Below are 57,671 nucleotides of genomic sequence, written 5' to 3' on the forward strand. Positions count from 1 at the left end.
CTTATTAGGCGTAAAAGCTCCGGATCAAATGTAAAGTAATTAATGATTAAAGTTTCTGATTATGTTTTAATACATAATTGGGAACTTTTTATTATCTAATTGTAAAATTAGGTAAATTAAATATGATATAATTATCATAATTTAATCAATCCATAAAAGAGATGCTTTTATTTATATGAATCAAATGAAATCACATAATCAGGATCGCAAACGTTGGTTTTTACAACTTTTGCATCGAATTAGAAAAAATTGGCATAGACTATCTAAACGCTATCATTTAGTTAGAATGATGGTTGCTGCTTTATTATTAGTTGTTTTACTAATGAGTTCATTTTTAACTTTTAAAGCTAAAACAATTGGTGTGGGGAATTTACATTCATCATTGAAGCAATCAACGGTAATTTATGATAATTCAAATCAAAATGCAGGTGAACTTTATTCTCAAAAGGGAACTTACGTTGGATTACAACGTATTTCTCAAAATATTCCCAACGCAATTTTGTCAACAGAAGATCGTAATTTTTATCATGAGTATGGTTTTTCATTTAAAGGAATTGGGAGAGCATTTTTACTTGCCATTAAAAATAAAATTCTTCATCGAGATTACATTAGTGGCGGTGGGAGCACAATTACTCAACAGCTGGTAAAAAATGCTTATCTATCTCAACAGCAGACATTGAGTCGAAAATTAAATGAAATTTTTATTTCAATTCAAGTTGAAAATACTTATTCTAAGAATGCAATTTTAAGCATGTACATGAATAACGCTTATTTTGGTAATGGTGTTTATGGTGTTCAAGATGCATCTGAACGTTACTTTGGAATGTCAGCTGATCAACTGCCAATTCAGGATGCTGCCGTTTTGGCAGGAATGTTAACCAACCCAAGTGGATTTAATCCAGTTGATCACCCCAATCGGAGTAAAGCAAGAAGAAATGTTGTTCTAGATCTAATGGCTGAAAATCATAAAATTAGTTATAGTCAAGCTAAACAGTATCAAAAAATGCCGATTAAAACGGTTGATAACTACTCTTATAAAAATAAATATAATTACCCTTATTATTTTGATGCGGTGATTGATGAAGCAATTAACAAGTACGGACTATCAGAGAATGATATTATGAATCATGGTTACAAAATCTATACGACATTAAATCAAAAGCAGCAGCAAAGTATGCAAAATGATTTTAATGATGATAACAATTTTCCACAAAACGCAAGTGATGGAACTAAGGTTCAAGCAGCTTCGGTTGCGGTAAATCCAAGTGATGGTGGCGTTAGTGCTGTCGTCGGTGGCCGTGGGCAACATGTGTTCAGGGGCTATAACCGTGCAACTGAAATCAAGCGTCAACCTGGTTCAACGATGAAACCGCTGGCGGTTTATACGCCGGCACTTGAAAATGGTTATAATTATGATTCAACGTTAGTTAATAAAAATCAAACTTATGGTAAAAATCATTATCATCCTGAAAATTATGGGAATCAATATACCGGGAAAGTGCCTATGTACCAAGCTCTAGCTCAAAGTATGAATGCACCAGCTGTTTGGCTCTTAAATCAAATTGGCGTTAATAAGGGATACCATTCTGTTAAGAATTTTGGTTTGCCAATTAACAGTAGTGATAAAAACTTAGCGTTGGCATTAGGAGGATTATCTAATGGTGTTTCTCCTCAACAAATGGCAGGGGCGTACACTTCTTTTGCTAACCATGGGGTGATGAATCAACCGCATTACATTCGTAAAATTGTTGATGCATCTGGACATGTAATTGTTGATAATACGACACCAAACAGCAAACAAGTCATGTCTAATTCGACTGCTAAACAGATGACTAGTATGATGCTTGGCGTATTTGATAACGGAACTGGTGCTGATGCCAAACCAAGTGGGTACCAAGTTGCAGGTAAAACTGGTAGTACCGAAGCTGATCAAACTGGTGATGCTGATGCTACCCGTGATAAATGGATTATTGGATATACTCCCAATGTCGTTTTAGTAACTTGGGAAGGATTTGATAATACTAATGCGGCCCATCATTTGGAAAACGTTAGTGGAACCGGAATTGGCCCATTGTTTAAAAATGAAATGCAATCAATTATTCCGACTACCAAGCAAAATAATTTTGACGTTAGTGATGCTCAAACAATGGCAGAAGATAAAAATAAAGGTAAGTCATCTAATAATATTTGGAATAATATTGAAAATGGTGCCGACAAGTTTAGTTCTGATGTTGGAAAGGGCGTTAATTCAATTAAGAATGGTGCCAATAATTTATATCAGAAAGCTAAACAATGGTTTAAATAATTAGATTAAAAAAGGATTAACAAATTATAATTTGTTAATCCTTTTTATTTGTTAACTGTTATAAGTTACTTTAACTAAAAAACATTAAATAAAAAAGGTAACTAAATACCTTTTCTATTAATAAATTATTTACTTACTACTTGATGAAGATTGCATGTAACCAGCTAAAACATTCTTCAAATCGTTATCTTGAATCTGAACGCCACCATTTTTAAGAACCTTAGAAATAACTTGTTGTCTAAATGATTGGTTATTCATTTCGCTATTAACGATTTGGTCTTTTAGTTCACTAATATGATTGTTATATGATCCTTTATTAGGGTGGTTGACCATTTGAATAACTTGGTAACCAAATTGAGTTTTAACAGGGGCCTTAGTATATTCACCATTCTTCAAATTAAATGCAGCCTTCTTGAAATTAGCATCTAATGAACTATCAGTATTATCGAATGGTGTTAAACGGCCACCCTTGTCCTTGTTAGATGTGTCTTGTGAATACTGTTTAGCAAGGCTTTCAAAGTTCTTACCATTTTTACTATTTAATTTATTAATAACATTATTGGCTTGGCTCTTACTCTTGAATAACATTTCATTAACAGTGACTTTAGGTTGGAAACTCTTGAATTGATTCTTTAACTTAGCAGTTGTAAAGGTAGTATTAGCTTTAACAGCCTGCTTAATTAATAATTGGGTTTTGATGTTATCTTTAAGGGTAGATGTTGTCATCCCTTGTTGTTGTAACATTGCATCCAATTGAGAACCATATTGTTGTTTGTATTGATTAAACTGTGCATTAACATCTGATTCTTTAACTTGGCTTCCATATTCTTTTTGTAAGACTTTCTTAATGATCATTTCTTGTAAAACGGCTTTACCGTTAGAAGTATTTTTCATGCTGCTATAGTATTCACTTTGGGTAATGCGACCTCCGTTAGTGATAGCAACGCTCTTGCTTCCACAGGCAACTAATGAGGTACTCATTAAGACACCTGCTAAACCAATTAGGATTTTTTTAGTGTTTTTATGCATGTTAAATAACAGATCCTTTCAATCATAATATTTTACACACCCTTAAATATAACATATTTCAGCCTATAATCATCAAAAAAATTTTAATTCTTCATATTTTCTAATGTATGATTGATTTTATTAATTTTAGGTTTAATTTTAAATTGGAAATCATTCAATTCCGTTTGAAAATCATTTAATGCTTTTTTAGCAGTGGGAATTGTCTTTTTAAATTGATTCAATTGCTTTGAAACATTTTTAGAATTTTTTTGAACCCGTTTAGCATCATTCATTTTTTCTTTGCTAATTTGGACTAATTCTTTAAAATGATTTGAATTAAAGAATAGATAACCAACTAACATGGAACTTGCACCAATTGTAATGCTAATCGATTTTTTCATTATTTATCCTCCAATTGGCTGGAAATTTTTTGTTGAAGTTTTTTAAAATCATCTTTACTATATTTTTTAGAATTATCAACAAATTTCATACTGAATCCATCGTGATCACTATATCTTGGAATTAAATGAAAATGGGAGTGAAATACAGATTGTGAGGCAATTTTTCCATTATTATTAATAATGTTCATTCCCTTGATTTTAGGATTGGATTTTTTAATTGCTCTCGCGATTTTAGGAATTCTCGAGAAGACATCACTAGCAAATTTAGCATCATATTCATAAATATTTGGAACATGTTTTTTCGGAATTACAAGTGTATGGCCAGGAGTTGCCTGTGAAATATCTAAAAATGCTTTAACGACGTTGTCTTCATAGATAGTGTAACTTGGTATTTCGTTTCTTATGATTTTACAGAAAATACAATCTTTCATAATGAAAATCTCCTTTAACTATTATTATGTTTATTATACACTACAAAAATATTGCCTTAAAATTATGATATAATTAAATTATATTAAATTAAGTTGAGGAAGTGAATTAATGGCTTTAAATGTATCACACGTTGTTGGTGGTTATTCTCAAATCCCAGTATTAAAGGATATTTCCTTTGACGTTAAGGATGGCGAATTAGTAGGATTAATTGGCCTAAACGGTGCTGGGAAATCAACGACAATTAATCATATTATTGGAATCTTAAAACCATTCTCTGGGACAATTATGATTAATGGAAAAACAATCGAAAATGATAATCGCGATTATAAAAAGCAAATTGCGTATATCCCAGAAATTCCAGTTCTTTATCCAGAATTAACTTTAAAAGAACATCTTGAAATGACGATGATGGCTTACCATTTAAATCATACTCAAGCTTGGAAAGAGGCAAAGCGCTTGCTTCGAATTTTCAGACTAGATAATAAATTAAATTGGTTCCCTGCAAATTTTTCTAAGGGTATGAAACAAAAAGTAATGATTGTTTGTGCTTTTATAACTAATGCTAAATTATTTATTATTGATGAGCCGTTTTTAGGGTTAGATCCATTAGCTGTATCTGATCTAATTGATTTGATTAAGCAACAAAAACAAAAGGGGAGTAGTATTTTAATGTCTACCCATGTATTAGATACAGCCGAACGTTTTTGTGACCGTTTTGTGCTTATTCATGGTGGCAAAATTAGAACTGAAGGAACATTAGAACAGTTAAGAAAAAAATTTCCACATGCTGGTTCATCATTAAATGATATTTATTTAAGCCTTGCTAGGGATGATCGACAATGAAAACACTTTTTAAGACAAGATTGAGTCACCATTTGATGGAATTAGCTAAATACTTACGTTATGTTTTAAATGACTTCTTTGTAATTGCAATGATGTTTTTTGTTGGTGGATTAGGTTATGAGTATTCTAATTTATTAAAAACACTCCATCCCGGTTTAGCCTGGACTAATTGGGTAATCTTGATTGTCCTTTTTTTATCTGTTCAAATAGGGCGTTACGCAACGTTTTTAAAACAACCTGATTATGTATTTTTATTACCTGAAGAATATAGTTTACATCAATATTTAAAACAATCATTTAATTATAGTTTATTAATGGCTGGGATAATTCAAATTTTAGTTTGGTTTATTTTATTGCCATTTATTGAGGTAACCAATCACGCTAATAATATTGATTTAATTAGTTATTTAATTATGATTTTAGTGATTAAATTTATTTGGTTATCCAGTAATTTAATGGGTGGATATCGAATTAATATTTATAAATTCAATCGAACGTTTCTATTAAAGTGGTTATTACCATTTATTACTATTTCCGTTGCTGTTTTTGTAAATCCGTTATTGGGATGCTTAATCTCAATTATTTTCGCAATTGCAGTTCAATTTAAATTGAACCAGTGGTCACATTCATCATTGGATTGGTTGTTTTTGATTAATAATGAGGAAAAAAGGATGCACGATCTTTATCAATTTTTTAATTTGTTTACAGATGTTCCTAAAGTTAATCCGAAACCAAAACGAAGAAAGTATTTGGATCGAATTTTAAATCAAATTCACCCAACTCAAAAAAACATATACCTATACTTGTATTCAAGAGGAATTTCACGTGATTCAAAATTCAGTAATTTATATTTAAGATTGACAATTATTGGAATGGTATTGTTATTATTCATCCATGGAGAGGCTTTACCATTGTTTTTAAACGTTCTTTTTATTTATATGATTGGATTTCAGCTAATTCCATTTTATTTTCACTTCGATGATAATGTATTTATGCATATCTATCCGTTAGATCAAACTAATCAAATCCAGAGTTTTGAAAGAATAATCACGGGATTGCTTTTATTTTCTTCTATTTTATTCTGGATTGTATCGTTTATTGCCAACTTATCAGTTATCACTTCTATCTTAATTTTGATTATTGACTTAGTTGAAATTTATATTTTTAAACGATTTTATATTCGAAAACGAATTCAAAAAAATTAAAAACAGCTTGACGGTAAAGTAGTCTAAACTGTTAAAATAAAATTAAAGGTGAATGAAGGAGAATAAATCGTATGCGGGTTAGAAATAAACCGTGGGCAGAACCGTATATTACTGCTCATCCAAATTGGATTGTTACCAATCCAGATCGATGGATTGGAAAATGGAAAGAACGTTTTCCGAATCCTAACCAGCCATTACAATTAGAAATTGGGACTGGAAAAGGTCAGTTTATCGTTGAAATGGCCAAAAAATATCCCCAAATTAATTTCTTGGGGATTGAGATTCAAACATCAGTGATTGCGATGGCATTAAGAAAAGCGGTTAATAACGAATTAACAAACATTCAGTTTCTACATACTGATGGAATTATGGTTGATCGATTATTTAACCAGAATGAAGTTGATGCCATTTACTTAAATTTTTCTGATCCATGGCCTAAAAAGAGGCATGAAAAACGGCGCTTAACTTCACCACGTTTTTTAAATAGTTATTCTAAAGTATTAAGTCCAGATGCACCAATTAAATTTAAAACTGATAATCGCGGCTTATTTGAATATTCACTTAAAACATTTAACAATCAAGGATTGGTATTTGACGATATTAGTCTTAATTTGCATAATAGTCCTGAAAATAAAAATAATGTTCAAACTGAATATGAAGAAAAATTTAGTCAAAATGGACCCATTTATCAGGCAGTCGTTCATTTTAATCGAAAAAACTGAGTAATTTTACCATTGTTATTAGCAATGAATTTAAATTGATTAATCTCATGACCAGATTGGATGTTAATTCCGCCAATGAATGCCTTTTGTTTCTTATAATAATGGATCCATGTTCCATAAATGGCTTTATTTCTAAATTTAGATTTAATTGTCTTGATAATTTGATTTTCAATTTGATCATGATGCTTTTTTATGATCATATTTACGTTGACACTAGTTATAATTGATATAATACTTAATCCAACAATCAAGGCTTCTAATTGATGCTTTTTCATTATTAATACCTCCAAATTAACATTAATTACTTTTAGTATAAATCAAACTATAATTAAGCACACTTACATTGTTTTTAGTATAATGAATTAATGGAGAGTTAATGAAATGGGGGGGCTTTATTTATGGAAAAGATTGAAAATGCAACTAAAAAGACACTTGATAAGCGAATTAAAAATGGAAAGTATGTTCTATTTTTTAATGCAACCTGGTGCTCTGATTGTAATTTTATTAAACCAGCAATGCCTGATATTGTAAAAGATTATCCAAATTATCATTTTATTTCTGTTGATCGTGATCATAATATGGATTTAGCTCGTGATATGAATATTTTTGGAATTCCAAGTTTTGTTGTATTCAATAATGGTAAAGAAATTGGTAGATTAGTTAATAAAGATCGTAAAACAAAAGATGAAATTGAAAAATTTCTTGATTCATTAAAATAAAAACGAGGGTGTTAAATAGAATGTTAATTTCAAGCTATAGTTTAAAAGGAACGGACGATATTTTAATTGTAATGATTCATCCTAATGTTAGTGAACAATCATTTGAAATTAAGAATGGCATTGTTCATATTTATGATGCTAAAAATAACACAACACTAGGTTATAACTTCTTATCAGCAAGTAAAATTATTCCTGATTTAGTTAAACATAATGGTCCTTTCGAATTAAGTCAAAAAGAAATTGATACTTTAAATCAGGTATTAAATCAAAATGGCTTTAGTGATCAGATTAAATTTGATCCGGATCCTAAATTTGTTGTTGGTTATGTTGAATCAACAAAGCCGCATCCAGATTCAGATCATTTACAAATTACTCAAACTAAAATTAATAATGGAAAGACAGTGCAAATTGTCAGTGGTTCACCCAACATGCGAGAACATATTAAAGTTGTTGTTGCTAAGGTTGGTGCAATCATGCCTAGTGGAATGATCATTGAACCTGGTAAGTTACGCGGCGTTGAAAGTGATGGAATGATTTGTGCTGGATATGAATTAAATTTAAAAAATGCCCCTCAAAAACCGGGAGCATTGATTTTACCTGATGAATATCAAGTTGGATCTAAATTTGATTTTAATAAAGCTAATCATCTATTCGACTAGCTTTAATATAAAAAGGGGAAAAGGAAAATCCCCTGTACATATATTATTAATAAATAATTAAGGATGACAGAATATGAACCATTACGATGGCCCAGCTTTTTATCGCCGTTTTTTAAATCGAGCGATGGGTAAAAAACCATTTAATAACCAATCTTCAAAACGGCACATTAGACATAAACAGATACATTTAAAAAAGGATGATATTCAAACTAGTAATCCAATTGCTGAAATGACGAAGGCTTTTAAGCCTAATCAGAATTATCATTATCATTCTCAGCTAAAAGTATATCATCACAGTGATCATGGTATAAATTATAACCGATTAAAGTCTGAATTACAGAAAAATAATGATTCATATATTGTAATTGCGTCTAATTATGATAATGATTCCACTTTTGGACAACAAACAAATCAATTTTCAATTAACCGCTCCGAATTATCTAACCTTGATGAACATCAAAATAATAATGATCAAGGAAGTAATTTTGATCATAAGACGACACCAATTTCTAACGTTTCTGTTCATGAAACGAATTCTGATGATATAAGCAATTCGAATAATCCAAATGATGATCAGAAGATAACATCTAAAAAAGCTTCCGAGAATGTTAAACCAAGTAATCGAAACTATGGTTTAGAATCAAGCCACATTTCGTCACAAAATAATAGTAATAATTCTGAATTACAATCTGACGTTATTTCAAATTCAAGTAATCAAGCATCCAAGAGTAGCTCTTCTGATGAAGATTTATCTGAATCTAGTAATTATCAATCTAGCTCTGATAATGTTAAATCTAAATCTGCATCTAAATATGGACTTGGGAACACGTTATCTTCCATCTTGAATGATGAAGATAGTGGTGATCATCATTCTAAATTATTTGATCAGGATCAACAAAAGAAACAAAATACCGAACAACAAATGAATGATAATCAAAATCATGGGAAAAATTTATCATCAGAAAAAAATACTACCCACTTAAATAACGAAAGGGCAGCTGAACAACCATCTTCTGATACAGTGATAGGTAATAATTCCAACTCAAACGTTGCTCATCCGAAAGTCACACAAATTAATCCGACAGATCGTGGCTACCACTATCCAAGTCCTAAATTGCTTAATCAACCAAAGCATTTTAAAGATGAACATTTAAATGAATGGATTAAGAGACAAGCCAAAATTTTAAATAAAACTTTAGATGCATTTAACGTTGATGCTGAAGTGGTTGATTGGACAAATGGACCAACCGTTACTCAATTTCAAGTTAAATTAAAATTAGGTGTTAAGGTAAGTAAAATCACGAACTTAACGGATGATTTGAAATTAGCATTAGCTGCTAAGGATATTAGAATCGAAGCACCAATTCCAGGTCGAACTACCGTTGGAATTGAAATTCCGAATCCAAAACCGCGTCCGGTATTATTATCTGAGGTTATTAATTCTGATAAATTTCAAAATAGTAATAAGGCGTTGACAGTTGCATTGGGAGTTGATCTAACCGGTCAACCGCAAGTTACTGATATTAGAAAAATGCCCCATGGGTTAATTGCTGGAGCAACTGGGTCTGGTAAAAGTGTATTTATCAATAGTTTGTTGATGTCATTGTTGTATAAAGATAATCCATCAGAACTGAGATTAATTTTAATTGATCCAAAAGCGGTCGAACTAGCTCCTTATAATGGAATTCCGCATTTGCTTTCACCAGTTATTTCTGATCCTAAACAAGCTTCCGCAGCATTAAAATGGGCTGTAAAGGAAATGGATCAGCGTTATGAACGGTTAGCTGCCGGTGGTGTTAGAAATATTGAGCAATTTAATAAAGAAGCCGAAAAGCGTAATGAACCAGGATTAAAGATGCCATATATTGTCATTGTAATTGATGAATTAGCTGATCTAATGATGGTTGCTTCGACTGAGGTTGAGGATTATATCGTTAGAATTACTCAGAAGGCTCGTGCGGCTGGGATTCACTTGATTGTTGCAACGCAGCGACCAAGTGTAGATATCATTACTGGAACGATTAAGAATAATATTCCAACTAGGGTTGCATTTATGGTTTCAAGTCAAGTTGATTCAAGAACCATTATTGATTCATCTGGAGCCGAGCGTTTGCTAGGAAAAGGTGATATGCTATATGTTGGTAGTGGATCTAGCCAGCCAATAAGATTACAGGGAACATTTGTTGGAAATAATGAAATTGAAAAAGTTACTGATTTCATAAGACAACAGGGCCATCCTAACTATGCTTTTCAACCTAAGTCGTTGCTAAAACACGTTGATCAGGTTGAAAATCAAGATAAATTAATGCCCCAAGTTTTGAAATACATTTCAAATGAAAAAACGATTTCAACTTCTAAACTCCAACGTGTATTCTCAATTGGTTACAATCGTGCTGCAAGTTTAATTGATGATTTGGAACAGAATAATTATGTTTCTTCTCAGCATGGTTCCAAACCAAGGGATGTTTATCTTACTAAAGAAGATTATCAAAAATTAAATCAATAATCAGGAGAGGTTAGTCATGAACAAAAATACAATTTATCATTTTGTTGGAATTAAAGGAACTGGGATGAGTGCAATGGCTCTTATTCTTCATGCTCGTGGTTGTAAAGTTCAAGGATCAGATATTGAACAACGGACTTTTACCCAGAAGGGATTAGAAAATGCCCACATTAAGCTTTTACCGTTTGATCCTAAAAATATTCATGAAGGTTTAACGGTAATTGCTGGAAATTCATTTACTAATGATCATCCAGAAATTGCCAAGGCTTTGAAAATGAAGTTGCCTGTTTATCGATATCATCAATTCTTAGGAAAAATGATTGAAGGGCATACTAGTATTGGAATTTCCGGAACCCATGGTAAAACCAGCACAACTGGATTGCTTTCGCATGTTTTGAGTAATATTGCACCAACAGACTATTTAATTGGTGATGGGACAGGAAATGGTGTCCCCAATGCTAGATTCTTTGTTTACGAAGCTGATGAATATAGAAGGCATTTCCTTGCTACTAAACCTGATTACTCAATTATGACCAATGTTGATTTTGATCATCCTGATTATTATGCAGACATTAATGATGTTTTTAGTGCATTTCAGTCTTTTGCGGATCAAACTCAAAAGGGTGTTTTCGTTTGGGGTGAAGATCCAAGGTTGAAACATTTAAAAACTCATGTCCCAGTTTACACTTACGGTACTGGATTAGATGATGATTTTAGAGCTGTTAATGTTAAAAGGAATACTGACGGATCAGAATTTGACGTTGTTCACGATGGTAAGAATTTAGGACGTTTTGTTATTCATCTTTTTGGTGAACACAGTATTTTGAATTCACTTGCTGTCATTGCTGTCTCTTACTTTGAAGATGTTGATTTAAAAGAAATCAAACGTGAATTAGCTAATTTCATGGGTGTTAAACGTCGCTTCTCAAGATCTAAAGTTTCAGATATGACGATTGTTGATGATTATGCTCATCATCCATCAGAAATTAATGCAACTTTAGATGCAACAAGGCAAGAATTCCCCGATAAAAAAGTTGTTGTTGTTTTTCAGCCTCATACTTATAGCAGAACTTTAGCATATTTAGATCAATTTGCCCAAAGCTTAAGTAAAGCTGATGAAGTTTACGTTACAAAAATTTATAGTTCACCACGTGAAAAATCTGGAAAAGTATCTAGCCAAGATTTGGTAAATAAAATTACTAAAAATAGTCATTTGATTAAGGGCGAAGATATGAAACCACTGCTTCAATACCATAATGAAGTCGTTGTATTTATGGGTGCTGGTGATATTCAGAAGTACGAAAAGAAATATAAAGATTTATTACAAAAAAGATAAATTAATTGATAATTAACGATGATTTATTTAAGATAATGGTAAACATAAAGAGGTGTTTTGAATGAACAATTTTAATATTAATCCAGATACTGAACGAAAAACAATTAGCGACGCAACTGGTTTAAACCGTTTTTTAGGTAAAACTTATGGTTGGATGGCATTTGCAATCTTGCTTTCCGGATTGGTTTCATATTTATGCGGAACTGTATATGCAAGTACAACTTTTAGTATTTTATATGGAAATCGATGGATGTCATGGATATTGATATTTGTATGGTTTGGTGTTGCAATGGCAACCCAAAGACAAGCATTAAAGAGTCCTACAGTTGGAATTGTGATGCTTTCAATTTTTGCGGCATTAACGGGCTTAACTTTTTCAAGTATTTTTGCAGTATATACAAAAGCAACCATTACGGCAGCTTTTGTTGCAAGTGCTAGTGACTTTATTGCAATGAGTTTTATGGGATTAACAACTAAGAAAGATTTAACTAACATTGGTCGTCAAGCATTTGCAGCATTATTTGGTATTATTGTTGCAGGTTTTATTAATATATTTTTACGAATGAGCATTGCTACTTTAATTATTTCAATTGTTTCAGTTGTTGTTTTCTCAATTTTAACCGCTTTTGATACTCAAAAGAATAAGGAATTATACTTAAGATATGGTAATGATTTTTCATCAACAGGATTAGCAATTAACGGTGCATTAATTTTATATTTAGATTTCATTAACCTATTTATTGATTTATTATCAATTTTTGGATTTTCTAGTGATAATCGTTAAAATTATCAATCTAAAATAACGGTACTTAGTTGTGCCGTTATTTTTTTCGTTATCGGTGTTAAAATAATAATAGTAAAAAATAGCAAGGGAGATTTATATGGCCGAAAAGAAGCAACGATTATTATTAATTGATGGGAATAGTATTATCTATAAAGCATTTTTTGCTTTGCCAGCTAATCGTTTTACTAATGATAAAGGCATCCATACCAATGCAACATATGGATTTAATCGAATGTTAGATACAATGTTAGACATTGTTAAACCAACCTTAGCGTTAGCTGCCTTTGATGCAGGAAAAATAACATTTCGAACTAAAATGTATTCTGATTATAAGGGCGGTAGGAAGCCGACCCCTGATGAATTAATTCAACAGTTTCCCTATGTTAAACGATTATTAAAGGCACGTGGTATTAAAAGTTATCAACTTAATAATTATGAAGCTGATGATATTATTGGGACGTTGTCTAAACGTGCTGAAAAATTGGGATATGAAACAACAATTGTTACTGGTGATCGTGATCTAACGCAACTTTGTTCTAATTTAACGACGGTTTCCTTATCTAAAACCGGTGTAAGTAGCGTTGAACATTTTACAACTGAACACGTCATTGATAAATTTGGCATCAAGCCGAGTCAAATTGTTGATGTAAAGGCACTGCGCGGTGATAATTCAGATAATTATCCCGGGGTCACTTTAATTGGCCATAAAAAAGCAATTAAATTAATTCAAAAATACGGTTCAATGGAAAATGTTTATCAGCATTTAGACGATTTTTCTGGCAAAAAGATGCAGCAACATTTAATTGAAGATAAAGATAAGGCATACTTAGCTAAAAAACTTGCTACTATTGACCGTCAATCACCAGTTACAATTAAGTTATCACAAGTTCCATATTTAGGTGATCAAATCGATCAATTAATTTCATTTTATAAAGACGTTGGCTTCCATAGTTATTTAATGCAGTTAAATAATAGTGGAAAAATAAGTTCACCCAAAATTAAATATACACAGTTGGATTCAAAACATTTAAAATTAATCGATCATTTAAATCTGGACAAACCAGTAACATTTTATTTAGCAATGCCTGAACCTAATTATCATCTTTCACCATTTGCTGGTTTTGTAATCGGTCAAGAAGATAAATGGTTTGTTTCTAAAGATATTGACTTGCTTAATTCAAATCCGATTAAACATATTTTAGAAAGTAATCAAATTTTTAAGAATGTTTTCGACGCTAAAAGAACTTATGTGGGATTAAATCGATTAGGGATAAAGTTGGCACACATTAATTTTGACATGCTACTTGTTTCCTACTTGTTGAATACTAATGATAATAGTAATGATTTAGGGAAAGTTGCCGCTAAACATGGTGATTTTAATATTAAATCTGATGAACAAGTTTATGGCAAGGGTGCAAAAAGATCGATTCCGGATGATGAAATACTACTGAAACATTTGGTTTCAAAGGCAATGGCAATTAATAATCTTCAAGATCAAATGTTTAGTCAATTAAAGACAAATAATCAAGAAAAACTCTATCGACAAATTGAATTACCAGTTGCATTTACACTCGCTAGAATGGAAATTGCTGGGATTACTGTCGACACCAACGTGCTTAACCAAATGAAAAATAAATATACAGAACGTTTAAGTCAAGTTGAAAGTGATATTTATAATCAAGCCGGTGAGAAATTCAACATTGGGTCACCAAAACAATTGGGAAAAATTTTGTTTGAAAAATTACAATTACCGGTGATTAAAAGAACTAAAACGGGTTATTCAACATCGGTTGACGTTTTAGAAAAATTAGCGGGCGAATCTAAAATTGTTCAAAATGTTCTTGAATATCGAAAAATTGCTAAAATATTATCAACCTATATCGATGGACTATTAAAGGTCGTTCATTCTACTGATCATAAAGTTCACACGAGATATTTGCAGACCCTGACCCAAACGGGACGATTATCTTCCGTTGATCCTAATTTACAGAATATTCCCGTTAGGACGCCTGAAGGGAAGAAAATTAGGAAAGCGTTCATCCCAAGTCATAAGGGTTGGGAAATCTTTTCATTTGATTATTCTCAAATTGAATTGAGGGTCTTAGCTGCAATTTCTGGTGACCGAAATATGCAAAAAGAATTTGCTGAGAATGACGATATTCATGCATCAACTGCTAGAAGAATTTTTAATTTAAAGTCAAATGCTGATGTAACACCTAATTTAAGAAGACAAGCTAAAGCAGTTAATTTTGGAATTGTTTATGGGATTAGTGCATTTGGTTTATCAAGAAATACTGGCATTAGTAGAGCTAGGGCAAAATCATTTATTGAAAAGTATTTTCAAGAATATCCAAATGTAAAAAAATATATGAATGGTGAAGTCGACAAAGCTCATAAATTGGGGTATGTTGAAACCATTTCACACCGCAGAAGATACTTGCCAGATATTCATTCTAAAAATTTCCACCAAAGGTCTTTTGCTGAACGAACAGCCATGAATACACCCATTCAAGGTAGCGCTGCTGATATTATTAAAATTGCGATGATTAAAATGGAACGGGCAATTCAAAATATGAGCGCCACCATGCTTTTACAAATTCATGATGAATTAATTTTTGAAGCACCTGATAGCGAAATTGAGGAGCTAACTAAATTAGTCCCGAAAACAATGGACAGTGCTGTTAAATTAGATGTACCATTAAAAGTTTCTGTTAATTATGGAAAATCATGGTATGATGCAAAATAAACAAATTAAAAGAGGTTATTAAAATGCCTGAATTGCCAGAAGTTGAAACTGTTAAAAAAGGTTTAAATGAATTAGTTAAGGGATGTCAGATTAGACGAGTTGAGGTCTTATATTCTAAAATGATTGATAATGTTACTGCGGATACTTTTAAACGTGCATTAACAAATAAAAAAATTTTAAGAATTGACCGACGCGGTAAATATTTATTATTTAGGTTTAATGGTCAAATTACAATGGTTTCACATTTAAGAATGGAAGGAAAATATGATGTTGAAACTGAAGGGGCAGAACCTGGTAAGCATACCCATGTTATTTTTCATTTAACTGATGGTCGGGAACTTCGTTATAATGACAGTCGTAAATTCGGTCGAATGTACTTAATTCATAATGGTGAAGAGCATACTCTGTCTGGATTAGGAACATTGGGACCTGAACCAACGTCTGATGATTTAACTTTTAGTTATATGAAGAAAATAATGAATAAAAGTCGTGGTAAAATTAAGCCGTTTTTATTAAACCAAAGTCATATTGCAGGGCTTGGTAATATTTATACCGATGAAGTTTTGTGGATGTCTAAAATTCATCCTGAACAGCAAACTAATTTGATTAGTGATGATAAAATTAAACTTCTTAGAAAAAATATTATTAAAGAAATTAAAGAAGCAATTAAGGGCCATGGGACCACGGTGTTTTCTTATAAGAATGCTTTTGGGGAATCCGGAAGTTTTCAGAATCATTTACACGTTTATCATCGCGATGGTCAACCATGTGAGCGATGTGGAACTTTAATTAAAAAAATTAGAGTAGCTCAACGTGGGACTCATTTTTGCCCTCAATGCCAAAAGGTTGTGAAAGTAGATAATGACTAGAGTAATTGGAATTACTGGTGGAATCGCTACTGGTAAATCTAATGTTAGTAGGGTGATTAAAGAATCATTGCACCTACCAATTATTGATGCGGATCAAATCACCCATGATATTCAATTTAATAATGTTAAATGTCAGCGGAAAATTATTTCTTATTTTGGCCTTAAAATTTTAGATGACACAAAAAATATTGATCGTCAAAAATTGGGAAAAATCGTTTTTAGTGACCGTTTCCAATTAAATCAATTGGTTAGAATCATGGATCCATTTATTAGACAACAAGTGATATCTGAAATTAAGCAATTGAGTTCCAGACATGAATTAATTATTTTAGATGCACCGACATTGTTCGAAAATGGGTACCAATATTTAACCGATCAAATCATTGTTGTAAAATGTAACTATATTTATCAGATGAAGCGTTTGATTAAAAGAAATCATTTATCAATTGCGGATGCGTCTGCTAGAATTAATAGTCAGTGGCCACTTGATATTAAGGAACAGTTATCTGATTTTATGATCGATACGTCTGGTACGTTCAAGCAAACGAAAAATCAAGTAATTCAATTATTTAGTAATTATTTTTAAATCGTTGGGGTGATATAAATGCGATGTCCACATTGCCATCATAATTCTTCTAGGGTTGTGGATAGTCGGCCGACTGATGACGGCAGAGTCATTAGAAGACGCCGTGAATGTGAAAATTGTGGTTATCGATATACCACTTTTGAAAGAATTGAAAAGAATCCATTATTAGTAGTTAAGAATAATGGGAACCGAGAAGAGTTTAACCGCAGTAAAATTTTAAAGGGTATCATTCGTTCCGCTGAAAAACGACCTGTTTCAATGGATCAAATGACACATATTGTTGATAAAGTAGAAAATAAAATTAGATCTTTAGGGGAAAATGAAATTTCCAGTCAATTAATTGGCAAATATGTTATGGAAGAATTATCTTCTGTTGATGAAATTTCCTATATTAGATTTGCTAGTGTTTATAGACAATTCAAAGATATGACCGTTTTCTATAATGAGCTTAAAGAGGTAATGGATAAGGATAAAAAGCAACATCATGATCATAATGAAAATGATAATCATAATGGAACAAACAGTAATGAGGAATGATTATGGAAGATTCATGGCGTCAAATTATGCCACAAACTAAATTTGGCTTGATATCTAATGATGAGCTTTATACTAATCAAAGAAGGTCGTTAGATTTATTATATCAGCCAATTTTGGGTAGTAATGCGTATACGTTGATTAATATTTTATGGGAAATTAATGATCATCATGATATGAAATTAAAATACCACACTCATTTTGAAATATTGAATCTGTTAGGAATCGGAATGAAAGCATTTTGTGATGCAAGAAAGAAATTAGAGGGTGCTGGATTATTAAAGACGTTATTAAAAAAGAAGCCTGATGTTTCTGATAATCTTTATATTTATGAATTAATTTCGCCTGTTTCTGTTAATGATTTTTTTAATGATGATTTATTAAGCTTGGCACTACTTGAAATTGTAGGAGAAAACTACTATCAAAATTTAATTCATAGATTATTTCATCAATTTCCTAAATATGATGGGTTTAAGGATATTAGCCATAATTTTTTGGAAGCTTATCAAGTGAGTCATAATAAAATTACTCATCACCCTAAAATTAGTCATCATCATGAAGGAACATTCGTTAATGATCAATCCATTCAAGCGCCCAATTTTGATTTTAAAATGCTATTGAATATTTTATCTTCATCATATGTTGATACAGCATCAATTAAAAGGGCTCATCAATTAATTGTGGATATTAATCGAATGTATGGAATCGATGAAATTGATATGGCAAAATTGATTGAAAGATCGACTAATATAACGACCAACCGATTTGATACTAAAAAGCTCAAAATATTAATTGCTAGAATTTATCAGTCTAAACAATCGAACGTTGATATTGACCCTGATTCTAAAATTTCTAATCAATCTAGCTCAGGTGATTTTTCTAAGGATGAGCAGGAATTGATTAATGCTACTAAGGAGTACGCTCCCATGGAATTTTTGCAATCATTAAAAGGTATGAAACATGGGATGATTAGCTCAAATGAACGCTGGACAATTAAGGAAATTATGAACCAGAGTTCGTTGAAGACAAGTGTGATTAATATGTTGATTTATCATATTTTAATTGATGAACAGCGAACAAATTTAAAACGAAGTTATTTTGATACGATTGCTGATAATTGGAGTCAAAAACAAATCAACACTCCTGAACAAGCAATTCAATATATTAAGCTCCGTGATAATAATGCTAATGAAAAGCATTATCAAAAGAACGCTTATCACAGAAATGGGAAACCAAAGATCAAGGAGACTTTGCCTGAATGGGCTAAGGAAGATTATCATCCTAAATATAAAAAAGCTAGTTTAGCAACTAGAAAACGGGTTAAAGAAAAATTAAAACGTTTGAATCATGATATGAAGGAAGGTAGATAACCAGTGAAAAGTTTGAAATTAACGATGCAAGATATTATGAATAAGCATCATATTAGCGATGACTATCATCATTTAATGCATAATGCCATTCATGATCCTGAAGTCAATTCATTTATTAAGAAAAATCATGTTTCTAATCAAACAATTATTAATTCTGCTTCCAAATTATATGAGTATTTTGATGAAAAAAAGAAATTAGTAAACGGCAAGCAGACTTTAATTCCTGGTTATGTGCCTAAATTGGTCATGAATGATAACTTGATTGATATAACTTATGTTCCTACCCGTGATACAGTTGAAAAACAGCATACGGATCAATTACAAAATCGGGTTCAATCAATTTCAATGCCTAAAATGATTAGGAATGCAAATTTGGACGATTTTGATAGTGATTCAACAACTGAAAGAACAATGGCACTGGGACTAGCTGTTGATTTTATTTCTAACTATACTAAACGTCCAAAGCATTTTCATCGTGGATTATATTTATATGGAAAATTTGGAATTGGGAAAACATATTTGTTAGCGGCGATTGCAAATCGTTTGGCTAGTAAAGGATATCGAACGATGTTAGTTCATTTTCCAAGTTTTGCAGCTGATATGAAAAATTCAATTGCAAATAATGATGTTGGAGCTAAATTGGATCGTGTTAAAACCGCACCAATTTTAATGTTAGATGATCTAGGGGCAGATTCGATTTCATCTTGGATTCGTGATGACATTTTAGCAGTTATTTTAGAATACCGGATGCAAAATGAATTGCCGACTTTTTTCAGTTCGAATGATTCAATGAAAAAATTGGAGACAGACCATTTAAGAATTGATAAAGCAGGTAACGATGAGCCCTTAAAGGCAAAGCGAATCATGCAGAGGATTCATTTTCTATCTAGAGAATTTTTACTTACTGGTAAAAATCGACGTTTAGGAAATAAAGATCATTTATCTAAAAAGTAATTTTATGATAATATTTTAATTTTTTAACTTGACAATTAAACTGAATTAAGTTTTAATGTAGACATAGTTTAAATGATATTGAAAGACATGGTTTATAATTTTTAATATTCAGGGAGAAAAAACATTTACTGGAAGTTTTTTATATTAAATTATGAATTACCACTTTCTTTATGTTCGGAGGAAAATTCCGGAACGGATGGTTACCGTTATCAACCAAATTGAGTATTCATTAGGCTTTTTGTCTATGGATTGAATTTGGGTGGAACCACGGTAATTGACGTCCCTGACACATTATGTGTTGGGGACGTTTTTTATTTACAATGGTTTTCACCAAATATAAAGGAGATATTTATTATGACTCAACTTTCATTTGAATTTCCAGATGGTAAAGTTAAACAGTTTGATGCTGGTGTAGATATTAAATCGATTGCAAAATCAATTGCAATTAGTTTAGCTAAAAAAGCCGTTGCCGGTAAGGTTGACGGCCAAATGGTTGGTGTTAATACTCCTCTTAATAAGGGTGGTAAAGTTGAAGTAATTACTTCAGATTCTAAGGATGGTTTAAGTGTTCTTAGAAATACTGCTGCTCAATTATTAAAGGCTGCCTTACATGATACTTATCATGATGATATTAAATTTGGTACTAATGGTGCCTATGACGATGGCTTTTATGTTGATACTGATAAAAAAGAAAATCAAGTTAGTGCCGATGAATTACAACCATTATCCGATAAAATGAATAAAATGATTAAACATAACGTTCCCTTGAAACGGGTTATTTTATCTAAAGCAGATGCATTGAACCAAGTTGATGGTGATCCTTATCAAGCAAAATTAGTTAATAAATTTGCTTCTAATGATCAAGTTGCATTTTATCAAATCAATGATTATATGAGTTTAGCAAACGGTGTTGTTTTACCTTCTGCTGGATCAGTTAAGTACTTTAAATTATTGTCAGTTGCTGGTGCTTACTGGGAAGGTAAATCATCTAACCCAATGCTACAAAGAATTTATGCAACTGCCTTTGTTAAAAAGGTTGATTTAGATGCTGATGTTAAAAAGCGTCAAGAAGCTAGAGAACGTGACCACCGAGTTATTGGTAATAAGCTAGACTTATTCTTCGTTGATCCAAAAGTCGGGCAAGGTCTTCCTTACTGGATGCCAAATGGTGCTACTATTCGTCGTGTGATTGAACGATACATTGTTGATAAGGAAGTTGCTGCTGGTTATGAACATGTATATACACCGGTATTAATGAATTTGAATGCTTATAAGACTTCTGGCCACTGGGCTCACTACCGAGATGATATGTTCCCACCAATGAAAATGAAAGATGGTGAAGAACTTGAATTACGTCCAATGAATTGCCCAAGTCATATTCAAATCTATAACAGACATATTCGTTCATACCGTGAATTACCATTAAGAATTGCTGAATTAGGGATGATGCACAGATATGAAAAGGCCGGTGCACTTTCAGGTCTCCAACGTGTTCGTGAAATGACTTTAAATGATGGTCATACTTTTGTTGCCCCTGATCAAATTCAAGATGAATTTAAGCGCATTTTAAACTTAATGGTAGATGTTTACCATGATTTTGATATTAGTAATTATCACTTTAGATTGAGTTACCGTGATCCAAAGAACACCACTAAGTACTTCCAAAATGATGCTTTGTGGAATAAATCACAGAAAATGCTTAAGGGTGCCATGGACGACTTAGGTTTAGATTATGTTGAAGCTGAAGGTGAAGCAGCATTCTATGGTCCAAAATTAGATGTCCAGACTTACACTGCTTTAGGTAACGAAGAAACATTATCTACCATTCAATTAGACTTTATGTTGCCAAAACGTTTTGATTTACATTATGTTGGTAAGGATGGTAAAGATCATCAACCAGTTATGATTCACCGTGGAATTGTTTCAACGATGGAACGTTTTGTTGCTTACTTAATTGAAATGTACAAGGGTGCTTTTCCAACTTGGTTAGCTCCAAAACAAGTAAAAATTATTCCAGTTAGTTTAGATAAACATGGTGATTATGCTAAGAAAATTAACGCCAAATTAAGAAAATTACACATTCGTTCTGAAGTAGAAAACAGAAGTGAAAAGATGGGTTACTTAATTCGTGATGCTCAAACCCATAAGATTCCATACACATTAGTTGTTGGTGATGATGAAATGAGTAATAATCAAGTTTCAGTCAGACAGTATGGACATAAGGATAGTAAGGATGAATCAATCGATGAATTTGTAAAGCAAATTCAAAAAGATATTCAAAGTTACTCAAGACATTACGGTGAATAAATGTCATTTGACTTTTTAATTTAAATCAAGTAAAATACTAATTGTAATAAAAGCAGAGGCTTCCCGCTTCTCGCCTAAGTGATTTTAATTGCTGGGCTTGATAAGAGATTAATTGTGACAATTTATCACAAATGATGGCGGGTGCATTCTGCATCCGCCATTTTTCTGCTTCAAAAGATTTTGGAGGTGAATCGCTATAGCAAGAAATGTATTGATTAACGAAAGAATACGGGCAAATAAGGTTCGATTGATTGATGATCAAGGAAATCAATTAGGAATTAAGAGCCGAAATGAAGCTTTGAAGACTGCACAAGATCGTGATTTAGATTTAATGTTAGTTTCACCAAATGCTAAACCACCAGTTGCTAGAATCTTGAATTATGGTAAATACCATTTTCAACAACAAAAGCGAGCTCGTAAATCTCGTCAGCGTCAAAAAGTTGTTAGTTCAAAGGAAGTTCGTTTGAGCCCAACTATTGATACAAATGATTTTAATACTAAATTGAATCGTGTTAAACGCTTTATTAAAAAAGGTGCTAAAGTACGAGTTTCAATTCGTTTTAAGGGCCGTGCAATTACTCATAAGGGAATTGGTCGTGATGTTTTAGAAAAAATGGCCAATGAAGTATCAGATGTTGCCAATGTTATTAATCACCCTAAAATGGATGGAAGAAGTATGTTTTTAGTTTTATCACCGATTGATAAAAACAATAAAAACAAATAATAGTTAAGGAGAATTATTATTATGCCTAAGACAAAAACAAATAGAGCCATTGCAAAACGTTTTAAGAAAACCGCTAAGGGTGGCTTAAAGAGTGGTCACGCACGTACTAGTCACCGTTTCCACGGAAAAACTAAGAAGCAACGTAGACATTTACGTGGTACTAGAATGGTTTATAAGACTAGTGCTAAGAAATATAATCATTTATTACACTAATTTATCGTTATTTAATTTTAGGAGGAATTCAATATGCCAAGAGTTAAAGGCGGATCAGTAACACGTAGACGTCGTAAGCGTGTTCTAAAGGCTGCTAAAGGTTACCGTTTATCTAAACATTCATTATTTAAGACTGCTAAAGATCAAGTTATGAAGTCACGAGAATATGCATTCCGTGATCGTCATGCTAATAAAATTCATTTCAGAAAGCTCTGGATTACACGAATTAACGCAGCAGCTCGTATGAATGGTTTAAGTTATAGTAAATTAATGCACGGCTTAAAAGTTGCTAACATTGAAATGAACCGTAAGATGTTAGCTGACTTAGCTGTTAATGATAGCAAGGCATTTACAGAATTAGCTGATAAAGCTAAAAAAGCCTTAGCATAAAAATTAATAAAACTTTCACCTATGTTTTTATGGTGAGAGTTTTTTATTATAATAAAGAGTAAAAAAATGGATTTTTCCATTTTTTATACATATAATATTTTTATTTAATAATTTGATGGAGGAAGTAATGTTAGCAAAGTTTAAACCAACGTGGATGATTAATAGTATCTATAATATTTCTCCTAACCGATTAAAACAATTGGGGGTAAAAGCTGTTTTGTCTGATTTAGACAATACCATTGTTCCATGGAACAATAAAAATGCCACCCCTCAATTAATTAATTGGCTTAATCAATTAAAACATGAACATATTATTTTTATTATTATTTCTAATAATAAAGGAAAACGAATTGCAAGAGTGGTTCAAGATTTAAAATTGCCATTTATTGGCCGAGCATTGAAACCACTTCCGTTTGGCATTTTACGGGCGTTAAAATCTTTTCATTTAGATAAAGATAACGTTATTATGGTTGGCGACCAGTTATTGACTGATATTCCCGCAGCCAATTTTTGTCACGTAAGAAGTGTGCTTGTAAAACCATTGGTGGCAACTGATCCTTGGAACACTAGAATCAATCGTTTCTTTGAAAAAAAACTTAAGAAAAGACTATTAAAGATTTATCCCGAATTACATTGGCAGGAGGATATAAATGGACACAAATAATGAATTACGTTGTATTGGTTGTGGAGCTGTGATTCAGACTGATAACCCTAAAGAAGCTGGTTATACGCCTAAATCAGCATATGAAAAGGGTGTTAAAACGAATCAATTATATTGTCAACGTTGCTTTAGACTAAGACATTACAGTCAAATTGAACCAGTTAACATTTCTGATGATCAATTTTTAAAACTATTGAATCAGATTCAAGATACGAATGCTTTAATTGTCTATGTCGTTGATATTTTTAATTTTAATGGAAGCATCATTCCTGGAATTCAGCGATTTGTAGGTAAGAATCCGTTTCTATTGGTTGGTAATAAAGCAGATTTGATCCCACGATCCATCAATCGTAGTAAAATTAAAGATTGGTTAAGACAAAGAAGTAATGAAATTGGAATTAAACCACTTGGGATTCAATTAATTTCTGCTAAAACAAATCAATATGTTGACCAATTATTTAAAACAATTGATCAATTGAGAGGTCATCGTGATGTCTATATTGTCGGGGTTACTAATGTTGGTAAATCAACTTTGATGAACCAACTAATTAGGCAAAATACTGGCATTAGAGAATTGATTACAACATCACGCTTTCCTGGGACGACATTGGATCAAATTAAAATTGATTTAAATGATGGACATCAATTAGTGGATACTCCTGGGATTGTTCATCATTCTGAAATGGCACATTATTTAAATGGAAAAGATTTAAAAATAGCAACCCCACAAAAGCCAATTAAACCGCGTGAATACCAATTGAATAGTGGTCAAACATTATTTTTAGGTGGCTTAGCAAGATTTGATTATGTAAATGGCCATTTTAAGAAGGGATTTACCATTTATGTTAATAATGATTTATTGATTCATCGAACTAAATTGGCTAATGCAGATGATGTTTATAAACGACAGTTTGGTAAATTGTTAACGCCACCAAGTGAAGAGTATCAGGATTCATTTCCCAAGTTGGTTCGTTATGAATTTAAAACATCATATAAATCTGACTTGGTTTTTGAAGGTTTAGGTTGGATTACTGTTCCAAGCAATGTTGTTATTGCCGGATGGGCACCTAAAGGAATGGATGTATTAATCCGTCGATCAATGATTTAAGGAGTTTAAAATGAATTTAAGAGGTAAACAAAAAAGATATTTAAGAGCACAAGCTAATCGAATGAAGCCAATTTTTTCAATTGGTAAGAATGGATTAAATCAGCAATGGTTAGATGAAGTTAACGGCGCTTTAGAAAAACGTGAATTAATTAAAGTTAATATTCAACAAAGTGCTGGAATTGATGTACCAACCGCCAGGGATTTTATTATTAACCACAGTTCAATTAATGTTGTTCAAACCATTGGAAAGACGTTATTACTATTTAAAAGGGCACAAAAACCGACCCATCGACATTTTTCAAACGAAGTTGAAGATATTTAGAGGTGAATTGAATTGGACAATCGTTTTGGCAAAGCAGATGTTCAGACAGTTACCCAATTAAATCATGGTATTAAAAGAAAGAAGATTGGTATTTTAGGTGGGACATTTAATCCAATTCATAATGGTCACTTATTAATTGCTGATCAAGTTCAAAATCAATTAGGATTAGATCAAGTTTTATTTATGCCAGATAATATTCCGCCACATATTGACCCTAAATTGGCGATTGACGCTAAAGATCGGATTAACATGATTAATTTAGCAATTAATAATAATCCTAAATTTTCAATTGAAAAAGCTGAAATTAAACGTGGTGGGAAAAGTTATTCGTATGATACGATGCTACAATTAACTAGGATGCACCCATATAATGAATATTACTTTATTATTGGTGGTGACATGGTAGAATATTTACCAAAGTGGTATAAAATTAATCAGTTAATTAACTTAGTCCATTTTGTTGGTGTCAGAAGATCTGGATATCCTACCTCTTCTAAATATCCGGTGATATGGGTGGATGTTCCTTATTTTAATGTTTCATCGACTCTGGTCCGACGTAAAATTAAACAAAGAGCCTCCATTCGCTATTTAGTCCCAGATCAAGTCATTAAATATATAAAGGAGTATCATCTTTATGAGTAATGTTGAACTAACTTATCATGAGAATATCGTACCATATGATCGAAACGAACTATTGAATCGTCTAAACCATGCACTTAGAAAACCCAGATATGAACACGTTGTAAGAGTTGAACAGATGGCAATTAAATTGGCTAAATTAAACGATGTTGATGTTGAAAAAGCTAGTATTGGCGGATTAGTCCATGATTATGCTAAGCAAAGGCCAGCTCAAGATTTTATTGATGCAATTAAGAAGTATCATCTTGATAAAACTTTATTGGATTATGGTAATGCAATTTGGCATGGTTATGTTGGTTGGATTTTTGTTAAAAAAGAACTTGGAATCCAAGATATTGATGTTTTGAACGCCGTTAAACATCATACAATTGGTGCTAAACATATGACTAAACTAGAACAAATTGTTTACATGGCTGATTATATTGAAATGGGCAGACAATTTCCTAATGTTGATAAAGCCAGAAAAGTAACATTTGATAATCTACAAAATGGAGTTGCTTACCAAACTAAGCATACTTTGGATTATTTAATTCAAAACAATAAACAGGTATTTCCAAAAATGATTGATACTTATAATGCCTGGGTACCTAAATCTAATATTAAATAAGAGGTGTATTTTTAATTTATGAATACAATTGACATTCTAAAAACGGTTGTAAAATCTGCCGACTTTAAACAAGCTCGTAATATTGTTGCACTAGATATGCGCGGAATTAGTTTAATGTCTGATTACTATGTAATTATGGATGCTAGTTCAAGTCGTCAAGTAAAAGCAATTGCTAATGCTATCATTGAATCAAGTGAAGAACATCACATTGACGTTGAAGAAGTCGAAGGAAGAAAAGAAGGCCAATGGATTTTGATTGATTTAGATGGCGTTATTGTTCACGTTTTTGAATCTGAAAAACGTAGCTTCTATAATCTAGAAAAACTCTGGTCAGATGCTCCGGATGTTGATGTTTCTAAGTGGGAAGATCCAGAATGATTTTTTCAAAATTTGCTCAATTTTATGATGAGTTATTTGATCCAGCCATGTATCAAAAATGGCTGGATTTTGTTCTAACTAATTCTAAACCGGAAGATCGTTTAATTGATTTAGCATGTGGGACGGGTAGATTAATTGTCTCATTGGCTAAATTAGGCTATCATACAACCGGGTTGGATTTTTCTGATGATATGTTATCAATTGCAGAACAGCATGCGATTGATAATAATGTTAGCCCGTTTTTAATTCAAGGAAATATGCTAGATTTATCGAATTTAGATCAATATAGCATCATTACTTGTTTTGATGATTCACTATGTTATTTAAAAAATCAAAAAGAACTGTTGAGGGCCTTTTTAGAAGTTTATCAACATTTATCTGATCATGGAGTATATCTATTTGACGTCATTTCACCTTATCAAACTGATGTTGTCTATCCTGGATATATGTATAATTATCATGATAAAAATCGCGCTTTTATGTGGCAAAGTTATGAAGGGGATAAACCCCATTCAGTTGAACATGACTTAACTTTCTTTTATTATAATTACGAAAAAGATGCTTATGATGAATACAGTGAGCTACACCATGAAAGAACGTATGATTTAAATATTTACATTCAATTATTAAAAAAAGCTGGGTTTAATCAAATTAGTGCGACTGCTGATTTTGGAAAAAGTAAAATTAACAAAACGACCACTCGCTATTTCTTTAAATGTAAGAAGGATTAATAAAAATGTTACATGCTGTTGGAATAATTGCAGAATATAATCCATTTCATAACGGTCATGAGTATCAGTTAAAAATGGCAAAAAAAAAGACTAATGCAGATGTTTGTATAGTTGTCATGAGTGGTGACTGGGTTCAACGTGGGGATCCAGCAATTTTAGATAAATGGTTGAGAGCCAACTTTGCACTCCAACATGGGGCGGATTTAGTAGTCGAACTACCCGCCCAATTTGCCGTTCAACCAGTTAATATTTTTGCGGCTGGCGGAGTTAAAATTTTAAATCAATTAAATTGTGACGCATTATCATTTGGATGCAAAACGCCTGGTTTGAATTTTAATCAATTAGCAAATGTTAATTTAGATGATATGAATGATTATTTTCATAATTATTTCCAACCATATCCAAAATTGTTTCAAGGTGCATTTTATAAGCAAACGGGACAAAAGATTCATGATCCTAATGATATTTTAGGGATTAATTATGCTCATTTTAATTCTAAATTTAATTCACCAATGAAAATTATTCCAATCAAGCGTCAAGGGACTCTGCATAACGAAGGAAACATTAAACAACGGTTTGCAAGTTCATCTACAATTAGAGAAATGCTAGTTAATCATATTGATTCTAAATCAAAGTTGTTAAAAATTGTTGATTCAAATATTATTGAAGGAATATTAAAACAGCGGTTAGTGACGTGGAATGATTTTTGGCCAATGCTTAAATTTGAATTAGTTACTAGCTCTTTATCAGATTTGAAAAATATTTATCAAATGAATGAGGGGATTGAATATCGCCTGAAACGGTTTGCAATTACTTCTAAATCTTTTAATGAATTTATTGATAAAGTTAAGACAAAACGCTATACTTATTCAAGGTTAAAACGTTTATTTGGATATATTCTATTTCATTTGAAACGGGATGATTACATTCAAAATGAATATTTAAGAATTTTAGGTTTTAATCAAATCGGTAGAAAGTATTTAAACCAGGAGAAGAAGAAAATCCAAATTCCAATTATTTCAAGAGCAAGTCAAAAAATGTTAAACTCTGTTTTACAATTAGACTTTAAAGCTGGGATGCTATATGAAATGATTACAGGTCAATCTCAAGATCTATATCGTCACCCCATTATTAAATAATTATTATAGGCTATCAAGGGAAACACCTTGACATCTTTTTAGTGAGTATGTATAATTACGATTGTTGCATTAGGAGGAATTATCATGAAATGGGCCTTGCAAGATTTAAAAGAATATAATACAAAGCCACTTTCTGTCGATGAAACATTGAATGTTGAATCTGATTTATTAAATCGATATAGTGATGGTATTTTATCATCAACACCTTTTCAAGTTCATGCCGATGTTTTATATGATCGTGGCAATGCAGTCGTTAATGCGAGGGCAACTGGAGAAATCACAGTTCCTTCTTCAAGGTCACTTACGCCAGTAAAAATGCCATTAGATTTTCATATTGATGAAATTTATGTTCCGGATCGTGAAGCAATAAAACTATATGATAAAGATGATGTTGTCATGGTTTTAGGAAAAAAACAAATTATTAATTTTGATAAATCTGTGGCTGATAATATTATTTTACAAATTCCAATGCATATTCTGTCTCCAAAGGAAGATAAATATCATATCATGCCCAAGGGACACGATTGGGAAGTTATGACTGAAGATGAATTTTATCATCCTAAGGCAGATCATAAACATGTTGATCCACGTCTTGCTAAGTTAAAGGATTACTTTAAAAACAAGTAAGGCATAATAATTTCACTAGTGGATATTTCAAATTAAAGGAGGCGTTGATTGTGGCAGTTCCTAAGAGAAAGACTTCTAAGGCTAGAAAAAATATGCGTCGTTCTCATATTAATTTATCTATGCCTGGTTTAACACCTTGTCCAAATTGTGGTGAATTACGTAAACCACATTATGTATGCCCAAATTGTGGTTATTACGATGGCAAGGAAATCGTAAATGTTAAAAAGAATTAATAATTTTTATACTTTGAAAGCTTTCAGGGCACCATGGGTTCTGAAAGCTTTTTTAATATAACAATTACATAATAATTAGATTATTAATCATTAATGAGTTAACTATGATAAAATAAGTTTGAATTGATATTATAGTTATAATTAAAGGGGTGTTTTACATCATGAGTAGTCGTATACTGATTATTGAAGATGAAAAAAACTTAGCAAGATTTGTTGAATTAGAATTAAAACACGAGGGCTATCAAACTCAAGTAGAATTAAATGGACGAACTGGCCTTCAAGCAGCTTTAAATAAAAAATTTGATGCTATTTTACTAGATTTAATGCTTCCTGAATTAAATGGAATGGAAGTTGCCAGAAGAATCAGAGAGAAGAAAAATACACCAATTATTATGATGACCGCCAGAGATTCAGTTATTGACCGGGTATCTGGATTTGATCATGGTGCTGATGATTATATTGTTAAACCATTTGCAATTGAAGAATTATTAGCAAGATTGCGTGCATTACTACGTCGAATTAAGATTGAAAAACATCAACAGAATAAGAATCAAAAGATTGTTAAATATAAAGATTTAACGATTGAAAAGGAAGGCCGGATTGTCCGTCGTGGCAACGAAGTCATTGATTTAACTAAGCGAGAATATGAATTATTACTTGCTTTAATGGAAAACGTTAACGTTGTTTTGGCCAGGGACGTTCTTTTAAATAAAGTTTGGGGATATGATTCTGATGCTGAAACTAACGTTGTTGATGTCTATATTCGATATTTACGTAATAAAATTGATCGACCAAATCAAGAAAATAGTTATATTCAAACAGTTCGTGGTACTGGTTATGTGATGAGATCATGAAATTAATGAAAGATTCTGATCATGATCAGAAAAAAGTAAAACGAAGGATATCTTTAAAATGGAAATGGTCAATTGGAACCGCAATTGTCGTTTTTATTATGTTTTCAATTTTTGCGTTCTTAATTTATCATCAATTTAGTGAAGTCCTCTTGTCTCAAGAAAAAAGCAGGATTCAAAATGTTTCCGAAACAGTTGCCGATAATTTAAGTCAAAATCGAAAACCTTTAAATCAGGATATGTTTAATAATCCATCACAGGAATTAGTTTCACCTAATCTATCAGATGTGCATAATTCAAATCGTAATAATCAAACTTATTCTGACCCCATTTTTTCTAATTTATTTGGTAATAACATTGCTGCCAATGTTTTTAATGATAATGGGCAACTATTGATGTCATCTAAACAATTGGTTAATTATAAATTTAATCGTCGTGATTTTTTGAATCATCAGGGGATAAAATTCCGTCGAATAAATCATAAAATGATTGTTGTGAACAATATGATGATTTTTTCTAATAAAAATCACCAGCATATTGGATATCTTCAAATTATTAATAATTTGAAAAATTATCGAACATCAATGGATCAATTATTCATTATTTTATTCATTTTGTCACTAATTTCTATTTTTGTTTCATCAATTCTTGCTTATATTTTAGCTGATTATCTTTTAAGACCAATTAATGAAATAAGAAGAACAATGAATGTAATTACATCTTCTCCTAAATCTAACCGAAGGGTTCCAGAATTGAACCAAAATGATGAGCTTTCGGACCTAGGTAATTTGTTTAATGATATGTTAGATCAAATGCAACGTTATATTAATCAACAGGAGCAATTTGTTGGGGATGTATCCCATGAATTACGAACCCCAGTTGCTATTATTCAAGGTCATTTGAGTATGCTATCAAGATGGGGGAAGGATGATCCTCAAATTCTTCAGGAATCCATTAATGCATCTTTGGATGAAATTAAGCGGATGCGTGGATTAGTTAAAGAAATGCTTGATTTATCCAGAGCTGAAGAGGGTAATATTTACTTTAAAGATAAAACGACAGAAGTTAAGGGCATTGTTTACCAAGTTTTTAATGATTTTAAGATGATTCATCCTGATTTTCATTTTGTATTAGATGATGATATTAAAAGGAAAACAATTATTAAGATGTATCGTGATCATTTAGAACAAGTATTGATAATTTTATTGGATAATGCAATTAAGTATTCTACTAAGCGTAAAGAAATTGATATGTCGATGTCTTTAACTGCTAATAATATTAGAATTTCTGTTCAGGATTTTGGCGAAGGAATTTCGCAAAAGAATATGAAATTGATTTTTAACCGTTTTTATCGGGTTGATAAAGCCAGAAGTCGAAAAAAGGGTGGCAATGGTTTAGGATTATCAATTGCTAAGCGATTGGTTGAAGTATATCATGGTCATATTTCAGTTGAGAGTTCACTTGGCTCTGGTTCTATTTTCACAATTTCATTTCCAATTGACCACGAGATAAAACCAGATAAAAAAAGCAAACCCAAACAAAAAGAAGCTAAATGATATTAAAATCATTTAACTCCTTTTTAATTTAGTCTACTTTTTAATGATGGTTCTGTTTACCCTTATTTCTTTCCCGATTTAATTTATGAATATCAACCTTTTCTGATGATTGATTTTCACTTGAATTCTTTTCCGATTCACTATTAAAATCAGGAATCTTGACTTTGTTTGTAGGATGATTTTTACTATTTTTAGCAACTTCTGCTCTAATTTTTGGACGGTATAAATTAATGATTAAAGTTTGAATACATGCAAAAATACCACCAATGAAGAAGTAAATTCCTAGTCCAGCTGGAGACTTGATTGTAAAAATAAAAATCATTAGGGGACTAAGAAATAGCATCATTTTCATTTGTTTTCTTTGATCCTTAGGAACACCAATTAACATTAGGTATCCTTGCAATAAATACGAAAGAAAAGCTAGGATTGCTAGCAGGATATTTGATTTTCCTAGGCTAATTCCCATAAAAATTGTATGTGAAACTTCCGGGGAAAATCTGATGGCATTATATAAAGCAACAAAAACTGGGATTTGAATAATAATTGGTAAACAACCAATGCCGCCAGTCATACTAATACCATTTTGACGATACAATTGCATCATGCTTTGACTTAATTGCATTTGTTCTTGTTGGTTCTTAGCTTGTTTTTGCTTCTTTTGAATCTCATTTAACTGTGGTTTAATCAAACTAATTTTTTCTTGCTGAGTTGTTGATTGTTTCATTTGCTTGACCATGATTGGCAAAAGGATCATTCTAACGATTACCGTTAAAACAATCAATGCCCAGCCATATCCACCAACAAATTTAGCTAACCAATCCATGATATTTTGTCCGGGAACGGCTAGATAATGATATGTAAATCCATATGGCTTCCCTGATGCATCTGTTCTGACACATCCACTAAGAATGAGGGCTAAACTACCCAATAGGGTAATAATCCCTAAATGTTTAATTTTTTTCATGTATTTTAAAATCCTTTCTACATTTAAAATAGCCTAAAATTAAGGATAATTGATTTAGCTGCTTTTTTCAAACTAATTTGTTTATGATTTAATTTGAAATGAATTTAATTTTGAAATTTGAATCGTTTTTACCTTTAAATTGTTAACTTTTCCAAATGGTGTTGGTGATTTTCTAATTTTGATTATAAATTGATTCAGTTTACTGGGCTGACCTTGTGCAATAATTTTAACGCTGCCTTCGGGCAAATTTTGAACTGATCCCTTGATATTAAAATGTTTGGCCACTTTTGCTGTGCAGTATCTAAATCCAACTCCTTGAACAAGACCGCTTACAATTAATTTTTTTGAATCAATTGAATTAGATTTCATTTTGTTTCCTCCTAAACTACATGTTAATATTACTATACATAAATATAGTATAATAAAGATGAAAAATAAAAGTTGGGGATCAATTATTATGGAAAAAATTACTTCTTCTAAGAATGAACAGATTAAACAAATTATAAAATTAAAACGTAAGCATGATCGAATAAAGTTTAATTCTTATCTATTAGAAAGTTGGCATTTAGTTTATGAAGCGTTAAAATCTAACGCAAGGATTAAAAAAATATTAACAACCCCTAAGCAATTTCAACTTCATTCAGATCAATTAGATCATTTTCAAGACATTGTTTTAATATCAGATGAAGTTTCTAAAAAATTAGGGTCAACTTTAACCCCTCAAGGGATATTTGCAATTGTTCAATTGCCCAAGACACAGCATATTAATCCAAATGCAACCAGTGGTGGATGGTTATTGCTTGACCAAATTCAAGATCCTGGTAATATTGGAACAATGGTAAGGACCGCCGATGCAATCGGCCTTTCCGGTGTTGTTTTTGGCAGTGGAACTGCCAGTCGTTTTAATCCTAAGGTTTTAAGAGCCATGCAGGGAAGTCAGTTTCATCTTCATCTAATTGAAGCTGATTTAGAACAATGGATTGATGGATTTAAGAATCAACAAGTGCCTGTTTATGGAACCGAACTTAATCCGAATGCGGTTGATTTTAGAGATGTTCATCCAAAATCAAACTATGCTCTGATAATGGGTAATGAAGGCAATGGCATTCAAAAACAATATTTAAGTCAAACTAATCTAAATTTATATATCCCAATTAAGGGACAGGCTGAGTCTTTTAACGTTGCGATTGCAGCTGGTATTTTAATGTTTCAATTACAAAAGTAAAGGGGTTTTATCAATGAAACAGAATGCATGGGAAAAAGATCAAAAATATATTTCGATCGTTGCTGATTTATTAAATACTAAAGAGGTTCAAAAATTGGCTCTATTTACCCATCATCACCACTCAACGCGCTTGAAACACTGTATTGCCGTTTCATACATGAGTTATTTAATTGCAAAAAAAATGCATTTAGATTACCGTGCAGCAGCTCGTGGCGGTTTATTGCATGATTTGTTTTATTATAACTGGCGTACAACTAAGTTTAATTTGGGTTCGCACGCTTTTATTCACCCACGAGTTGCTTTACGTAATGCCGAACGCATTACTGTATTAACCCCCAAAGAAAAGGATATTATTTTAAAGCACATGTGGGGATTTACCCTTGCTTGTCCTAAGTACCCTGAAAGTGTGATTGTTTCATTAGTAGATGACTATTCAGCTATTTATGAATTTTTAAGACCAGTTCGACAAAATTTTAAATCAATTTTTAGCAAGTTAAATTAATAAATAAAAGAGAGTGATCTAAATGGCTAATGGAAGTGTCATGACTAAGAAAACAAATAATTCAATTTGTCCACATTTTGAAAAAACATTTTCAATTTTAGGTAAAAAATGGAACGGATTGATTATTGAGACGTTATTAAGTGCTGGCGCACAGAGGTTTAAAGATATTTCTGGTGCAATTCAAAAATGTAGTGATCGTGTGCTAGTAGAAAGATTAAAAGAATTAGAAAATGAAGGAATTGTGATCAGAAGAACCTTTTCAGATTCTTCATTAATTCAATATGAATTAACCCAAAAGGGGAAGGAATTAAAACCAGTTATGCATACCGTCCATGATTGGGCTGATAAATGGTGCTAATTATCTTCTGAAATAATTTGACCAAGCTGAAAAACTATTATATTATTAATAATATATTATGAATTTAAAAAGCAATGATGAAAAAGTAGTAGATTGTTTAATACAGAGAGGTTATATTTAGTTGAGAGTAGCCATTTGCAATTGAATTCATTTTCTAGCTGATATTGGGAGTTATTAACAAAAAATATTCCGGCTAATCACCGTTATTTAAATTAAGTGCACATTTTATATTGATAGAATGTGAATTAGGGTGGTACCGCGATGCTTCGTCCCCTTTCTGGGATGGAGCTTTTTTTATGCTTTCATATAGGGAGGAATAGTTATGTCTTTAAAAGATGATTTAGCTAATATTCGTGATCAAGCATTATCTGAGATTAAAAATGTTAGTGATGTTAGTACTCTAAATCAAAAAATTAGGGTATCATTTTTAGGTAAAAGGGGTAAAATTACTAAAGTTCTGAGGGACATTAAGAATTTAGATCCAAAGGAACGACCTGAAGTTGGTAAATACTCTAATATTGTAAGAAATAAGATTCAGGATGCGGTTGCTAAAAAGAATCAAGAATTAAAACAAGCACTTCTAAATCAAAAATTAAAGGATGAAAAGATTGATGTTACACTTCCAGGATCACCAGTACCAAAGGGTAGTCCTCATGTTATTCAATCTATCATTGATCATATCTGTGATATTTTTCTTGGAATGGGATACCAAGTTTTATCAGGTCCTGAAGTTGAAGAAGAAAAATATAATTTTGAAAGAATGAATCTACCTAAATATCATCCTGCTAGGGACATGCAAGCGACTTTTTATATTACAAATGATATTTTAATGAGAACTCAAACGTCCCCGATGCAGGCTCGGGTTCTAGAAAAATATGATTTTAGCAAGGGCCCATTAAAAATGATTTCACCTGGAATTGTTTTTAGGCGTGATAATGATGATCCAACTCATTCTCATCAATTCCATCAAGTTGAAGGGCTAGTTATTGATAAAAATATTAAAATGTCTGATTTAAAGGGAACTTTAGAATATTTAATTCATCAATTATTCGGTGATAAATTTGATATTAGATTGAGACCTAGTTACTTTCCATTCACTGAACCCTCAGTTGAAGTCGATATGACGTGCTTTAATTGTATGGGAAAAGGATGCAATATTTGTAAGAATACCGGCTGGATTGAGGTCCTTGGTGCCGGAATGGTCCATCCAAATGTATTGAAAATGGCTGGTATTGATCCAAAAGAATACGGTGGATTTGCATTTGGCTTAGGACCCGATCGATTTGCCATGTTAAGATATGGCGTTAAAGATATCAGAGATTTCTATTTAGACGATGTTAGATTCCTATCTCAATTTGACTAGTCGAATTAAAAAGGAGCGTTAAAAATATGAAAGTATCATATAATTGGTTAAAGGAATACTTAAACTTAAATGTTCCTGCTGATCAATTGGGTGAAAAAATCGAAAGAACAGCCGTTGAAGTTGACTCAGTTACTAAGCATCAAGATGGCCTTAAAAAATTAGTTGTTGGTAAAGTTGTCTCTTGTGAAAAACATCCCAATTCTGATCATTTACACGTTTGCCAAGTCGATGTTAATCAAGATGATTTACTACAAATCGTTTGTGGAGCACCTAATGTTGCAGCCGGTGAAAAGGTAATTGTTGCATTACCCGGATCAAGAATTGGTAACAACGTTAAAATTAAGCGTGCTAAAATGCGTGGAGTCAAATCAAATGGTATGCTATGTGGATTAGATGAAGTTGGTTTTGATCGTAGTGTGGTTCCTGAAAAATGGCTAAATGGAATTTATGTTTTTCCAGATGATGCCAAGGTTGGAAAACCAATCTATCATTATCTAGGGATGGATGATGATTTGATTGATTTAGATGTAACTCCTAATCGAGGCGATATGCTAAGCATTTATGGGACTGTTCATGAATTAGCTGCCATTTATGATTTAAAACCGGATTTAAATCATCCAAAAGTTGAAGAAAATCCAAAATTAAATGCTTCGGATGATATTAGTGCAGATGTTGATAAGAAAATTGCGCCGATTTACAAACTTCGTGTTTTAAAGAATGTTAAAATTCAACCAAGTCCACTTTGGATGCAAATCAGGCTTTGGAATGCTGATATTAGGCCAGTTAACAATGTTGTTGATATTACTAATTATATTATGTTGAAGTATGGACAACCAATTCAGGTTTATGATTTGGATAAAATTAATAATCAAAAATTATTGGTCAGAAATGCCCGATTGAATGAAAAAGTTGAAACAACTGATGGTGATAAAGTAACGTTAACTGATGATGATATTGTAGTTGCAGATGATCAAAAACCAGTTGCGCTTGCTGGACTAACCGGTTTAAAAGGTGCTGAAGTTGATCAAAATACAAAGAATATTATTTTTGAAGCTGGTGTTTTCAGTTTCGTTAAGGTTAGAAAAATGGCCCAACGTCATTCAATTCATACTGGTTCATCCCAACGTTTTGAACGTGGTGTTAACCATGCAGGGGTTAATGAAGCTTTAGACGCAGCTTGTGAAATTGAGCATCGTTTTACAGATGCTGACATTGAGCAGGGAACTGTTACAGCTAGCGATATTGATGCTAAACCAGTTAATGTTGATATCACTTTAACCAGAATTAATCGAGTATTAGGGCTTAGCTTAACAATGCCTGAGGCTAGTAATATCTTTAAACGTTTAGGATTTGGTGTTGAAATTAATGATGATCAAATGTCTGTATCAATTCCGCCACGACGATGGGATATTCATATTGAAGCTGATTTATTTGAAGAAATTGCCAGAATTTATGGGTACGATAATATGCCTTCAACGTTACCATCAGGCCCAACTACGATTGGCAAATTAACTAACAAACAAAAGTTAATAAGACGCTCTAGAAGAATTTTACAGGATTCTGGATTAACACATGCCATTTCATATTCATTAACCACCGCTAAAAAAGCTAATATGTTTATGATGAGAAAAAGCTATGAAACAAAACTTAAAATGCCAATGACAATTGATCGCTCGACGTTAAGAATGAATTTGTTAAGTGGATTATTGGATGATGTCGCATATAATCAGGCCAGAGGTGTTGATGATGTTGCTTTATATGAATTAGGGCGTGTTTTTTATAAGGATGATGAAAAACAGGTTCGTCCTAATGAAGTTGAACACATTGCAGGAGTTATTTCTGGATCGTTAAGTATAGATACTTGGAATCATAAATCTAAACCAGTTGATTTTTACCAGTTAAAGGGAATTGTTGATAATTATTTAGATGATTTAAATCTCAACGGTGACATTGATTATGAAGCAACTAGTGACTACCCAGAAATGCATCCTGGAAGAACTGCCAATATTTATATTCATGGTCATAAAATTGGTTTTATTGGCCAAATTCATCCGGTCATTGCTGATAAATTCAATATTAAACCAACATATGCCTTTGAGTTAGACTTAAAGACGTTAATTGAAATGCCAAAACGGGAACAAACAGCTGATAGTGTTTCTAAATATCCTTCAATTAGCCGGGACATTGCAATATTAGTAGATAAAAATGTTACTAATAAAGAAATTGTTAGTGCCATTCAAAAACGTGGTGGTGCATTCTTGAATCAAGTTCATTTGTTTGATCTATATGATGGTGCTCATATTCCTAGCGGCAAGAAATCAATGGCTTATACTTTAACTTATCAAGATCAGCATGATACTTTACAGAATGAAGTGGTTGATAAGTCAATGAAGAAAATCCAAAGGGACTTAAAGCAACAATTTAATGTTACAATCCGTTAATTATAATCTTTGCCCAAATATTAAATATGTAGAACGGGGGGATTCTCATTGAATGGGATGAAAAAATCTGGGCGGAAAACTAGTTCCTTTGGACGTAAAATTATTATTTCAATCATTGTGATTTTAATTGTATTGATTTTTTGTGTTTTATTTATGGGACATAGTTATTTAAAGGCATCTTTAAAACCATTAAACTCTAATAACCATAGTAAAATTCAAATTGATGTTCCAATGGGTGCTTCGGATCGTAAAATTGGTTCAATTTTACAAAATCAAAATATTGTTAGAAGTGGGATGGTATTCAATTACTATGTTAAAGCCCACAATATTTCTGATTTTCGGGCTGGATACTATGAATTATCTCCATCAATGAGCTTACAACAAATTGCCAATATTTTAAGAAGGGGTGGATCCAGTCTGCCACTGAAGACTTCTTATGGTAAAATAGTTGTTAGTGAAGGAAGCAGTATTAACCAATTGGCTAATAATGTCCAAAATAATAGTCGTTTTTCATCGACTAATTTTATTGATTTAATGAAAAATCGTAATTTTGCTAACCAATTAAAGAAAAAATATCCAGAATTGCTTACTTCTTCAATGAAATCAAAACGCACACGTTATCCACTTGAAGGTTATTTATATCCGGCCGTTTATAGTGCTGATAATGGTATTTCAATGGAACAAATGGTTGAATCAATGGTTTCAAAGGAAAATGGTGCTTTAAAACCATATTATTCTAGAATGAAGAAGGAACATTTGTCTGTTCAACAAACGTTAACATTAGCTTCTTTAATTGAGAAACAGAATTTAAATTCAGAAAGGAATCGTGAATTAGTTGCTGGAATTTTGTTAAATCGAATTGATAATAAAATGCATTTAAATTCTGACACATCTGTTTTATATGCACTTAATAAATTTAAACGTAAATTAAATCAAAAAGATTTAAAGAATAATTCTCCGTATAATTTGTATAAATATATTGGATATGGACCAGGTCCATTTAATAATCCTGGCTTGAATTCAATTAAGGCTGTTTTATATCCTAAGAAACGGGATCAGGGTTATTTATACTTTATTGTTAATCCTAAAAATGGTAAATTGTTACTGGCTAAGAACAGTTTAGAACAACAAAATAATGCCAAAAAAGTTTCTAAGTAGATGGTGTTTTAATTTTAAGGGGTGTTTACAATTTTGAAAAAAGGTCGAAAACGTCCAGTTGTAATTGGCGTTAGTGGTGGATCTGGAAGTGGAAAAACCACCGTTAGTAGAGCTATTTTTCACCGATTATTAGGTAATTCGTTGACAATTTTACAACAAGATTCTTATTATAAAGATCAATCTAATAAGACGATGGCAGAAAGGGAAAAGACTAACTATGATCACCCGCTTGCTTTTGACACTGATCGTTTAATTAGCGATATTAAACGTTTATTGGATTATAAGCCGATTCATAAGCCAGTTTATGATTATAAAAAGTTAAACCGAAGTAAAAAAACCATTCTTCAGGAACCACGTGATGTTATTATTCTAGAAGGAATTTTAGTTTTAGATGATGAAAGATTGCGTGATTTAATGGATATTAAGATATTTGTTGATACTGATGATGATATCCGATTAATTAGAAGAATTCGGCGTGATACCCAGGAACGTGGCAGAACTTTAGATGAAGTTATTCAACAATATTTAAAGACTGTTCGTCCGATGTATAATCAATTTATTGAACCAACTAAAAGATATGCTGATATAATTGTCCCAGAGGGTGGCAAAAATCAAGTTGCAATCGATTTATTAACCACTAAAATTAAACAAATTTTAAAAGAACATGGTGATCATCAAATTTTAAATAATATTGATACCACCATTTAAATCATGATTTAGTTAAGGAGTGTTGTTAATGGCTGACGAAAAAAGCTATCCAATGACTGCAGAAGGTAAGGAAAAATTACAAAGAGAACTTGAAGATTTAAGATTAAATAAACGTCCACAAATCATTAAGCGAATTAAGATTGCATTAGGTTATGGAGATTTATCCGAAAACTCTGAATATACTTCTGCCAAAAATGAACAAAGTTTACTTGAAGGCCGAATTTCCACAATTGAACATATGCTTCAATATTCAGTAGTTGTAGATAATACCGATACTGATAAAAATATGGTTAATGTTGGTAAGAAGGTAACTTTTAAAGAACTACCAGATGAAGATCCGGAAACATATGAAATTGTTGGTCAATCAGAGGCTGATCCAATGAAAGGCAAAATTGCTAATGATTCACCAATTGCAAAGGGTCTTTTAGGTCATAAGGTTGACGATCAAGTAACGATTAAGATTCCTGCTGGGGATATGAAAGTTAAAATTATTAAGGTTGAATAAATCTATTTCTAACTAATAAAAGCTTAGGATATTATCCTAAGCTTTTTTATTATATTTTTTAATTTTGTTAATAACCATCATGAAAATAACTGTTAAAATTGAAATGCAAATTCCAAGCGTTAAATATGGTGGCCAGTAATAAAGTTTAATTGAATGTTTACCTGGGCTTAATTTACTACCGATGAACATATTTGACCATTTAGAGATTGAATGTGGTTTATTATCAACAATTAAATGCCAGCCTTTAGAATAAGGAATCGTTGTGATTAATGAATTCTTAGATTTGGTTGTTCGAATGGTTCCAATGAATTTACGATTACTATTATTATGAATTTTAAATTGATTTTGTTTTAAATTGCTAGTATCATTTTGAAATAGTTTAGAATTAAAATGGTATAAAATGAAATTTTGTAAAAACATATTATCTTTTATTAATTTGAGATGAATGTGAATTGGTTTATTCTTATTATTAGTTGCAACATTAATTATCGTTGTATTTTGATAATTAGCTGGTTTTATTATTTGAGATCCGTTAATACTTAATTTAATTGATTTATCATTGAATGCATTTCCTAAGGTTAAGTAATATGGATCATTTGTTTTTGGAGTGAACGTAAGATTAATAATTGCGGGTTTAATTAAATTATTTTTACTGATCAATGCATTCGTTAAACGGGTCTGCTTATTTGTATTATTAAATGTGACTTGGTCAAAGTTTTTCGGATCAAAGAATCGCTGATTTTGATGATTGGTAAGGTAATTCATAATATTAGATTGGTAAACAGTTGGTAAATCATTTGAGTGGTGTTTTAGATTAAATATTTTAGAATTGGCAGCAAATCCAATTGGCAACCAGTGTGAATTTTTAAAAGTGATTGTTTGGTGATTTTCATTATAATAGCTGTACTGCTTGAAATCAGGACGGGGTGTAAAATTGCTTAAAACCGGATTACCATTATCTTTTAGGAAATATTTGAATGATAAAAGTGAATCTGATAATAATGTTCCATTTGAGTACTCAATATACCCTTCACCCGTGGGTTGGCCAATATTGTCCATGAATTGTGTTGACCGATAATTAATGGTTGATGAAAAATTATCACCGCCATTATAATTAGCATTTAGTGGGTCATCTTTACTTCTAAAAAATGTTTTACCAATTCGATACCATTTATGATCGTGATTCTGGATTACTTTGGTATTGTCTTTTAAATTAGTTGTGTACTTCATATAACTATTGTTCGGAATGTATGAAATATTATTAAGCGAATTAAATGCATTAATTCCCATTTCAGCGATTATTATAATAATAAAAGCAACTTGAAATGTTTTAAATGATGAGGGAATAAACATGATTAAAATATAGCTTATTGTTAAAAAAATAATACTTGTAATTAAATTATTAATTGTCAAGAACGAAAATTGTTTTAAATTAAAACTCACGTATAAAACTGCTAAAATTAAAATTAATAGAATATTTAATTTGGTTTTCCAATTGTTAATCTGGAATTTTGGTGTGCTTTGGCTGGCAATGAAAATAATCCAAAAACAGAATATAAATGAAAATCGGTAGGGGTACCAAACTGGAAATTGCATGGCATGCCAAATTAAATCTAACGGCTCAAAACACATTGATAATAATAAAAAAACGGTGACAATGAAAATACTGATTTTTATTTTTAATTTAATTTCATGGTTAAAGAATAATGCTAAAAAATAAATGATGGGGATTGCCCCAATGAAAATATTGGGGGTTCCGCTTGGCATTTGATTAAAATTAAACGTGCCATTAAAAAATTTAGCAATCATTTTAATTGGAAGATATTCAAATTTAAGATTAACTGTATGAAGTGAATATTGGGCTTTTCCTTGTAATAGATCATAAAAAGTTGGAATCAATAACCATGCAGACAATCCTAAACTAATTAATGAACAGAATAAGAAATTTTTTATGTGATGAATCCAATCTTTCCATTTATGATTGTAAATTACATTTACAAAAACAAAATAAATTCCAACAAAAATAATTATCATATATGCAATATAATAATTAATGATGAGCATTGCTGTGAGTGAAATAATATATAATTTTATTTGCTGTTTAAAAAATAATTTGCGCATTCCCATAATAATAAGTGGTAAAAAAATCATTCCATCTAACCAAATGATATTTAATTGATTAGCAATGATCCACCCATTTAATGCATAGATTGTTGCCCATGCAGGAATAAAAATTTTTTTAATTGATTTATTATCAAGTAGTAGTATGCTAAAACACATACCGGATAAACCGTATTTAAGCAGGGTGATTAATAAGATGGCTGCATTAATGAATTTAGCTTTAAACAGCAATAATATGAGATTGAGCGGGCTCATAAGATAATAAGCCCAATTACCGATCATTCCACCACCCAATCCATTTGAAAATGAATATATGATGCTACTGGGATGATTTAAAATTGCATTTCGGTAGTATGAAAATAAATCAATATATTGTTGTCCCAGGTCAACTGTTGAAATACTGTTATTTCCAAATGGAAACATATTGCGATATGCAAAATAACATGCCATAATAACAAATGGTATTATAAAACTAAGCAATATGGGCCAATATTTTTTAATGCTTTTTTTAATTCTATTCATAATGATTTTCGCCTTCATACCGTAAATTAATATTATTTTCATGTTACCATAAATATAATAAATATAAATATAATGTAAATTATTAAGGAGCTTTAATTACTTTGAATAATTTTTTAAAGAAAATTTTTCACCATTCAAATCAGGGCTTTAGTTCTAGTATTCCATTTCGCTTGAATTTTATTTTTATAAGCGTTGGAATTCTGTTTATTGTCTTAATTGGACAACTTGTTTATCTGCAAATTTTATATGGTTCTCAATTTAAAGCGGAAGTAAATGAGTCTAGTAATAATATTAAATATGGAAATGTTCAACGTGGGATGGTTTATGATTCTACTGGAAAGTTATTAGTTGGTAATAAGAATCATCGTGCAATTACATATACCAAGGGAATTTCAACTTCAAATGAAATTTACCAAACGGCTACCAAACTCGCTAAGTATGTTAGTGTTCCTACGGATACGTTAACCAAGAATCAAAAAATTGAATACTATTTAGCAAGTACGAATAACGCTAGTAATGTTGCTAAAAAAATTAAAAATATTTATTCTTATGCACCAGATGCAAGAGCTGGCGCTGAAAAGGATTATGTATCAAGTCATTTTTCATCATTTCCATTTAATAAACAGGCTTTAAATGCTGCTGAAATTTTTACTGAGATGAATGATACCACTCAATTCGGGACAACTTACATTAAATCATCTAATGTTTCTAATCGCGAATATGCTGAAGTGGGTGAACGTCAATCTGAAATGCCTGGTGTAGAAACTGGAACTAGTTATAGTCAGTACTATCCAGGTGGTAAGTCAATTTCTAGCATTATTGGAACGGTCTCATCAGAAAAATCAGGTTTACCTAGTGATCAAGTTAATCAATTACTTGCAAAGGGATATTCTAGAAATGATAGTGTTGGTCAAAGCTATTTAGAACAACGTTATGAACCCGTTTTGCGGGGAAGTAAATCCCAAACCAAAATTGATTTGATTCATAATGATCAAATTGGAAAAGAAATTAAAAAATATGGTGGCCAACGTGGGGATAATCTTCAATTGACTGTCAATAGTAAATTTCAATACCAACTTCAACAGGATATTAATGAAGCTGAACATGGAAGTGTTGGTAATTCAACTGGCGCATATGCAGTTGTTATGAATCCTCATACTGGTGCTGTTTTAGGAATGGCTGGTGTTAATCGTAATCCATCAAGTGGTAAATTGACTGCTAATGATCTGGGTGCGATTAATAACGATATCGTTATGGGATCAGTTGTTAAAGGTGCCACCGTTTCAGGTGCTCTAATGGATCATGTTATTACACCTGATGACAGTACAATGGTTGATAAACCAATTCTAGTTGGTGGAACCAAGCAAACATCCTGGTTTAACAAAAACGGCAGTGCTAATATGGCTGTTGATGCTTCAACTGCACTGGAGGTTTCTTCTAACTCGTATATGATGCAATTAGCAATGAAGGAAGCTAATTTCCATTATTATGAAAATGCCCCAGCAACCATCAACCCAGACATCTTCACTAAACTAAGGGGATACTTTAATCAATTTGGTTTGGGAATTAAAACTGGAATTGATTTGCCAGGTGAAACAACTGGATTGCAAGGATCAACATCTGACGTTATTCATGGTTTGAATTTAGCTTATGGTAACTATGATGAATATACAACCTTGCAAGTTGCACAATATATGTCAACCATCGCTAACGGTGGTTATCGAATCCAACCACATATTGTTCAATCAATTCGTGGAACCAATAGTAAGGGTGGACTTGGTAGTGTTAAGTATTCAGTTACACCTAAGGTCTTAAATGAAATTAACATGACACCTTCCGAAAGAAATGTTGTTACCCAGGGATTATATGATGTTGTTCATGGAACTAATCAGTATAAAACCGGAATTAATTTGAATACAATTCATCCATCTGTTTCAGCTAAGACTGGAACTGCTGAAACAACTACTAATGGTAATTCAACCGTTACTTTGAGTTTAGCTTCGTATGCTCCATCTAGTGATCCACAAGTGGTTGTTGCATTAGCAATGCCAGGCTTACCGGAAAATGCTGAGGATAACAATACTAATTTAGCTAAGCAGATATATTCTGATTATTGGAAAGATGTTCAGTCTACAAGCACAATTAAATAAAATTGCTGTTAAGTAATTTTCCTTAACAATCTTCCAATAAAACTGGCAAAAAATAATAAAAAATGATATTATATAGAGGTTAATGTTGTTAATCATAAATAATTAACTTTGATGAATAAAGGAGTGTAATAAATTATGCGTGTTCACATTACATTAGAATGTACAGAATGTCACGAACGTAACTATTTATCAACTAAGAATCGTCGTAACAACCCCGATCGCTTAGAATTAAAGAAATATTGCCCACGACAAAGAAAAGTTACATTACATCGTGAAACAAAATAAGGATTTGGGTTATTTACCCAAACCTTTTTTGTTATCTAATTAGATAGTAATTATGAAATCCAAAAAAGATATTAGAAAATTAATGATTCAGAAATTAAAAAAGGACAATCTGGTTAATGGAAGTGTATACCATCGTTTGTATACGGATCCGTTTTGGATTCATGCAAAAGTGATAGCGCTAACATTGAGCACTAAGGTTGAAATTGATACCAATCCGATTATAAAGATGGGAATTGCTAATAATAAGACAATTGTTGTGCCTAAAGTATATCCTGATCGTCAAATGAAATTTATTAGATTATCCAATCAATCAAGATTTAAGAGTGATATATTTGGAATTCCTGAACCGGTTAATGGTAAAATAATTAATAAAGCTCAAATTGATTTAGTAATTGTTCCAGGATTAGCTTTTGCAATTAACACCGGCGATCGGATTGGATTTGGTGGTGGGTATTACGATCGATATCTTAATCAATATCATGGTAATAAAATTGCATTGGCTAAATCCTTTCAAGTTTTTGAAAATCCTTTATGGAAAATTAATCAATTTGATATAAAAGTGAATCGAATTATTTTTTAGAATAGGAAGTTTTTATTGAGATTTTTGAAAAGAATGCCATATGTAACCTATTTACTACTATTTATTATTATTGCTGTTTATATTGCAATGACTTTCAGTGGTGGAACTGATAATTCTAATGTACTATTGGAATATGGTGCAATTTTTAATCCCCTAGTAAGAGCTGGTGAATGGTGGCGGCTAATAACTGCTATTTTTTTGCATATGAATTTTACCCATATACTGTTTAACGGATTAGTGCTTTATTTTATGGGAATTCAAATTGAAAAATTATTTGGCCATTTACGTTTTGCCATTATTTTCTTTGGATCTGGAATAGTTGGCAACTTATTTGGCTTTGCATTCACCGATGGGATATCTGCAGGAGCTAGTACTGCTATTTTTGGTTTATTTGGAGCATTTATGATGCTTGGTGAATCATTTAATGGCAATCAAGAAATTCGTCGATTAAGTAAGTCGTTTATTATTTTTATTGTTATGAATTTACTATTGGATTTGATAACACCAAATGTTGATATTGCTGGACACATTGGTGGTTTGATTAGTGGATTCTTAATTGCTTACATTGTTAGTGTTCCACATTATTCTCTAAGTCGAAAGAAACGAATGATTGCTTTAATTGTAATGATTATTGTCATTCTGATATTGTTTTATGTTGGAATGAATGGAAATTACTAAAGAAGATAGTGCATTTCGATGAAGGATGTGGGACAATGAAGACGTTGTATGATGTACAGCAATTATTAGAAAAATTTGGAATCGTTGTCTATGTTGGTAAACGGATTTGGGATATTGAAGTGATGGCAATGGAACTTGATCATTTGCATGAAGCTCGCTTAGTATCTGACAAGCAGTTTATTAATGCCAAATTAATTTTAACGAAAGAACATCGTTATGAGGAACATAGACAAAATAATAATCATAGGGCATAGGAGGAATTACAAATGTCAAAAAATGTAATTGGAATTGATTTAGGAGGTACTACCACTAAAATTGCTTTTTTAAGTAAAGATGGTACTTTTTTAGATAAATGGAAAATTGATACAAATGACTCTGAACATGGAAGCCATATTGTTCCTAATATTATTAAATCAATTAGTGTACATATGAATGATGCTAATTATACTAAAAATGATTTTATTGGAATTGGAATGGGTACTCCAGGAACCGTTGATTATAAGGCTGGCACCGTTACGGGTGCTTATAATTTAAATTGGCGCTCACCACAACCTGTAAGAGAACAGATTGAAAATGCGCTTGGATTACCATTTACAATGGATAATGATGCCAATGTTGCATCATTAGGTGAATACTGGCAAGGAGCTGGCAGTAAGGATTCAGATATCATTTTCGTAACCCTTGGCACTGGAGTTGGTGGTGGTGTCATCGCTAACGGACATTTAGTTCGTGGTGTTAATGGTGCTGCTGGTGAAATTGGACATATTACTGTTAAACCAGGTGGTTATATGTGTACATGTGGCAAACGTGGTTGCTTAGAACAATATGCATCAGCTACTGGGGTTGTTCATGTCGCTCGCGATATGTCAGTTAAATTTACAGGAACTTCAAGATTAAAAGAACTTGAAGATGCTAATGAAGAAGTTACTTCAAAAATTGTTTTCTATCTAGCTGATAATGGTGATATTCTAGCTAACCAAGTTGTTGATAAGGTTTGTTCTTACCTTGGTTTAGCACTTGCAGATGTTGGTAATACTTTTAATCCTGATAATATCATTATTGGTGGTGGTGTTTCTAATGCTGGAAATACTTTGTTACAGCCAACGACTAGGTATTTCCAACAAAATGCATTTAAACCAGTTCAAGATTCAACTAGAATCAAATTAGCACAATTAGGTAACGATGCTGGTGCTATGGGTGCCGGATCATTAGCATTTAGAGCATTTGACAAGCAAAATAATAAATAAGGGGTCCTTTACTTGCAAGTTATCATTATCATTATAATTTTACTTGTTTTATGGGGGTTGTGGACTTTAATTACACGGATGAGAGTTAATCGGATTGCCAAATTTTTAAGTCAAAATGATTTTGAAGCTGGCAAACGAAAAGCTCAAATTATTGATTTAAGAGAAGAAAAAACGTTTAAAGCCGGTCATATTTTAGGAGCACGAAATATGCCTTATTCCACGCTCCGGACATTTTATAGTGGGATCAGAAATGATTTACCAGTATATTTATATGATCAGGGTAAGGCAATTAGTATGCGTGCTGCCTTGCTTCTCCATAAAAAAGGTTATCATAAATTGTTCATTCTAAAAGACGGATACCGTAATTGGGATGGCAAGACAAAGAAAAACTAAAAAATAGCTAGTCAATATTGGCTAGCTATTTTTATAACAAATTTATTAATAATTTACTATCCGTGGTGGACGGAACGGCTTTTTCGCATTGCACGTTTGTGATTTTGCTTAAATTTGTCCTTTTTGTCTTCGATTGGGTTAACAACTGCTTTTTTAAATGATAAGAAAGCACCAGTTACAGCACCTAATGTAGCAACAACACCAGCAGCAAATCCTTTTCCAAAATTCTTCATATTAAAGTCCTCCCTTAACTATTTATAAAGTATTCATTTTCTATTATGCTTTATTTGAAATTAATTGTCGAGAAATTGTCTTTTAGTATTTTATTAAACTAAGGAAGTTAAAAAATGTTAACCAAAATTATCGCTCATCGTGGCAACAATGTTTTATGCCCCGAAAATACACTCAAAGCTTTTCAAAGTGCAATCGATGTTGGAACCGACGGAATTGAAACTGACGTTCATTTATCAAAAGATCATCATTTAATCATTATGCATGACGAAAAGGTTGATCGAACAACTAATAGGAATGGGTTGATTAAAGACTTAACACTGAATCAATTAAAAAAATTAGATGATGGGCGAGGCGAAAAAATTCCAACATTGAATGAGTTAATTCAATTATTAATTCATAATCAATTTAAAGGAATTTTAAATTTGGAACTAAAAACTAATAAAATTGAATATCCTAATATTGAAAAAATGGTCGTTGAATGTTTTCAAAAATATCATTTTGAATTTCATTTAGTTTATTCCAGTTTCAATGCTAATTCAATTTATCGAATTAGAAAATATGATCAAAAAACGGAATGTGCAAAACTTTTTAGTACTAACTACCGTGAAGCTAAACAAATGAATAAAGAAAATGTAATTGAAACTTATCATCCAGACATCAGATTGTTAAAAGCACATCCGATTTTTGATCATCAAACCAACATTCGACCATGGACGGTTGATGCAGGTAAAGATATGGATTTCTGTTTTAAAAAACATTACATCGGATTGATTACTAATGATCCTAAAAAGGGACTAAAGCGAAGAAAAATGACTCAAGGAGAATAAGAACATGCAAAAAGTTCTAGCAATTGTTGGACCGACAGCAGTTGGTAAAACTGCATTATCATTGAATTTGGCACATCAATTTAATGGTGAAATCATTTCTGGTGATTCAATGCAGGTGTATCGTCATCTAAATGTTGGAACTGCTAAAATCATGAAAAATGAAATGCAGGGAATTCCGCATCATTTAATTAATATAAGAGATGTTTACGAACGTTATTCGGCAGCTAATTTTGTAAATGATGCTAAAAGAGAAATTAATGAGATTAAGAGTAGGAACCGATTACCAATTATTGTTGGAGGGACCGGTTTTTATTTACAAGCACTTTTAAATGATTTGGAATTAGGTGGCAATCACTATTCAAATAGTGATGATAGAGTTCGATTAAAACAGTATGCGGAAAAAAATGGCAAACAAAAATTATGGCAGCGCTTATATCAAATTGATCCCAAATCAGCAAAAATTATTCCAGTTAATAATAAGCGGCGTGTAATTAGAGCTTTAGAAGTTTGCAAGCAAACTGATCATTTATTTTCTGATCAAAAACAGCATAAGCCGCTTTTTAATTCTTTTTTGATTGGATTAAATACTGATCGCCAATTATTATACCAAAGGATTAACTATCGTGTTGATGTGATGGTAAAAAGTGGATTACTTGATGAAGCCAAATGGCTTTATCAACAGGGTGGTGTAAATCTACCAGCCGGAAAAGGAATTGGTTATCGTGAATTGGATAGTTATTTTAATCATTCAAATGAATTAAACCGTTCAATTGATTTAATTAAACGTGATTCTAGACACTATGCTAAACGACAACTGACTTGGTTTCGTAATAAAATGAACGTTAATTGGTACGATTTAATTAAAAATCCGAAGGAAATTAATCAGATTCAAAATGATGTAAAAAAATGGCTATCAGAATAATCATGTTATAAAATGTTACATATGAACTTGACATTTTATTTTTTAATGATAATATTAATTATGTTCAAAGGAGAAGTTCGATATGGAGAAAACAGATTTACATCGTTCATTATCTGTTCTTCCAATGGGAACCGTTATGAAGTTAACAGATTTATCTGCTAGGCAAATTAGGTATTATGAACAACAGCAGTTAATCTTTCCCAAGCGGAATAAAGGTAATCAAAGGTTATTTTCATTAAACGATGTTGATAAAATTATTGAAATTAAAAATTTCTTATCAAATGGCATGAATATTGCTGATATTAAGCATGTTTACAAAAAATACCAATTGCAAAAGAAAGAAAAGCAACACCGTTATTCTAAAAGATTGACTGATAATGAAACCCGTCGATTATTGATTGATGATATTTTAACGGCAGGTGGTTTTAAATCTAAAAATCCGAAGGACCAATCTTTTTGAATAATTTAATCAAAGGGGAAATTCAATATGGCAACTAAGCATAACTATACCAAAGATGATGTTCGTAAATTAGTTAAAAGCGAACATGTTAACTTCCTTCGCTTAATGTTTTCTGATTTATTTGGGACCCTTAAAAATGTTGAAGTTCCAGTTAGCAAATTAGATACATTGTTAGACAATCAAATCATGTTTGATGGTTCTTCAATTGAAGGCTTTGTACGAATCCAAGAAAGTGATATGTACCTTCATCCAGATCTATCAACATTTGAAGTTTTTCCATGGTCTCCAAAGGATGGAAGAACTGCACGTGTAATTTGTGATGTTTATAAACCAGATGGTGAACCGTTCGATGGTGATCCAAGAAATAATTTAAAACGTGTTTTAAAAGATATGAAAAAAGAAGGATACACATCATTTGATATAGGTCCTGAACCTGAATTCTTCTTGTTCAAGATGGATGAAAATGGTCAACCAACATTAAACTTAAATGATAAAGGAAGTTACTTTGACTTAGCTCCTAATGATATGGGCGAAGATTGTCGTCGTGATATCGTCTTAACCCTTGAAAAAATGGGATTTGATGTGGAAGCTGCTCATCATGAAGTTGCCCCTGGTCAACATGAAATTGATTTTAAATATTCAGATGCGGTTAATACTGCTGATAATATTCAAACATTCAAATTGGTTGTTAAGACAATTGCTAGAAAACATGGATTGTATGCAACGTTTATGCCAAAGCCACTAAGTGGAATTAATGGATCTGGGATGCATATTAACATGTCATTATTTCATGATAAGGGAAATGCATTCTATGATAAGAATGGTAAATTTGAATTATCTAAAGATGCATTTTACTTCTTAGGTGGAATTTTGAAACATGCAAGAGGCTTTACAGCAATTGGTGATCCGATCGTTAATTCATATAAACGTTTAGTTCCAGGTTATGAAGCCCCAACTTATATTGCTTGGTCTCCATCTAATCGTTCCCCATTAGTTAGAGTTCCAAGTGCTAGGGGATTAACCACTAGATTAGAACTAAGAAGTGCTGATCCAACTGCTAATCCTTACATGGCAATTGCTTGTGTTCTTGAAGCTGGATTAGATGGCTTAAGGAACAAAATTAAGGCTCCTAAGAATATTGATGCCAACATTTACCAAATGAATGCACAACAATTGAAAGAAAATCATATTTACAGTTTACCTGATAACTTACACAATGCGGTTGTTGCTTTAGAACAAGATCCAACCATGAAGTATGCTTTAGGTGAAAAATTATACAGTAGTTTTATTGCTGCTAAACATTTTGAATTTAATTCATATCGTACCCAGGTTTCTGAATGGGAACGTGAGCACTATATGAAGAAATACTAATTAAAAAAATAATATTTAAACCCATGGGATGAATTAACGATTTGTTAATTGATTTCATGGGTTTTATTATCTTATAATGTGATATAGTGTGATTTATAAATATAAATCTAAAACGAGGTAAAATTAAGATGGATAATAATCAAGCAAGGAACAGTGAACGGAATCACAATGATAATCAACTAGAAATTAATTTAGATCATAAAATTAAAGCGTTAAAAGTTATTCAAAGGGCAATTAAAACTAATCATGATCTAGATTTGTACCGGATGATTGATTCATCTAAATATAAACAAATAACACGTGACCAAAACATTCCCGATGTTAATCTTTCATTAATTAATGATTTAAATGATGAATTGAGTCATCATTTAAGTTTTCAATTGATTGATTATTTGGGAAAAGAATTCCCATTCTTTTATTATGATGAATATCAATTAGGGCATTTTAATATTTACTTTGGTAATTGGTGGGATCATAAACTTTTTGGGACGCTGGATGTTTTAAATGTTGCCTTTAATTTTGATCCAAAGGAATTAGATAAATTGAAACGCTCTTTTCAACTTGAATCTGAACATAAAATGTATAATTCAGATCAGATTGAAGCAATTAGTAAAAAGAATGTTGGTTTACAACAACTACAAGAATCACAACATAAGAGACAGGCACGTGAATATTCTTTACGTGAAGAAGTGAAAAATTTAGATTCTAAAAATGCATTACCTTGGGATGCTAATAAATTAAAGAGTCAAAAACAAAAATTATTAGCTGAATTAAGTCATCTTGCTAATTTGGATGATCAAGCGATTAAAGCTCATCATGCGATTGAAGCAAATGATCATCATGTTCTTGAATTATCGAAAGAAAATACAATTTTGGAATATGAAAAACAAAATTTGCGTAATACTTTTACTGATTTTCAACAATTTGTGGAAAAAAGTAATAATTTATATCGAGACTATATTTTATATTTACTAAAGAAAGCATAAGGAAATGATTAGGATGAATGAGAATGACCAAAATAAAAAAAGCAATCGCATTCAAGAGGGGCTAAATCAAAGAAACAACCAATTAAAAGATGGGTTGAATAATGGTTTAAAGTATACAAATTTAATCGACCAACTGGTAAAGACTTCTGATGATTATAAGTTATTTGATGCCATTAACAGTCTTGTTAAATTTCATCTAAATACAAATCAAATTAAATTCGTTGACCAATATCATAGTGCTGATTATTGTGCATTATTTATGTATCGATTCATTGAATTACATCAAGAAGAAAACTTTAAATTAGATTTAGAAAACAAATCTCAACTGGTTGTAAAAATTTTAGGAACTAATACTAATAATGAGTTCTTTTATGATTATGACCTTGAAAATGATAATGCTTACTTTAAAGATATAAAATACCATTTATCAATTTTCAGTATGAATTTAAAACATAAACAAATTCGCTTTGATGGTCATAATTTAATGAATTTATTTATTATTAAGGGATACCATCAAATGACTGTTAGCGACATTAAAAATGAATTGGATGGAATGATCCAATTTAGTCATAATTTAGAATCTAAATTAGATTTTTCAGTTGATCTTAGTATTTTAAATCCAAAAAATAATATCTTTTACAAATTTGCTAAAAATGATCTTCCGTCTTATATTATTGATAAATTATTCATTGGTGCTGCTAAAAATGATTATATGTTGACGTCATACCATCATACGGGTGCAGAATTATCTTTAGGCCAGGACTTGCAATTGAAATTATTTAATTCAAATGATAATATTCCTACATGGGGAATTGTAGTTAATGATAAAAATCAACAAATATCTTGGTTTGATGTTATTTTACACTATGATTTCTTACGCCAATGGTATTTAGATAATATAAAGGTATTAGAAGTATCACCGGATAGTAAAACTTTGAGCAGTAAGTAAGGTGAAATAATTGGAAATTGATAAAATGTTACGTCATTCTGTGACGTTATTTAGGCAAAATGAAGCAAAGGATAATTTAAAATTTTTACCCCAGGTTAGATTACAAAATACTTATGTTAATCTAGACATTAGATTATCTAAAATGGCTAATGAATCACAGAGATTTAATTATCATTCTAGAAGTAAAATCAATCGTAATCATCTTCTTTTTAGTTATGTTGACGTTTTAAAACGTTATTTATTAATTGCTAATTTAAAAAACTGGAATCAATTGGTTCTAATTAGTGATGATGAAATAGATGCTTTATCGCATAAGAAACAAGCAAGCTTAGATGACATCAATAAATTATACTTGGCAATTAAAAACATGCTATTCAATAGTTATTTTGATCGCCGACAGAATGATTTTATATACTCATGGAAATTGTTCTTAAAATTTGGATTATCTGATTTGAAATTCAGTGTTCAGGAAATTGAACAAGAATTTAATAATCAAGTAACTCAAAAAATAAATTAATTCGATTTTAAAAATAGGGTTGACTTATAAATTAAATTTGGATATAATAATTGTTGTTGTGTCGCAGTAGCCCAGTTGGATAGAGCAACGGTCTTCTAAACCGTGGGTCGAGAGTTCGAGTCTCTCCTGCGACATATTTAATAAATAATGATAATGGTCTTAAGAAGTTATTCCTTAAGGCTATTTTTTATTGACTATTACTATAATTTTATGTATAATTTAATTGTTGTATTTGTGGCTTCCACAGCTACAACCGCACGAATGAAGTATTAAGATCCAATTTTGGGCACTTTATTTCGGCGAGTCTAAGCATAAGATAGGGAGGTGCATGTTAATGTACGCTATTATTAAAAATGGTGGTAAACAATATAAGGTTTCTGAAGGCGATTCAGTTTATGTTGAAAAGCTAGATGCCAAGGAAGGCGACAAAGTTAATTTTGACCAAGTTGTTTTTATTGGTGGTAAGTCTTCAAAAATTGGTACTCCTTTAGTAGATGGTGCTTCTGTTGAAGGTACTGTTGAAAAACAAGGCCGTGGTAAGAAAATTACTATTTTCCGATACAAGCCTAAGAAGGGTGCTCGTTCTAAGAAGGGTCATAGACAACCTTATACTAAGGTTAAGATTGATTCTATCAATGCTTAATTATTAAATAGGAGTTATTTATGATTCGTATAATTTTTGATCATAATGACCATAATGACATTATATCGTTTAAATTAATGGGACATGCCAATTCTGGTAAGTATGGCCAAGATATAGTATGTGCAGCTGTTTCAGCTTTATCGATTTCAACTGTTAATAGTTTATTTAAAATTGCTAACATTAAACCGAAAGTAATCAGTGATGATGTTAATGGTGGTTTATTAAACGTAAAAATTAATAATTGTAGTGATCAATTAAAGCATGATCGTGCACAAACCTTGCTATTAAATTTAGAAAATGGACTTGTGGACATTTCTAAGAATTATGGTAAGTATATTCAGTTGAAAATTAACGCTTAATTTTATATATTATGATGCACAGGAGGTGTAAATAATGTTAAAAATGAATTTACAATTCTTCTCTGCCCATAAAGGAACTGGTTCTACCTCTAACGGTCGTGATTCTGCTGGTCGTCGTTTAGGAAGCAAAGTTGCAGATGGTCAAACTGTTAAACCTGGTATGATTATTTATCGTCAACGTGGTACTCATATTTACCCTGGTAAAAATGTTAAGCGTGGCGGTGATGACACTTTATTTGCTTTAACTGATGGTGTTGTACGTTTTGAACGTAAAGGCCGTCATAATAAGCAAGTTTCTGTTTACCCAGTATCTGAAGCTGTGGCAAAGTAAATATTTAAAAAGAGGCCCAGTTCGGGCCTTTTTTTATTAAAAAATTAATTTTGAATTATAATAAAGATTGTTTTTTAATATCTTATAATGATGTATGATTAAAGGGGAATGAACATATGGCTACAATATCAACAGCTGATTTTAAAAATGGATTGACAATTAAAGTTGATAATGCAATTTGGCGCATTACGAGTTTTCAACATGTAAAGCCTGGTAAGGGTGGCGCATTCGTACGTTCTAAGTTAAAGAATTTAAAAACTGGTGCCGTTCAAGAAAAGACATTTAGATCTGGCGCCAAGATGGAACAAGCCATCATTGACACAAGAAACATGCAATATCTTTACAGTGATCCATCTGGATATATTTTTATGGATATGGATAACTATGAACAAGTTTCAATTCCAGGTAAC

66 protein-coding genes, 1 tRNA gene and 3 other annotated features (2 of these 70 cut by a window edge) are annotated in these 57,671 nt (G+C 31.6%); of the genes, 59 read left to right on the top strand and 8 right to left on the bottom strand.

The features are described 5' to 3' along the window. Nucleotides 1–34: the 3' end of an arginine--tRNA ligase gene (gene argS, locus WR164_RS03665; RefSeq protein ID WP_286136194.1), read on the top strand. Its footprint begins 1,664 nt before the window's first position; 34 of the gene's 1,698 nt are visible here — the last part of the coding sequence; its start codon lies beyond the left edge, outside the window; it ends in the stop codon at nucleotides 32–34. Between the two features lie 150 nt (nucleotides 35–184). Beyond that, nucleotides 185–2,305, top strand: coding sequence for a transglycosylase domain-containing protein (locus WR164_RS03670; RefSeq protein ID WP_286136899.1), 2,121 nt, complete (start codon nucleotides 185–187; stop codon nucleotides 2,303–2,305). Between the two features lie 129 nt (nucleotides 2,306–2,434). Here the strand turns inward: WR164_RS03670 and WR164_RS03675 are convergent, their stop codons facing one another. The 3 genes from WR164_RS03675 to WR164_RS03685 form a co-directional block, all read right to left on the bottom strand. After that, entirely contained in the window at nucleotides 2,435–3,334 is a 900-nt protein-coding gene (locus WR164_RS03675; RefSeq protein ID WP_286136195.1) for a peptidylprolyl isomerase, read from the bottom strand. 83 nt (nucleotides 3,335–3,417) lie between these two features. Then, nucleotides 3,418–3,714 carry a hypothetical protein gene (locus WR164_RS03680; RefSeq protein ID WP_286136196.1) on the bottom strand — a complete coding sequence of 99 codons (297 nt, stop codon included), beginning with the start codon at nucleotides 3,712–3,714 and terminating at the stop codon, nucleotides 3,418–3,420. Further along, nucleotides 3,714–4,145: an HIT family protein gene (locus WR164_RS03685; RefSeq protein WP_286136197.1), complete on the bottom strand. Its 432-nt coding sequence runs from the start codon at nucleotides 4,143–4,145 to the stop codon at nucleotides 3,714–3,716. The genes WR164_RS03680 and WR164_RS03685 overlap by 1 nt, the downstream gene beginning before the upstream one ends. Nucleotides 4,146–4,254: 109 nt before the next feature. Here WR164_RS03685 and WR164_RS03690 point away from each other — a divergent pair, with 109 nt between their 5' ends. The 3 genes from WR164_RS03690 (at nucleotide 4,255) to trmB (ending at nucleotide 6,916) form a co-directional block, all read left to right on the top strand. After that, entirely contained in the window at nucleotides 4,255–4,989 is a 735-nt protein-coding gene (locus WR164_RS03690) for an ABC transporter ATP-binding protein (RefSeq protein ID WP_286136198.1), read from the top strand. Then, entirely contained in the window at nucleotides 4,986–6,194 is a 1,209-nt protein-coding gene (locus WR164_RS03695) for an ABC transporter permease (RefSeq protein WP_286136199.1), read from the top strand. The genes WR164_RS03690 and WR164_RS03695 overlap by 4 nt, the downstream gene beginning before the upstream one ends. A gap of 71 nt (nucleotides 6,195–6,265) precedes the next feature. Next, nucleotides 6,266–6,916, top strand: coding sequence for a tRNA (guanosine(46)-N7)-methyltransferase TrmB (gene trmB / locus WR164_RS03700; RefSeq protein ID WP_286136200.1), 651 nt, complete (start codon nucleotides 6,266–6,268; stop codon nucleotides 6,914–6,916). Here the strand turns inward: trmB and WR164_RS03705 are convergent. Next, nucleotides 6,895–7,191 carry a hypothetical protein gene (locus WR164_RS03705; RefSeq protein ID WP_286136201.1) on the bottom strand — a complete coding sequence of 99 codons (297 nt, stop codon included), beginning with the start codon at nucleotides 7,189–7,191 and terminating at the stop codon, nucleotides 6,895–6,897. The two genes, trmB and WR164_RS03705, sit on opposite strands and share 22 nt — an antisense overlap. Before the next feature lie 123 nt (nucleotides 7,192–7,314). Here WR164_RS03705 and WR164_RS03710 point away from each other — a divergent pair, with 123 nt between their 5' ends. The 27 genes from WR164_RS03710 to WR164_RS03840 all read left to right on the top strand — a co-directional run bounded on the left by WR164_RS03710 (nucleotide 7,315) and on the right by WR164_RS03840 (nucleotide 32,462). Continuing rightward, entirely contained in the window at nucleotides 7,315–7,635 is a 321-nt protein-coding gene (locus WR164_RS03710; RefSeq protein WP_286136202.1) for a thioredoxin family protein, read from the top strand. A 20-nt stretch (nucleotides 7,636–7,655) separates the two neighbouring features. Then, entirely contained in the window at nucleotides 7,656–8,294 is a 639-nt protein-coding gene (ytpR, locus tag WR164_RS03715) for a YtpR family tRNA-binding protein (RefSeq protein WP_286136203.1), read from the top strand. 73 nt (nucleotides 8,295–8,367) lie between these two features. Continuing rightward, nucleotides 8,368–10,800: a DNA translocase FtsK gene (locus WR164_RS03720; RefSeq protein WP_286136204.1), complete on the top strand. Its 2,433-nt coding sequence runs from the start codon at nucleotides 8,368–8,370 to the stop codon at nucleotides 10,798–10,800. A gap of 16 nt (nucleotides 10,801–10,816) precedes the next feature. Beyond that, a complete protein-coding gene (murC, locus tag WR164_RS03725) occupies nucleotides 10,817–12,133 on the top strand; it encodes a UDP-N-acetylmuramate--L-alanine ligase (RefSeq protein ID WP_286136205.1) in 1,317 nt (438 codons plus the stop codon). Nucleotides 12,134–12,194: 61 nt separating this feature from the next. Next, nucleotides 12,195–12,917: a Bax inhibitor-1/YccA family protein gene (locus tag WR164_RS03730; RefSeq protein WP_286136206.1), complete on the top strand. Its 723-nt coding sequence runs from the start codon at nucleotides 12,195–12,197 to the stop codon at nucleotides 12,915–12,917. Nucleotides 12,918–13,014: 97 nt separating this feature from the next. Beyond that, nucleotides 13,015–15,663 (top strand): DNA polymerase I, encoded by a 2,649-nt coding sequence (gene polA, locus WR164_RS03735; protein WP_286136207.1) that lies wholly within the window; start codon nucleotides 13,015–13,017, stop codon nucleotides 15,661–15,663. Between the two features lie 23 nt (nucleotides 15,664–15,686). Next, nucleotides 15,687–16,532, top strand: coding sequence for a DNA-formamidopyrimidine glycosylase (gene mutM / locus WR164_RS03740; RefSeq protein WP_286136208.1), 846 nt, complete (start codon nucleotides 15,687–15,689; stop codon nucleotides 16,530–16,532). After that, complete coding sequence (gene coaE, locus WR164_RS03745; RefSeq protein ID WP_286136209.1) at nucleotides 16,525–17,118, top strand: dephospho-CoA kinase; 594 nt, start codon at nucleotides 16,525–16,527, stop codon at nucleotides 17,116–17,118. Before mutM ends, coaE begins: the two co-directional genes overlap by 8 nt. A gap of 18 nt (nucleotides 17,119–17,136) precedes the next feature. Then, complete coding sequence (gene nrdR / locus WR164_RS03750) at nucleotides 17,137–17,655, top strand: transcriptional regulator NrdR (protein WP_286136210.1); 519 nt, start codon at nucleotides 17,137–17,139, stop codon at nucleotides 17,653–17,655. A 2-nt stretch (nucleotides 17,656–17,657) separates the two neighbouring features. After that, nucleotides 17,658–19,022, top strand: a complete 1,365-nt coding sequence (locus tag WR164_RS03755) for a replication initiation and membrane attachment family protein (RefSeq protein ID WP_286136211.1) — start codon at nucleotides 17,658–17,660, stop codon at nucleotides 19,020–19,022. A 3-nt stretch (nucleotides 19,023–19,025) separates the two neighbouring features. Beyond that, nucleotides 19,026–19,976 carry a primosomal protein DnaI gene (gene dnaI, locus WR164_RS03760; RefSeq protein ID WP_286136212.1) on the top strand — a complete coding sequence of 317 codons (951 nt, stop codon included), beginning with the start codon at nucleotides 19,026–19,028 and terminating at the stop codon, nucleotides 19,974–19,976. A gap of 354 nt (nucleotides 19,977–20,330) precedes the next feature. Further along, on the top strand, nucleotides 20,331–22,283 hold the full coding sequence (thrS, locus tag WR164_RS03765) for a threonine--tRNA ligase (RefSeq protein WP_286136213.1): 1,953 nt from the start codon (nucleotides 20,331–20,333) through the stop codon (nucleotides 22,281–22,283). Between the two features lie 44 nt (nucleotides 22,284–22,327). After that, nucleotides 22,328–22,455: a sequence feature (ribosomal protein L20 leader region), on the top strand. 39 nt (nucleotides 22,456–22,494) lie between these two features. Further along, the gene (infC, locus tag WR164_RS03770) at nucleotides 22,495–23,007 is read left to right on the top strand and encodes a translation initiation factor IF-3 (RefSeq protein WP_286136214.1); all 513 of its coding nucleotides are present in this window, start codon (nucleotides 22,495–22,497) and stop codon (nucleotides 23,005–23,007) included. Between the two features lie 21 nt (nucleotides 23,008–23,028). Then, a complete protein-coding gene (gene rpmI / locus WR164_RS03775; protein WP_286136215.1) occupies nucleotides 23,029–23,220 on the top strand; it encodes a 50S ribosomal protein L35 in 192 nt (63 codons plus the stop codon). Nucleotides 23,221–23,253: 33 nt separating this feature from the next. Then, nucleotides 23,254–23,610, top strand: coding sequence for a 50S ribosomal protein L20 (gene rplT / locus WR164_RS03780; protein ID WP_286136216.1), 357 nt, complete (start codon nucleotides 23,254–23,256; stop codon nucleotides 23,608–23,610). A gap of 127 nt (nucleotides 23,611–23,737) precedes the next feature. Then, nucleotides 23,738–24,274, top strand: a complete 537-nt coding sequence (locus tag WR164_RS03785) for a YqeG family HAD IIIA-type phosphatase (RefSeq protein WP_286136217.1) — start codon at nucleotides 23,738–23,740, stop codon at nucleotides 24,272–24,274. Next, on the top strand, nucleotides 24,261–25,379 hold the full coding sequence (gene yqeH, locus WR164_RS03790; RefSeq protein ID WP_286136218.1) for a ribosome biogenesis GTPase YqeH: 1,119 nt from the start codon (nucleotides 24,261–24,263) through the stop codon (nucleotides 25,377–25,379). Before WR164_RS03785 ends, yqeH begins: the two co-directional genes overlap by 14 nt. Nucleotides 25,380–25,389: 10 nt before the next feature. Beyond that, the gene (locus WR164_RS03795) at nucleotides 25,390–25,701 is read left to right on the top strand and encodes a YhbY family RNA-binding protein (RefSeq protein ID WP_286136219.1); all 312 of its coding nucleotides are present in this window, start codon (nucleotides 25,390–25,392) and stop codon (nucleotides 25,699–25,701) included. A gap of 12 nt (nucleotides 25,702–25,713) precedes the next feature. Then, a complete protein-coding gene (locus WR164_RS03800) occupies nucleotides 25,714–26,343 on the top strand; it encodes a nicotinate-nucleotide adenylyltransferase (RefSeq protein WP_286136220.1) in 630 nt (209 codons plus the stop codon). Further along, entirely contained in the window at nucleotides 26,336–26,947 is a 612-nt protein-coding gene (yqeK, locus tag WR164_RS03805) for a bis(5'-nucleosyl)-tetraphosphatase (symmetrical) YqeK (protein WP_286136221.1), read from the top strand. Before WR164_RS03800 ends, yqeK begins: the two co-directional genes overlap by 8 nt. 18 nt (nucleotides 26,948–26,965) lie before the next feature. Then, complete coding sequence (gene rsfS, locus WR164_RS03810; protein WP_286136222.1) at nucleotides 26,966–27,325, top strand: ribosome silencing factor; 360 nt, start codon at nucleotides 26,966–26,968, stop codon at nucleotides 27,323–27,325. Next, a complete protein-coding gene (locus WR164_RS03815; RefSeq protein WP_286136223.1) occupies nucleotides 27,322–28,056 on the top strand; it encodes a class I SAM-dependent DNA methyltransferase in 735 nt (244 codons plus the stop codon). The genes rsfS and WR164_RS03815 overlap by 4 nt, the downstream gene beginning before the upstream one ends. A 5-nt stretch (nucleotides 28,057–28,061) precedes the next feature. After that, the gene (locus WR164_RS03820) at nucleotides 28,062–29,195 is read left to right on the top strand and encodes a nucleotidyltransferase (protein ID WP_286136224.1); all 1,134 of its coding nucleotides are present in this window, start codon (nucleotides 28,062–28,064) and stop codon (nucleotides 29,193–29,195) included. A gap of 84 nt (nucleotides 29,196–29,279) precedes the next feature. Continuing rightward, on the top strand, nucleotides 29,280–29,822 hold the full coding sequence (locus WR164_RS03825; RefSeq protein ID WP_286136225.1) for a DUF177 domain-containing protein: 543 nt from the start codon (nucleotides 29,280–29,282) through the stop codon (nucleotides 29,820–29,822). 50 nt (nucleotides 29,823–29,872) lie between these two features. Then, nucleotides 29,873–30,055, top strand: a complete 183-nt coding sequence (gene rpmF / locus WR164_RS03830) for a 50S ribosomal protein L32 (RefSeq protein ID WP_286136226.1) — start codon at nucleotides 29,873–29,875, stop codon at nucleotides 30,053–30,055. A gap of 161 nt (nucleotides 30,056–30,216) precedes the next feature. Beyond that, nucleotides 30,217–30,909, top strand: a complete 693-nt coding sequence (locus WR164_RS03835; RefSeq protein ID WP_286136227.1) for a response regulator transcription factor — start codon at nucleotides 30,217–30,219, stop codon at nucleotides 30,907–30,909. Beyond that, nucleotides 30,906–32,462, top strand: coding sequence for a HAMP domain-containing sensor histidine kinase (locus WR164_RS03840; RefSeq protein WP_286136228.1), 1,557 nt, complete (start codon nucleotides 30,906–30,908; stop codon nucleotides 32,460–32,462). Before WR164_RS03835 ends, WR164_RS03840 begins: the two co-directional genes overlap by 4 nt. 40 nt (nucleotides 32,463–32,502) lie before the next feature. Here WR164_RS03840 and yidC read toward each other — a convergent pair whose 3' ends face one another. Further along, nucleotides 32,503–33,426 (bottom strand): membrane protein insertase YidC, encoded by a 924-nt coding sequence (gene yidC, locus WR164_RS03845; RefSeq protein WP_286136229.1) that lies wholly within the window; start codon nucleotides 33,424–33,426, stop codon nucleotides 32,503–32,505. Nucleotides 33,427–33,507: 81 nt separating this feature from the next. Further along, complete coding sequence (locus tag WR164_RS03850) at nucleotides 33,508–33,795, bottom strand: acylphosphatase (protein WP_286136230.1); 288 nt, start codon at nucleotides 33,793–33,795, stop codon at nucleotides 33,508–33,510. Nucleotides 33,796–33,883: 88 nt separating this feature from the next. Here WR164_RS03850 and WR164_RS03855 point away from each other — a divergent pair, with 88 nt between their 5' ends. The 8 genes from WR164_RS03855 (at nucleotide 33,884) to greA (ending at nucleotide 41,686) form a co-directional block, all read left to right on the top strand. After that, entirely contained in the window at nucleotides 33,884–34,651 is a 768-nt protein-coding gene (locus tag WR164_RS03855) for a TrmH family RNA methyltransferase (protein ID WP_286136231.1), read from the top strand. A 13-nt stretch (nucleotides 34,652–34,664) separates the two neighbouring features. Continuing rightward, nucleotides 34,665–35,153, top strand: a complete 489-nt coding sequence (locus WR164_RS03860; protein WP_286136232.1) for an HD domain-containing protein — start codon at nucleotides 34,665–34,667, stop codon at nucleotides 35,151–35,153. Between the two features lie 22 nt (nucleotides 35,154–35,175). Next, the gene (locus WR164_RS03865) at nucleotides 35,176–35,511 is read left to right on the top strand and encodes a winged helix-turn-helix transcriptional regulator (protein WP_286136233.1); all 336 of its coding nucleotides are present in this window, start codon (nucleotides 35,176–35,178) and stop codon (nucleotides 35,509–35,511) included. A 65-nt stretch (nucleotides 35,512–35,576) separates the two neighbouring features. Then, nucleotides 35,577–35,788: a binding site (T-box leader), on the top strand. 45 nt (nucleotides 35,789–35,833) lie between these two features. Beyond that, entirely contained in the window at nucleotides 35,834–36,874 is a 1,041-nt protein-coding gene (gene pheS, locus WR164_RS03870; protein ID WP_286136234.1) for a phenylalanine--tRNA ligase subunit alpha, read from the top strand. Between the two features lie 26 nt (nucleotides 36,875–36,900). After that, the gene (gene pheT, locus WR164_RS03875; RefSeq protein ID WP_286136235.1) at nucleotides 36,901–39,315 is read left to right on the top strand and encodes a phenylalanine--tRNA ligase subunit beta; all 2,415 of its coding nucleotides are present in this window, start codon (nucleotides 36,901–36,903) and stop codon (nucleotides 39,313–39,315) included. 57 nt (nucleotides 39,316–39,372) lie between these two features. Then, entirely contained in the window at nucleotides 39,373–40,473 is a 1,101-nt protein-coding gene (gene mltG, locus WR164_RS03880) for an endolytic transglycosylase MltG (protein WP_286136900.1), read from the top strand. A gap of 33 nt (nucleotides 40,474–40,506) precedes the next feature. Next, nucleotides 40,507–41,181, top strand: a complete 675-nt coding sequence (gene udk / locus WR164_RS03885; RefSeq protein WP_286136236.1) for a uridine kinase — start codon at nucleotides 40,507–40,509, stop codon at nucleotides 41,179–41,181. Between the two features lie 28 nt (nucleotides 41,182–41,209). Next, complete coding sequence (greA, locus tag WR164_RS03890; RefSeq protein WP_286136237.1) at nucleotides 41,210–41,686, top strand: transcription elongation factor GreA; 477 nt, start codon at nucleotides 41,210–41,212, stop codon at nucleotides 41,684–41,686. 36 nt (nucleotides 41,687–41,722) lie between these two features. On the opposite strand, the gene WR164_RS03895 is transcribed toward greA, so the two are convergent. Further along, the gene (locus WR164_RS03895; protein ID WP_286136238.1) at nucleotides 41,723–44,329 is read right to left on the bottom strand and encodes a YfhO family protein; all 2,607 of its coding nucleotides are present in this window, start codon (nucleotides 44,327–44,329) and stop codon (nucleotides 41,723–41,725) included. 101 nt (nucleotides 44,330–44,430) lie between these two features. On the opposite strand from WR164_RS03895, the gene WR164_RS03900 reads away from it, so the two are divergent. The 7 genes from WR164_RS03900 to WR164_RS03930 all read left to right on the top strand — a co-directional run bounded on the left by WR164_RS03900 (nucleotide 44,431) and on the right by WR164_RS03930 (nucleotide 49,662). Next, nucleotides 44,431–46,479: a peptidoglycan D,D-transpeptidase FtsI family protein gene (locus WR164_RS03900; protein ID WP_286136239.1), complete on the top strand. Its 2,049-nt coding sequence runs from the start codon at nucleotides 44,431–44,433 to the stop codon at nucleotides 46,477–46,479. A gap of 135 nt (nucleotides 46,480–46,614) precedes the next feature. After that, nucleotides 46,615–46,764, top strand: a complete 150-nt coding sequence (gene rpmG / locus WR164_RS03905; RefSeq protein WP_286136240.1) for a 50S ribosomal protein L33 — start codon at nucleotides 46,615–46,617, stop codon at nucleotides 46,762–46,764. A 52-nt stretch (nucleotides 46,765–46,816) separates the two neighbouring features. Further along, entirely contained in the window at nucleotides 46,817–47,344 is a 528-nt protein-coding gene (locus WR164_RS03910; protein ID WP_286136241.1) for a 5-formyltetrahydrofolate cyclo-ligase, read from the top strand. A gap of 15 nt (nucleotides 47,345–47,359) precedes the next feature. Continuing rightward, nucleotides 47,360–48,022 carry a rhomboid family intramembrane serine protease gene (locus tag WR164_RS03915; RefSeq protein WP_286136242.1) on the top strand — a complete coding sequence of 221 codons (663 nt, stop codon included), beginning with the start codon at nucleotides 47,360–47,362 and terminating at the stop codon, nucleotides 48,020–48,022. Nucleotides 48,023–48,057: 35 nt separating this feature from the next. Beyond that, the gene (locus tag WR164_RS03920) at nucleotides 48,058–48,276 is read left to right on the top strand and encodes a YqgQ family protein (protein WP_286136243.1); all 219 of its coding nucleotides are present in this window, start codon (nucleotides 48,058–48,060) and stop codon (nucleotides 48,274–48,276) included. A 12-nt stretch (nucleotides 48,277–48,288) separates the two neighbouring features. Continuing rightward, nucleotides 48,289–49,269 (top strand): ROK family glucokinase, encoded by a 981-nt coding sequence (locus tag WR164_RS03925; protein WP_286136244.1) that lies wholly within the window; start codon nucleotides 48,289–48,291, stop codon nucleotides 49,267–49,269. Nucleotides 49,270–49,281: 12 nt separating this feature from the next. Continuing rightward, nucleotides 49,282–49,662, top strand: coding sequence for a rhodanese-like domain-containing protein (locus WR164_RS03930; RefSeq protein ID WP_286136245.1), 381 nt, complete (start codon nucleotides 49,282–49,284; stop codon nucleotides 49,660–49,662). A gap of 56 nt (nucleotides 49,663–49,718) precedes the next feature. Here WR164_RS03930 and WR164_RS03935 read toward each other — a convergent pair whose 3' ends face one another. After that, nucleotides 49,719–49,895: a DUF3042 family protein gene (locus WR164_RS03935; protein ID WP_286136246.1), complete on the bottom strand. Its 177-nt coding sequence runs from the start codon at nucleotides 49,893–49,895 to the stop codon at nucleotides 49,719–49,721. A gap of 114 nt (nucleotides 49,896–50,009) precedes the next feature. Between WR164_RS03935 and WR164_RS03940 the strand changes: the two genes are divergently transcribed. The 12 genes from WR164_RS03940 to efp all read left to right on the top strand — a co-directional run. Beyond that, a complete protein-coding gene (locus WR164_RS03940; protein ID WP_286136247.1) occupies nucleotides 50,010–50,723 on the top strand; it encodes a glycerophosphodiester phosphodiesterase family protein in 714 nt (237 codons plus the stop codon). A gap of 4 nt (nucleotides 50,724–50,727) precedes the next feature. After that, a complete protein-coding gene (gene miaA, locus WR164_RS03945; RefSeq protein ID WP_286136248.1) occupies nucleotides 50,728–51,645 on the top strand; it encodes a tRNA (adenosine(37)-N6)-dimethylallyltransferase MiaA in 918 nt (305 codons plus the stop codon). An 82-nt stretch (nucleotides 51,646–51,727) separates the two neighbouring features. Further along, complete coding sequence (locus WR164_RS03950; RefSeq protein ID WP_286136249.1) at nucleotides 51,728–52,105, top strand: MerR family transcriptional regulator; 378 nt, start codon at nucleotides 51,728–51,730, stop codon at nucleotides 52,103–52,105. 27 nt (nucleotides 52,106–52,132) lie between these two features. Further along, nucleotides 52,133–53,476: a type I glutamate--ammonia ligase gene (glnA, locus tag WR164_RS03955; protein WP_286136250.1), complete on the top strand. Its 1,344-nt coding sequence runs from the start codon at nucleotides 52,133–52,135 to the stop codon at nucleotides 53,474–53,476. Between the two features lie 128 nt (nucleotides 53,477–53,604). Beyond that, nucleotides 53,605–54,462 (top strand): exonuclease SbcC, encoded by an 858-nt coding sequence (locus tag WR164_RS03960; protein ID WP_286136251.1) that lies wholly within the window; start codon nucleotides 53,605–53,607, stop codon nucleotides 54,460–54,462. A 13-nt stretch (nucleotides 54,463–54,475) separates the two neighbouring features. Further along, nucleotides 54,476–55,411: a hypothetical protein gene (locus WR164_RS03965; RefSeq protein WP_286136252.1), complete on the top strand. Its 936-nt coding sequence runs from the start codon at nucleotides 54,476–54,478 to the stop codon at nucleotides 55,409–55,411. Between the two features lie 10 nt (nucleotides 55,412–55,421). Further along, nucleotides 55,422–55,928, top strand: a complete 507-nt coding sequence (locus WR164_RS03970; protein ID WP_286136254.1) for a 2-deoxyuridine 5-triphosphate nucleotidohydrolase — start codon at nucleotides 55,422–55,424, stop codon at nucleotides 55,926–55,928. Nucleotides 55,929–55,988: 60 nt separating this feature from the next. Then, nucleotides 55,989–56,062, top strand: a tRNA-Arg gene (locus tag WR164_RS03975). A gap of 107 nt (nucleotides 56,063–56,169) precedes the next feature. Next, nucleotides 56,170–56,245, top strand: a sequence feature (ribosomal protein L21 leader region). A 17-nt stretch (nucleotides 56,246–56,262) separates the two neighbouring features. Beyond that, the gene (rplU, locus tag WR164_RS03980) at nucleotides 56,263–56,571 is read left to right on the top strand and encodes a 50S ribosomal protein L21 (protein WP_286136255.1); all 309 of its coding nucleotides are present in this window, start codon (nucleotides 56,263–56,265) and stop codon (nucleotides 56,569–56,571) included. Between the two features lie 20 nt (nucleotides 56,572–56,591). After that, complete coding sequence (locus WR164_RS03985) at nucleotides 56,592–56,930, top strand: ribosomal-processing cysteine protease Prp (protein WP_286136256.1); 339 nt, start codon at nucleotides 56,592–56,594, stop codon at nucleotides 56,928–56,930. A gap of 34 nt (nucleotides 56,931–56,964) precedes the next feature. Then, complete coding sequence (rpmA, locus tag WR164_RS03990) at nucleotides 56,965–57,261, top strand: 50S ribosomal protein L27 (RefSeq protein ID WP_286136257.1); 297 nt, start codon at nucleotides 56,965–56,967, stop codon at nucleotides 57,259–57,261. 116 nt (nucleotides 57,262–57,377) lie between these two features. Next, nucleotides 57,378–57,671: the 5' portion of an elongation factor P gene (gene efp, locus WR164_RS03995; RefSeq protein ID WP_286136258.1), read on the top strand. Its footprint extends 276 nt past the window's final position; only the first 294 of its 570 coding nucleotides appear in the window; the start codon lies at nucleotides 57,378–57,380; its stop codon lies off the right edge, out of view.

Origin of the sequence: Philodulcilactobacillus myokonensis (assembly GCF_027923585.1) — a bacterium.
Taxonomy (GTDB): domain Bacteria; phylum Bacillota; class Bacilli; order Lactobacillales; family Lactobacillaceae; genus Philodulcilactobacillus; species Philodulcilactobacillus myokonensis.

Coding starts and splice junctions, on each gene's coding strand:
- WR164_RS03670 (WP_286136899.1), top strand. CDS start 185: ATGAAATCACATAATCAGGATCGCAAACGTTGGTTTTTACAACTTTTG.
- WR164_RS03675 (WP_286136195.1), bottom strand. CDS start 3,334: ATGCATAAAAACACTAAAAAAATCCTAATTGGTTTAGCAGGTGTCTTA.
- WR164_RS03680 (WP_286136196.1), bottom strand. CDS start 3,714: ATGAAAAAATCGATTAGCATTACAATTGGTGCAAGTTCCATGTTAGTT.
- WR164_RS03685 (WP_286136197.1), bottom strand. CDS start 4,145: ATGAAAGATTGTATTTTCTGTAAAATCATAAGAAACGAAATACCAAGT.
- WR164_RS03690 (WP_286136198.1), top strand. CDS start 4,255: ATGGCTTTAAATGTATCACACGTTGTTGGTGGTTATTCTCAAATCCCA.
- WR164_RS03695 (WP_286136199.1), top strand. CDS start 4,986: ATGAAAACACTTTTTAAGACAAGATTGAGTCACCATTTGATGGAATTA.
- trmB (WP_286136200.1), top strand. CDS start 6,266: ATGCGGGTTAGAAATAAACCGTGGGCAGAACCGTATATTACTGCTCAT.
- WR164_RS03705 (WP_286136201.1), bottom strand. CDS start 7,191: ATGAAAAAGCATCAATTAGAAGCCTTGATTGTTGGATTAAGTATTATA.
- WR164_RS03710 (WP_286136202.1), top strand. CDS start 7,315: ATGGAAAAGATTGAAAATGCAACTAAAAAGACACTTGATAAGCGAATT.
- ytpR (WP_286136203.1), top strand. CDS start 7,656: ATGTTAATTTCAAGCTATAGTTTAAAAGGAACGGACGATATTTTAATT.
- WR164_RS03720 (WP_286136204.1), top strand. CDS start 8,368: ATGAACCATTACGATGGCCCAGCTTTTTATCGCCGTTTTTTAAATCGA.
- murC (WP_286136205.1), top strand. CDS start 10,817: ATGAACAAAAATACAATTTATCATTTTGTTGGAATTAAAGGAACTGGG.
- WR164_RS03730 (WP_286136206.1), top strand. CDS start 12,195: ATGAACAATTTTAATATTAATCCAGATACTGAACGAAAAACAATTAGC.
- polA (WP_286136207.1), top strand. CDS start 13,015: ATGGCCGAAAAGAAGCAACGATTATTATTAATTGATGGGAATAGTATT.
- mutM (WP_286136208.1), top strand. CDS start 15,687: ATGCCTGAATTGCCAGAAGTTGAAACTGTTAAAAAAGGTTTAAATGAA.
- coaE (WP_286136209.1), top strand. CDS start 16,525: ATGACTAGAGTAATTGGAATTACTGGTGGAATCGCTACTGGTAAATCT.
- nrdR (WP_286136210.1), top strand. CDS start 17,137: ATGCGATGTCCACATTGCCATCATAATTCTTCTAGGGTTGTGGATAGT.
- WR164_RS03755 (WP_286136211.1), top strand. CDS start 17,658: ATGGAAGATTCATGGCGTCAAATTATGCCACAAACTAAATTTGGCTTG.
- thrS (WP_286136213.1), top strand. CDS start 20,331: ATGACTCAACTTTCATTTGAATTTCCAGATGGTAAAGTTAAACAGTTT.
- rpmI (WP_286136215.1), top strand. CDS start 23,029: ATGCCTAAGACAAAAACAAATAGAGCCATTGCAAAACGTTTTAAGAAA.
- rplT (WP_286136216.1), top strand. CDS start 23,254: ATGCCAAGAGTTAAAGGCGGATCAGTAACACGTAGACGTCGTAAGCGT.
- WR164_RS03785 (WP_286136217.1), top strand. CDS start 23,738: ATGTTAGCAAAGTTTAAACCAACGTGGATGATTAATAGTATCTATAAT.
- yqeH (WP_286136218.1), top strand. CDS start 24,261: ATGGACACAAATAATGAATTACGTTGTATTGGTTGTGGAGCTGTGATT.
- WR164_RS03795 (WP_286136219.1), top strand. CDS start 25,390: ATGAATTTAAGAGGTAAACAAAAAAGATATTTAAGAGCACAAGCTAAT.
- yqeK (WP_286136221.1), top strand. CDS start 26,336: ATGAGTAATGTTGAACTAACTTATCATGAGAATATCGTACCATATGAT.
- rsfS (WP_286136222.1), top strand. CDS start 26,966: ATGAATACAATTGACATTCTAAAAACGGTTGTAAAATCTGCCGACTTT.
- WR164_RS03815 (WP_286136223.1), top strand. CDS start 27,322: ATGATTTTTTCAAAATTTGCTCAATTTTATGATGAGTTATTTGATCCA.
- WR164_RS03820 (WP_286136224.1), top strand. CDS start 28,062: ATGTTACATGCTGTTGGAATAATTGCAGAATATAATCCATTTCATAAC.
- WR164_RS03825 (WP_286136225.1), top strand. CDS start 29,280: ATGAAATGGGCCTTGCAAGATTTAAAAGAATATAATACAAAGCCACTT.
- WR164_RS03835 (WP_286136227.1), top strand. CDS start 30,217: ATGAGTAGTCGTATACTGATTATTGAAGATGAAAAAAACTTAGCAAGA.
- WR164_RS03840 (WP_286136228.1), top strand. CDS start 30,906: ATGAAATTAATGAAAGATTCTGATCATGATCAGAAAAAAGTAAAACGA.
- yidC (WP_286136229.1), bottom strand. CDS start 33,426: ATGAAAAAAATTAAACATTTAGGGATTATTACCCTATTGGGTAGTTTA.
- WR164_RS03850 (WP_286136230.1), bottom strand. CDS start 33,795: ATGAAATCTAATTCAATTGATTCAAAAAAATTAATTGTAAGCGGTCTT.
- WR164_RS03855 (WP_286136231.1), top strand. CDS start 33,884: ATGGAAAAAATTACTTCTTCTAAGAATGAACAGATTAAACAAATTATA.
- WR164_RS03860 (WP_286136232.1), top strand. CDS start 34,665: ATGAAACAGAATGCATGGGAAAAAGATCAAAAATATATTTCGATCGTT.
- WR164_RS03865 (WP_286136233.1), top strand. CDS start 35,176: ATGGCTAATGGAAGTGTCATGACTAAGAAAACAAATAATTCAATTTGT.
- pheS (WP_286136234.1), top strand. CDS start 35,834: ATGTCTTTAAAAGATGATTTAGCTAATATTCGTGATCAAGCATTATCT.
- pheT (WP_286136235.1), top strand. CDS start 36,901: ATGAAAGTATCATATAATTGGTTAAAGGAATACTTAAACTTAAATGTT.
- mltG (WP_286136900.1), top strand. CDS start 39,373: ATGAAAAAATCTGGGCGGAAAACTAGTTCCTTTGGACGTAAAATTATT.
- greA (WP_286136237.1), top strand. CDS start 41,210: ATGGCTGACGAAAAAAGCTATCCAATGACTGCAGAAGGTAAGGAAAAA.
- WR164_RS03895 (WP_286136238.1), bottom strand. CDS start 44,329: ATGAATAGAATTAAAAAAAGCATTAAAAAATATTGGCCCATATTGCTT.
- rpmG (WP_286136240.1), top strand. CDS start 46,615: ATGCGTGTTCACATTACATTAGAATGTACAGAATGTCACGAACGTAAC.
- WR164_RS03910 (WP_286136241.1), top strand. CDS start 46,817: ATGAAATCCAAAAAAGATATTAGAAAATTAATGATTCAGAAATTAAAA.
- WR164_RS03920 (WP_286136243.1), top strand. CDS start 48,058: ATGAAGACGTTGTATGATGTACAGCAATTATTAGAAAAATTTGGAATC.
- WR164_RS03925 (WP_286136244.1), top strand. CDS start 48,289: ATGTCAAAAAATGTAATTGGAATTGATTTAGGAGGTACTACCACTAAA.
- WR164_RS03935 (WP_286136246.1), bottom strand. CDS start 49,895: ATGAAGAATTTTGGAAAAGGATTTGCTGCTGGTGTTGTTGCTACATTA.
- WR164_RS03940 (WP_286136247.1), top strand. CDS start 50,010: ATGTTAACCAAAATTATCGCTCATCGTGGCAACAATGTTTTATGCCCC.
- miaA (WP_286136248.1), top strand. CDS start 50,728: ATGCAAAAAGTTCTAGCAATTGTTGGACCGACAGCAGTTGGTAAAACT.
- WR164_RS03950 (WP_286136249.1), top strand. CDS start 51,728: ATGGAGAAAACAGATTTACATCGTTCATTATCTGTTCTTCCAATGGGA.
- glnA (WP_286136250.1), top strand. CDS start 52,133: ATGGCAACTAAGCATAACTATACCAAAGATGATGTTCGTAAATTAGTT.
- WR164_RS03960 (WP_286136251.1), top strand. CDS start 53,605: ATGGATAATAATCAAGCAAGGAACAGTGAACGGAATCACAATGATAAT.
- WR164_RS03965 (WP_286136252.1), top strand. CDS start 54,476: ATGAATGAGAATGACCAAAATAAAAAAAGCAATCGCATTCAAGAGGGG.
- rplU (WP_286136255.1), top strand. CDS start 56,263: ATGTACGCTATTATTAAAAATGGTGGTAAACAATATAAGGTTTCTGAA.
- WR164_RS03985 (WP_286136256.1), top strand. CDS start 56,592: ATGATTCGTATAATTTTTGATCATAATGACCATAATGACATTATATCG.
- rpmA (WP_286136257.1), top strand. CDS start 56,965: ATGTTAAAAATGAATTTACAATTCTTCTCTGCCCATAAAGGAACTGGT.